At 46.4% G+C, this 57671-nt stretch carries 42 protein-coding genes and 4 pseudogenes (1 of these 46 running past the window's edge); 35 read left to right on the top strand and 11 right to left on the bottom strand.

The window, feature by feature from the left end; all coding sequences use genetic code 11:
- Positions 1-451, bottom strand: partial view of a nitroreductase family protein gene (locus NV381_RS16110; RefSeq protein WP_258214318.1) — the 5' portion only. It extends 203 nt beyond the left edge of the window; the window shows 451 of its 654 coding nt (coding positions 1-451); the start codon lies at positions 449-451; its stop codon lies off the left edge, out of view.
- 240 nt (positions 452-691) lie between these two features.
- Between NV381_RS16110 and NV381_RS16105 the strand changes: the two genes are divergently transcribed.
- A complete protein-coding gene (locus tag NV381_RS16105) occupies positions 692-964 on the top strand; it encodes an autorepressor SdpR family transcription factor (protein WP_258214317.1) in 273 nt (90 codons plus the stop codon).
- Positions 961-1605, top strand: coding sequence for an SdpI family protein (locus NV381_RS16100; RefSeq protein WP_258214316.1), 645 nt, complete (start codon positions 961-963; stop codon positions 1603-1605). Before NV381_RS16105 ends, NV381_RS16100 begins: the two co-directional genes overlap by 4 nt.
- Before the next feature lie 129 nt (positions 1606-1734).
- On the opposite strand, the gene NV381_RS16095 is transcribed toward NV381_RS16100, so the two are convergent.
- Positions 1735-2586: an aldo/keto reductase gene (locus NV381_RS16095; RefSeq protein WP_258214315.1), complete on the bottom strand. Its 852-nt coding sequence runs from the start codon at positions 2584-2586 to the stop codon at positions 1735-1737.
- A gap of 83 nt (positions 2587-2669) precedes the next feature.
- Entirely contained in the window at positions 2670-3650 is a 981-nt protein-coding gene (locus tag NV381_RS16090; protein WP_258214314.1) for an aldo/keto reductase, read from the bottom strand.
- 182 nt (positions 3651-3832) lie between these two features.
- Between NV381_RS16090 and NV381_RS16085 the strand changes: the two genes are divergently transcribed.
- Both NV381_RS16085 and NV381_RS16080 read left to right on the top strand, forming a co-directional pair.
- Positions 3833-4726 carry an AraC family transcriptional regulator gene (locus NV381_RS16085; protein ID WP_258214313.1) on the top strand — a complete coding sequence of 298 codons (894 nt, stop codon included), beginning with the start codon at positions 3833-3835 and terminating at the stop codon, positions 4724-4726.
- Positions 4725-5459, top strand: a pseudogene (locus NV381_RS16080) (HAD hydrolase-like protein); the annotation flags it as partial. The gene NV381_RS16085 and the pseudogene NV381_RS16080, both read left to right, overlap by 2 nt.
- Before the next feature lie 117 nt (positions 5460-5576).
- Here the strand turns inward: NV381_RS16080 and NV381_RS16075 are convergent.
- Together NV381_RS16075 and NV381_RS16070 are read right to left on the bottom strand one after the other, a co-directional pair.
- Positions 5577-6215: a peroxiredoxin-like family protein gene (locus NV381_RS16075; protein ID WP_258214312.1), complete on the bottom strand. Its 639-nt coding sequence runs from the start codon at positions 6213-6215 to the stop codon at positions 5577-5579.
- 46 nt (positions 6216-6261) lie between these two features.
- Positions 6262-7521 (bottom strand): MFS transporter, encoded by a 1260-nt coding sequence (locus tag NV381_RS16070; RefSeq protein WP_258214311.1) that lies wholly within the window; start codon positions 7519-7521, stop codon positions 6262-6264.
- Positions 7522-7653: 132 nt separating this feature from the next.
- Between NV381_RS16070 and NV381_RS16065 the strand changes: the two genes are divergently transcribed.
- Positions 7654-8247 (top strand): TetR/AcrR family transcriptional regulator, encoded by a 594-nt coding sequence (locus tag NV381_RS16065; RefSeq protein ID WP_258214310.1) that lies wholly within the window; start codon positions 7654-7656, stop codon positions 8245-8247.
- 317 nt (positions 8248-8564) lie between these two features.
- Complete coding sequence (locus NV381_RS16060; RefSeq protein WP_258214309.1) at positions 8565-10043, top strand: Lsa family ABC-F type ribosomal protection protein; 1479 nt, start codon at positions 8565-8567, stop codon at positions 10041-10043.
- A gap of 139 nt (positions 10044-10182) precedes the next feature.
- Here the strand turns inward: NV381_RS16060 and NV381_RS16055 are convergent, their stop codons facing one another.
- Positions 10183-10956 (bottom strand): GntR family transcriptional regulator, encoded by a 774-nt coding sequence (locus NV381_RS16055; RefSeq protein ID WP_258214308.1) that lies wholly within the window; start codon positions 10954-10956, stop codon positions 10183-10185.
- 329 nt (positions 10957-11285) lie between these two features.
- Here NV381_RS16055 and NV381_RS16050 point away from each other — a divergent pair, with 329 nt between their 5' ends.
- The 9 genes from NV381_RS16050 to lhgO all read left to right on the top strand — a co-directional run bounded on the left by NV381_RS16050 (position 11286) and on the right by lhgO (position 20880).
- Positions 11286-12848, top strand: coding sequence for an ABC transporter substrate-binding protein (locus NV381_RS16050; protein WP_258214307.1), 1563 nt, complete (start codon positions 11286-11288; stop codon positions 12846-12848).
- 48 nt (positions 12849-12896) lie between these two features.
- Positions 12897-13907, top strand: coding sequence for an ABC transporter permease (locus NV381_RS16045; protein WP_258214306.1), 1011 nt, complete (start codon positions 12897-12899; stop codon positions 13905-13907).
- A gap of 27 nt (positions 13908-13934) precedes the next feature.
- Positions 13935-14867 carry an ABC transporter permease gene (locus NV381_RS16040; RefSeq protein ID WP_258214305.1) on the top strand — a complete coding sequence of 311 codons (933 nt, stop codon included), beginning with the start codon at positions 13935-13937 and terminating at the stop codon, positions 14865-14867.
- A 26-nt stretch (positions 14868-14893) separates the two neighbouring features.
- Positions 14894-15925 carry an ABC transporter ATP-binding protein gene (locus NV381_RS16035; protein WP_258214304.1) on the top strand — a complete coding sequence of 344 codons (1032 nt, stop codon included), beginning with the start codon at positions 14894-14896 and terminating at the stop codon, positions 15923-15925.
- Positions 15894-16913, top strand: coding sequence for an ABC transporter ATP-binding protein (locus NV381_RS16030; protein ID WP_258214303.1), 1020 nt, complete (start codon positions 15894-15896; stop codon positions 16911-16913). The genes NV381_RS16035 and NV381_RS16030 overlap by 32 nt, the downstream gene beginning before the upstream one ends.
- A 109-nt stretch (positions 16914-17022) precedes the next feature.
- The gene (locus NV381_RS16025; protein ID WP_258214302.1) at positions 17023-18414 is read left to right on the top strand and encodes a DUF1446 domain-containing protein; all 1392 of its coding nucleotides are present in this window, start codon (positions 17023-17025) and stop codon (positions 18412-18414) included.
- A 13-nt stretch (positions 18415-18427) separates the two neighbouring features.
- On the top strand, positions 18428-18751 hold the full coding sequence (locus tag NV381_RS16020) for a DUF4387 domain-containing protein (protein ID WP_258214301.1): 324 nt from the start codon (positions 18428-18430) through the stop codon (positions 18749-18751).
- A gap of 21 nt (positions 18752-18772) precedes the next feature.
- Positions 18773-19684: a glutarate dioxygenase GlaH gene (gene glaH, locus NV381_RS16015; protein WP_258214300.1), complete on the top strand. Its 912-nt coding sequence runs from the start codon at positions 18773-18775 to the stop codon at positions 19682-19684.
- Between the two features lie 17 nt (positions 19685-19701).
- Positions 19702-20880, top strand: coding sequence for an L-2-hydroxyglutarate oxidase (gene lhgO, locus NV381_RS16010; RefSeq protein ID WP_258214461.1), 1179 nt, complete (start codon positions 19702-19704; stop codon positions 20878-20880).
- Between the two features lie 125 nt (positions 20881-21005).
- On the opposite strand, the pseudogene NV381_RS16005 reads toward lhgO, so the two are convergent.
- A pseudogene (locus NV381_RS16005) lies at positions 21006-21206 on the bottom strand (EamA family transporter); the annotation flags it as partial.
- Between the two features lie 27 nt (positions 21207-21233).
- Between NV381_RS16005 and NV381_RS38485 the strand changes: the two are divergent.
- From NV381_RS38485 to NV381_RS15990, 4 genes and pseudogenes are all read left to right on the top strand, one after another.
- Positions 21234-21386: pseudogene (locus NV381_RS38485) on the top strand (EamA family transporter); the annotation flags it as partial.
- A gap of 69 nt (positions 21387-21455) precedes the next feature.
- A complete protein-coding gene (locus NV381_RS38480) occupies positions 21456-21611 on the top strand; it encodes a site-specific integrase (RefSeq protein WP_419182274.1) in 156 nt (51 codons plus the stop codon).
- A 212-nt stretch (positions 21612-21823) separates the two neighbouring features.
- Positions 21824-22645 (top strand): GNAT family N-acetyltransferase, encoded by an 822-nt coding sequence (locus NV381_RS15995; RefSeq protein WP_258214460.1) that lies wholly within the window; start codon positions 21824-21826, stop codon positions 22643-22645.
- Between the two features lie 205 nt (positions 22646-22850).
- Entirely contained in the window at positions 22851-22994 is a 144-nt protein-coding gene (locus NV381_RS15990) for a hypothetical protein (protein WP_258214298.1), read from the top strand.
- A gap of 105 nt (positions 22995-23099) precedes the next feature.
- Here NV381_RS15990 and NV381_RS15985 read toward each other — a convergent pair whose 3' ends face one another.
- Entirely contained in the window at positions 23100-23450 is a 351-nt protein-coding gene (locus NV381_RS15985; RefSeq protein ID WP_258214297.1) for a winged helix-turn-helix transcriptional regulator, read from the bottom strand.
- 237 nt (positions 23451-23687) lie between these two features.
- Between NV381_RS15985 and NV381_RS15980 the strand changes: the two genes are divergently transcribed.
- The gene (locus NV381_RS15980; RefSeq protein ID WP_258214296.1) at positions 23688-24293 is read left to right on the top strand and encodes an NAD(P)H oxidoreductase; all 606 of its coding nucleotides are present in this window, start codon (positions 23688-23690) and stop codon (positions 24291-24293) included.
- A 349-nt stretch (positions 24294-24642) separates the two neighbouring features.
- Here NV381_RS15980 and NV381_RS15975 read toward each other — a convergent pair.
- Positions 24643-24783: pseudogene (locus NV381_RS15975) on the bottom strand (EamA family transporter); the annotation flags it as partial.
- 230 nt (positions 24784-25013) lie between these two features.
- Here NV381_RS15975 and NV381_RS15970 point away from each other — a divergent pair.
- The 10 genes from NV381_RS15970 to NV381_RS15925 all read left to right on the top strand — a co-directional run bounded on the left by NV381_RS15970 (position 25014) and on the right by NV381_RS15925 (position 48440).
- Entirely contained in the window at positions 25014-26843 is a 1830-nt protein-coding gene (locus NV381_RS15970; RefSeq protein WP_258214295.1) for a histidine kinase N-terminal 7TM domain-containing protein, read from the top strand.
- Positions 26818-27966 carry a response regulator gene (locus tag NV381_RS15965; protein ID WP_258214294.1) on the top strand — a complete coding sequence of 383 codons (1149 nt, stop codon included), beginning with the start codon at positions 26818-26820 and terminating at the stop codon, positions 27964-27966. Before NV381_RS15970 ends, NV381_RS15965 begins: the two co-directional genes overlap by 26 nt.
- Positions 27967-28162: 196 nt before the next feature.
- Positions 28163-38467 carry a GLUG motif-containing protein gene (locus NV381_RS15960; RefSeq protein ID WP_258214293.1) on the top strand — a complete coding sequence of 3435 codons (10305 nt, stop codon included), beginning with the start codon at positions 28163-28165 and terminating at the stop codon, positions 38465-38467.
- Between the two features lie 278 nt (positions 38468-38745).
- Positions 38746-41064 carry a helix-turn-helix domain-containing protein gene (locus NV381_RS15955; RefSeq protein WP_258214292.1) on the top strand — a complete coding sequence of 773 codons (2319 nt, stop codon included), beginning with the start codon at positions 38746-38748 and terminating at the stop codon, positions 41062-41064.
- A gap of 181 nt (positions 41065-41245) precedes the next feature.
- Entirely contained in the window at positions 41246-41464 is a 219-nt protein-coding gene (locus NV381_RS15950) for a hypothetical protein (RefSeq protein ID WP_258214291.1), read from the top strand.
- 775 nt (positions 41465-42239) lie between these two features.
- Entirely contained in the window at positions 42240-43217 is a 978-nt protein-coding gene (locus NV381_RS15945) for an ABC transporter permease (RefSeq protein WP_258214290.1), read from the top strand.
- A 10-nt stretch (positions 43218-43227) separates the two neighbouring features.
- Positions 43228-44109, top strand: coding sequence for a carbohydrate ABC transporter permease (locus NV381_RS15940; protein WP_258214289.1), 882 nt, complete (start codon positions 43228-43230; stop codon positions 44107-44109).
- A 36-nt stretch (positions 44110-44145) separates the two neighbouring features.
- Positions 44146-45750, top strand: a complete 1605-nt coding sequence (locus tag NV381_RS15935) for an extracellular solute-binding protein (RefSeq protein ID WP_258214288.1) — start codon at positions 44146-44148, stop codon at positions 45748-45750.
- A gap of 112 nt (positions 45751-45862) precedes the next feature.
- Positions 45863-46762: a dihydrodipicolinate synthase family protein gene (locus tag NV381_RS15930; RefSeq protein ID WP_258214287.1), complete on the top strand. Its 900-nt coding sequence runs from the start codon at positions 45863-45865 to the stop codon at positions 46760-46762.
- Positions 46763-46766: 4 nt separating this feature from the next.
- Positions 46767-48440, top strand: coding sequence for a sialidase family protein (locus NV381_RS15925; protein ID WP_258214286.1), 1674 nt, complete (start codon positions 46767-46769; stop codon positions 48438-48440).
- 750 nt (positions 48441-49190) lie between these two features.
- Here the strand turns inward: NV381_RS15925 and NV381_RS15920 are convergent.
- On the bottom strand, positions 49191-49649 hold the full coding sequence (locus NV381_RS15920; RefSeq protein WP_258214285.1) for a DUF2306 domain-containing protein: 459 nt from the start codon (positions 49647-49649) through the stop codon (positions 49191-49193).
- 348 nt (positions 49650-49997) lie between these two features.
- Between NV381_RS15920 and NV381_RS15915 the strand changes: the two genes are divergently transcribed.
- The 4 genes from NV381_RS15915 (at position 49998) to NV381_RS15900 (ending at position 54735) form a co-directional block, all read left to right on the top strand.
- Positions 49998-51095 carry a BMP family lipoprotein gene (locus tag NV381_RS15915; protein ID WP_258214284.1) on the top strand — a complete coding sequence of 366 codons (1098 nt, stop codon included), beginning with the start codon at positions 49998-50000 and terminating at the stop codon, positions 51093-51095.
- Between the two features lie 106 nt (positions 51096-51201).
- Positions 51202-52725, top strand: coding sequence for an ABC transporter ATP-binding protein (locus NV381_RS15910; RefSeq protein ID WP_258214283.1), 1524 nt, complete (start codon positions 51202-51204; stop codon positions 52723-52725).
- Complete coding sequence (locus tag NV381_RS15905; RefSeq protein WP_258214282.1) at positions 52722-53777, top strand: ABC transporter permease; 1056 nt, start codon at positions 52722-52724, stop codon at positions 53775-53777. The genes NV381_RS15910 and NV381_RS15905 overlap by 4 nt, the downstream gene beginning before the upstream one ends.
- A 4-nt stretch (positions 53778-53781) precedes the next feature.
- Positions 53782-54735: an ABC transporter permease gene (locus tag NV381_RS15900; protein WP_258214281.1), complete on the top strand. Its 954-nt coding sequence runs from the start codon at positions 53782-53784 to the stop codon at positions 54733-54735.
- Between the two features lie 172 nt (positions 54736-54907).
- Here the strand turns inward: NV381_RS15900 and NV381_RS15895 are convergent, their stop codons facing one another.
- Complete coding sequence (locus tag NV381_RS15895) at positions 54908-56083, bottom strand: MFS transporter (RefSeq protein WP_258214280.1); 1176 nt, start codon at positions 56081-56083, stop codon at positions 54908-54910.
- 109 nt (positions 56084-56192) lie between these two features.
- Here NV381_RS15895 and NV381_RS15890 point away from each other — a divergent pair, with 109 nt between their 5' ends.
- Positions 56193-57137 carry a helix-turn-helix transcriptional regulator gene (locus tag NV381_RS15890; RefSeq protein ID WP_258214279.1) on the top strand — a complete coding sequence of 315 codons (945 nt, stop codon included), beginning with the start codon at positions 56193-56195 and terminating at the stop codon, positions 57135-57137.
- Positions 57138-57671: the final 534 nt, after the last annotated feature.

Raw genomic sequence — 57671 nt, 5'->3', positions numbered from 1 at the left:
GCATAAATTGCATCGAGACGAGACTGCCGTCGATTAGTGATGAGCGTTTAACGACTTCAGACGTAGGGTCCGAGTAAAATCTACGCAAATTTTGCAGTATTTGTTCTTTGGCCTCTTCGCTCATATAGCCGGCGTCTACCGCCGCGCTGTAAATTTGCTCCGCTTTATCAATTCCCTGCAAATCGCCAAGAATGGCTACGACTGCCGAAGCCTGGATCACTTGTTCCTGATTGTACGCTATCGGCAGCAGCTTTTTTTTAAGCTCCGCATCGTCGATAACAAGGAACCGCCAAGGCTGCACGTTAGCGCCTGAGGGAGCGAGGGTAGCTTCTTGCAAAAGTTCTGTCATTTCTTCCTTGGAAATAGTCCAGCTCGCATCATATTTTCTTACGGAATGACGATCCCTTACAACATCTGCAAATAAAACCGCTTGCCCAACTTGAATAGACATATAACTCTCCATCCTTCCGAATTTGGATATGCGCTCTTTTATCAACGAACCGCCGTATCACGGCCAGAATGTTAACTGCGCATTTATAAGCACAGTATATGTCATAACTGCAATCGTGTCAAACACAGTATAATCTTGCTTATCTGATAAATGTTTATTGACGTCAAATCAATCTATGTGTACTATGTAATTAGACATTTAGAAATTTATCTAAATATCAAAATATGGCGGTGATATGTTGTGAATGACGCTTTTAAAGCATTATCGGATCCGACTCGTCGGCAAATCTTACAGTTGTTACGAGACAAAAGTATGAGTCCCGGGGAGATATCGGAACATTTCCAGATTAGCAAGCCGAGCATATCTCATCACTTGAACTTGCTCAAGCAGGCAGGTTTGGTCTTAGACGAACGGCATGGGCAAAACATTATTTATACGCTGCATACGACAGTAGTAGAAGATGTCATAGGATGGATGTTCAATATTATTAACAAAAGTGAGGATGAAAAATGATGAAAGTAATGAGAGAAATCTTTCTTATTTTGCTCAGCATTTCGCCGGCTGTCGGGGCATTGATTCTGTATAACCAGCTTCCAGAAACGATGGCTACACACTTTAGTATTAATAATGAAGTGAACGGTACCATGAGCAGAGGAATGCTAATCATCACGCTTATTTTGCTTGGTCTTATACCGGTTATAATCCGTGGTTTACGTTTCGTCGACCCCAAGAGAGCAAATTACGAACAATTTTCTAAAGCATTTGAAGTATCTCGTGTCGGTGTCACTGTACTGATAACGGTGGTAGGTTGGACGATCATTACCTACAACCTAGGAAATCATGTCGACATAACTAAGGTGGCCATGGTTGTTGTGGGGCTGTTTTTCGCGATCATGGGCAATTACTTGACCCAGGTTAAGCATAATTATATGATTGGAATACGAACACCGTGGACGCTGGCTAATGAAGAAATATGGAGGAAAACCCATAGGCTTGCAGGCCCTCTAATGATGATCGGTGGGGTAATTTCCGTGATTTCTTCGTTCTTAAGCGGTTCAGCAGCAGTTATCGTATTCATAATAGTGATTGCAGCTGCATCTATAATTCCTGTGTTTTACTCTTATATGTTATACACTCGCAATAAAGTCAAATGATGCTGTTACCTGGAGATTGCAAACGAAATAGGGAGCAGATTGCCTAAGCATCTGCTCCCTATTTTAACGTTATTGTTAAATTAATGAGTTCATTTTTGTAATCACAATCTGCCGCTTTTCGAAAGATGGTTAGATATCGAGTTTCCGGGTACCAATCCATTTCACCATTTCAGGATCGCGATGTGAAAAGAATAGGCTCTCTTTCGTATCTAACGTAGTAATCGACTCCATATCCTCTTGACTTAATTCAAAATCAAAGATATTGAAGTTTTCGATAATTTTTTCTTTACGAACAGACTTTGGAATCACAACGACTTCTCTTTGTGTCAACCAACGTAATACCACCTGAGCAACGGATTTATTATACTTTCCAGCTATGGATGCCAATACCTCATTCTGGAACAAGTTATTTCTTCCTTCAGCAAAAGGCGCCCAGGACTCAATCTGAACATTGTTCTCTTTCATGAATTTTGCACTTTCGATTTGCTGGTTGAAAGGGTGCGTTTCAATCTGGTTTACGGCAGGAACTACTTCATTATGAATGATCAAATCTATTAAACGATCCGTCTGGAAGTTACTAACGCCAATCGCACGGACTTTTCCTTCACGATACAATTCCTCCATAGCGCGCCAAGAGCCATATACATCGCCAAATGGCTGATGAATTAAGTACAAATCCAAATAATCGAGCTGCAATCTTTCCAGCGATTTATGAAATGCTTTTTTTGTGCTCTCATATCCAGCATCCTGAACCCAAAGCTTTGTAGTGATAAATAATTCATCTCTTGCAACGCCACTCCGTTTGATCGCTCTGCCAACTGCGTCTTCATTTAGATAAGAGGCAGCTGTATCAATCAGCCGATAACCTGCAATAATAGCTTCATAAACGCTGTGTTCACATTCATTTTTCTCAGCAATCTGATAAACACCAAAACCGAGAATGGGCATCTCAACACCATTGTTTAAAATTACTTTTTGCATCTAAAATCCTCCGAGTTTTTAATATTATTTGTAAATTATCTGATCTTATCCGTATGAGGTCTTGTTCCCAAGAATGCCAAAGATTAAACCGCTCCAACTACGGGATGGGGAACATACGGCTCTTCCAATGAAGCAATTTCTTCTGATGTTAACGTAATCGATAGAGCACCTATGGATTCTTCGAGCTGAGACACTTTCGTAGCACCGATAATAGGAGCTGAGACAGGTTCTTTCTGAAGCAACCAAGCAAGTGCGATATGAATACGGGGAACGCCATGTTTTTCTGCGATTGCTGCAACACGCTCTACGACCAATCGATCTGCATTTGCTGTCGCATCGTATTTATTTTTTTGCATTTGATCGGTTTCGGAACGAAGCGTTGTTTCCGACCAATCACGCGTCAGTCTTCCTGATGCAAGCGGGCTATATGGAATCACACCGATTTTTTCTACCTTGCAAAGCGGCAGCATCTCTCTCTCCTCTTCACGATAGATGAGGTTCAAATGATTCTGCATCGACACAAAGCGGGTCCATCCATTTTTCTCGGCTACATGCAGCGCTTTGAGAAACTGCCATGCGTACATGGCTGAAGCACCAATATATCTTGCCTTACCAGCCTTCACAACATCATGCAACGCTTCCATGGTTTCTTCAATGGGAGTATTGTAATCCCAGCGGTGGATTTGATAGAGGTCAACATAATCGGTTTCCAGTCTCTTAAGACTCTTATCAATCTCACTCATGATTGCCTTTCGTGAAAGCCCTGCGCCATTTGGACCTTGATGCATACGTCCGTGTACCTTTGTCGCGAGGACAATTTCATCCCGATTGGCATAACCCTTTAGAGCCCGTCCAATAATTTCCTCACTAGTTCCGTCTGCATACACATTCGCCGTATCGAAAAAGTTGATACCTAATTCAAGGGCTTTTTTTATGATAGGACGACTGTGCTCCTCATCAAGTATCCACGGATGATGCCACCGTTCTGCTACACCAAAGCTCATACAGCCGAGACAAATCCGGGATACATCCAAGCCGGTATTTCCAAGTTTCACATATTCCATTTGTCGATACGCTCCTTTGTTCCCTTTTGTTAAAGGGGTATAACCTTATTATGCAACAGATGAAAAAGTGACCGTTATCCCATTCATGTCAAATGATTGCCTAATCCTCTCACTACACTTATGTAACTGATGAATATGGAATATAATCGAACTATAAGGAATGACGGAACAAGGGGGATCTTATGTCTGAAATAATAGCCAAACAGCAGAATGAACTTGCCAAACTAATTGAGCGGTATTCAGTCCAGGACGGTGTTCACGCAACGGCCATTCCGAATTTATTTTTCATACGTCGATCAAAATTGACCGGACCAAGTTACGGAATGTATAAACCTTCCTTATGCATTGTGGTTCAAGGGGCGAAGGAGGTATGGCTGGCACAGGAGCGCTTCAAATACGATCCCGCAGATTATCTTATTGCATCAGTTGACTTGCCGGTTACTGCCCAAGTCACAGAAGCTTCTTCCGACATTCCGTATTTGGGTTTTAGACTTGAATTTACGGCGAGTGAAATCTTAGAGGTTTTAAGTGACTCTGAAATTCGAATCACCCCTAAAGGAAATGCTGAGCGAGCTATGTTTGTCGGTCAGATGGAGTTACCTATAATGGATTCAATATTCAGATTTGCACGTTTGCTAGACAATCCGAAAGACATTCCGTTCCTTGCTCCTATCTACACAAAGGAAATTCTGTTCAGGCTTTTGCAAGGGCAGTATGGAGCTGCGCTGTCACAAATCGCATTGGAAGGAAGCGGCACCTATGGAATCAGGGACGCTATCGAACAAATTAGCAATAACTATGATAAGCCTTTGCGCATTGAAGAGCTTGCAGAAATAGCCAGTATGAGTATTTCCTCGTTTCACAGACACTTCAAAGAGGTAACGGCTATGAGCCCTATTCAGTTTCAAAAACAGCTGCGATTGCAGGAAGCACGTCGCCTATTATTAACCGAATCAGCAGATGCTGCTGATGTGGCATTTCGAGTAGGTTATGAAAGCCCCTCGCAATTCAGCCGCGAATATTCTCGCATGTTTGGCTTTCCGCCTAGACAAGATATAAAGCGCCTAAGAGCATAAAAAGGTGGGAAGCTGTTGTTCCTATGTGCACCTTGCTCAAATAAAATCATCACTTAATCAATCCAGAATAGGAGAGAAAAGAATGCCAGGAGCAGTCATTTTCGATATGGATGGAACGCTGTTTCAAACAAACAAAATCTTGGAAATATCCCTCGAAGAAACGTTTGCCTATTTGAGGTCGCTTCATGAATGGTCGGGCGAAACACCAACTCAAAAATATCGTGAGATTATGGGGGTTCCTTTGCCAGTAGTATGGGAAACGTTATTGCCGGATCATTCAAACGTACTCAGGCAAAGCGCAAACGAATTTTTCCACGAGAAGTTAATTGCAAACATTAATAATGGCAGCGGCGCCCTGTATCCTCATGTCTACGAGATTTTCGGTTACTTGAAACAGGCAGGCTGCTCTATCTTTATTGCAAGTAATGGGCTAACCGAATATCTGAATGCCATCGTAAGCTATTACAAGTTAGATAATTGGGTGACAGAAACCTTCAGTATCCAACAGATACAAACTCAGAATAAGGCTGATTTAGTATGCCGTATTTTAGAAAAATATCACATCGTCAATGCTGCAGTAGTCGGCGACAGGCTCTCTGATATCAATGCCGCAATAAACAATGGTTTGATGGCGATCGGCTGTCGATTTGACTTTGCCCAAGAAGACGAGCTAGCACAAGCGGATGCTATCATTGATGACTTACTTGAATTGAGAACGCTATTAAAACTGTAGCTGCTTCCCGGCTTCACCCAACAGAGGCAATGCCAAAGAGAAACTGAACCTTTGATAAAGATTCGGTTTCTCTTTATTTGACTCCGCGTAGGGGGGCTTTTCATGCTGCTCTCAGAGCTACTGCAATTGCTCAACAATTTCCCGAGGCTCCATCCGATTCATGAAGTCCGGATTGACGTGCGTTCGACGGATGATCCCGTCCTTGTCGATAATATATGTCGCAGGAATTGGCAGCACCCAGCGATCGCATGCATTGAACTCAGTGAGATCGAGACGGAATGTATTAGTGAAAACATTTTGAATGTAATTAGGCACTTCAAACAAAACTTGATAACTAGCAGCGACACGACCATTCGGATCGCTCAGCACTTGGAAGGTAAGCTTCTCCTTCTCCTTATGAGATAAAGAGTTGTCTGGTATTTGCGGAGTGACGGCAATTAGCTGGCCCCCTAGCTTCTCAATCTCCGGCAGAATCTGCTGGTAAGCCCGCAGTTGAATATTGCAGAAGGGGCACCAGCTGCCACGATAGAAGGTCAAGACAACCGGTCCTTTTACAAGTTCGTCGTACAGGATCACTTGATCGTTGAGAGGATTGGTTAGCTTAAAATTGGGGGATTTGTCGCCTTCCTTCAAACCTAACGCGATACCGGATTGTTGTTGTTTCCTAATATGTCGAAAAATTTCTGATTGCACTTCTTCAGGTGCGTTCGCGATAAAAGCTTTCTTTGATTGATCCAATTGCTCTCTCATCGACATTATGCAGCTCTCCTCCAAAAATAATAGATGCTTCACTCTAATTGTGTCACGCAGAGGCGTTCACATTATGAAGTCGGAAGCTTCGTTTCAGGGCTGTATACAAGAAGAAATAACCGAGTGTCATGAGAGTGCAGATTAAGACATCAACACCGATCAGCACCTGGTAATTATTAAAGTAATCGAAGGAAATCCCGCCTATCAACGCACCGAGTATGCCTCCGCCTTGATGAAAAAGAAGTAGAAAGCCAGTTTGTTTGCCATTTCCTTTTGAAAATTCATTGGCGATCAGAAGTCCACCTGGAATAGCGCTTAAATAAGTAATACCGAAGGCGATGGCAAATAGGACAGGTGACCAATCTACATGTATGAATAGGAAAGCAAATCCCAAAATGCGTATGCCGTACAAAATGGTCATCATAACCAACTTATTAACTCTGTCCAAAAAATAGCCGAAAATGAGCGATCCCGTAATTTCCATAACCCCCAGCACACTCATGGATAATGCTATCATGCTCGGCGACACATTCACCGACTGATGGATGGCGACCAAATTCATCTCTACAGTCCCCATATTGAAGCCGCAAGTGAACAGTGCGCAGGCAACAACAATGAATATAGGCAGAGGTGCAGCTATGCCCTTGAACAAAGGACGGGTTGCTTTCGGTATTTCTTGGTCGTCCACTGTAATGATCTCATTCTCCTGTACTTTATCGGCTTTGTTATCCTTTAGTCCAAGCCCCTTAATACCAAAGCAAATGGTAGGCAAGGTTACGATAATACCTAGGACAAATGAGATTAGGAAGGCATCTTTCCAGGTCAGCCAGCTCGAGGAAACGAAAATCGGTGTGCTGATCGCCAGTCCTACAGAGGAGGCGCTCGCTAACAGTGATGTAGCCTTGGCCCGATGATGCTGAAACCATTCAAACATCAACATATAGCTAGTGGACGTTCCAATACCGACGAACCCGGAGATAACCCCATATCCAATGAAGAAAATGATAGGATGATGTCCTAGTATGACGGTGCCAGTCCCTATAGTACCTAGGATTGCGCTGACCAGCATTACTTTTTTGGGCCCATAACGATCGACAAGCCATCCTCCCAGCGGTGCGCAAAAGGCTGTAATGAGCAGGTTGGTAGACCATGCCATCGAAATGAATCCTCTGCTGATCTCTAAATCCTCTGAAATTTGAACCTGAAAATAAGCCATAGTAAACCGGGTCAGTGCGCCGATAAAGCCGATTATCCAAAGTGAACCTAATCCAATCCATGCATAGCGGGGTTCCTTAAACCATGTTGTACCCATTGCAAGCTCCTCTCACACAATAAAGATACCGATCGGTATCTTTATTGTAGCATAACGGCTTAACTTTTCAATAGATCCATTTCATTTGTTATAATGAAATTATTATTTTACGTGGGTAAGGGGGAATTGATTATGCGAAAAGGAGAAAGCACCCGCAAGCATATTATCGCTAAGGCTGCTGAGCTTTTTAACCAAAAAGGGTATTCAGGTTCATCCTTGTCTGATATTACAGAACTAACAGATATTAAGAAAGGCGGTATCTATCGCCACTTTACCAGTAAGGACGAAATTGCTCTCGAGGCTTACAGCTATGCAGGCAGTGTAGTTGGGGCGAAAATTAACGATGCAGTCAATCAGCAAGAAACAGCTATTGGCAAGCTGTTGGCTTATTTACAGGTATACGAAAACGTGGTTGAAGCGCCGCCTTTTATCGGAGGATGCCCCCTCCTTAATCTTGCTACCGAAAGTGATGACGCTCATCCGATCTTACGCCAAAGAGCCCAGCAGGGTCTGGAAGGTACGCTGGACAACATGAAAGCGATAATCTCCGAAGGTATCCGAAGCGGTGAGTTCAATGCTGCCATCGATATCGATGCTTTAGCTACATTCACACTTTCCGTCATGGAAGGCAGCATTATGATGAGCAAGCTGGAAGGTAACAACCGGCATATTCGGATGAATATCGAAAGCTTCTCGACTTATTTAAAAGAAGTATGCTTACGCTGAAGGATTTGGGCGGAAACGCGAACGAGCCTGGGAATTGAAATTAATAAATGGGTATGATAAGATATCTTTAATTAAATGATTGGAGCTGAAAAGTATAATGTAATTTTTCTTGCAAATATATAAAAAAATAAAACGGTATAAGCGATATTTTTTCGCATGTTTTATTCTTTATATGCAAGAAAGTTACTCTATCTTTTCACTCAAACCATATGTCCTTATCTAACCCAATATTTGGGTTGGTTTTGCTGTATGTTATTTGAGCTACAAGAAGTAACTTTCTTGTAGCTTTTATATTTTTCATACAGGAGGATATTTTCATGTCACAAATAAATGTTACGAACCTGACGTTTGCCTATGAGGGCAGTTACGATAATATTTTTGAAAACGTTAGTTTTCAAATCGATACCGATTGGAAATTAGGATTTACGGGAAGAAACGGTAGAGGTAAGACAACCTTTCTCAACTTGTTGCTTGGAAAATATGAATATAGCGGAAATATTTCTGCTAATGTCGGTTTTGAATATTTCCCTTTCCATGTTGAAAACAAGGAGAATAATACGATTGATGTAATCAACGATCTATTTCCTGACTATCTTCATTGGAAATTAATGCGTGAACTTTCATTGTTAAAGGTCTCTGAGGATGTTTTGTACAGACCCTTCGATTCATTGTCTAATGGAGAGCAAACGAAAGTGCTGCTTGCTACTTTATTTATCAAGGAAAATAGTTTTCTGTTAATTGATGAACCGACCAATCATCTAGACATGCAAGCAAGAAAACTTGTCAGTGGTTATCTTAATAGCAAAAGCGGATATATTTTGGTATCTCACGACAGATCATTTCTTGATAACTGTGTAGACCACATTCTTTCAATCAATAAGACCAACATAGAAATTCAAAAAGGTAATTTTTCGAGCTGGTGGGAAAACAAAAAGAGACAAGATGGTTTTGAGCTTGCAGAGAACGAAAAACTTAGAAAAGATATTAAACGCTTGTCAGATTCAGCTAAACGGACGGGCAACTGGTCGCATGAAGTGGAAAAAACAAAAAACGGAACAAGAAATTCCGGTTCCAAGGTAGATAAAGGATATATTGGCCACAAGGCTGCTAAAATGATGAAGCGTTCTAAAGCAATTGAGCAAAGACAGCAATCGGCTATTGATGAAAAATCCAAACTCCTTAGAAATATCGAAAGCTCTGACAGCTTGGAGATTTCGCAGCTCGCTTTTCATAAAAACCAACTTGCTGAGCTTGAACATGTATCGATTTTTTACGGTGAGAAGATAGTTTGTACAGATCTAAGCTTTTCTATTAAGCAAGGTGAGCGAATTGCTCTTTCAGGTATAAACGGCTCTGGAAAATCAAGTATCATCAAACTTATTTGCGGCGAGGATATAAACTATACAGGCACCTTCAGGAAGGATAGTCAGTTGGAAATATCCTATGTTTCACAGGACACATCTCATCTTCAAGGCAATTTATCTGACTTTGCTGCAGACAACGGGATTGATGAAAGTCTTTTTAAATCGATTTTAAGAAAGCTTGATTTCTCCAGAGTTCAATTTGAAAAGGATATTTCAGCATTTAGCGGAGGACAGAAGAAGAAAGTGCTGATTGCAAAAAGTCTTAGCGAGAAAGTTCATTTGCATATTTGGGATGAGCCGCTTAATTTTATCGATGTTATTTCTCGCATGCAAATTGAAGAATTGCTGCTTGAATACTCGCCAACCATTCTTTTTGTGGAGCATGACAAGGAATTTTGCCAAAATGTTGCAACAAAGATCGTTGAACTTTAAGAACCTTGATCCCATTAGTTACTCGCTAAATTTAAGCTTATTCAAATGGACAGAATTCAGATTTTCTCTGAAATTCTGTCCATTCTTTTTTTCGTCCAACAGCGCCAGCTAGGGAATTCGCGTTGCATGGAATCAAATCTCAGTCCTTAATTGGACGGAGATTGAAATCGGAATATTCGCGTGTCAGAAAAAATTTGTACTTATCTCCGCGGTAGTAAGCATTCTTGTATTCAACCGGCTGTTGATTATCGTAAATGATGGAGGTTACAAGAAGGATAGGGGAGCCGGTAGCAATTTTCAATATACTGGATAATGCATCGTCAGATACGATCGATTCAAACGTTTGCTCTACATGAGTAGGGGTTACGGTTGATTCTGGATAATACAAATCCAATGTTGAAAACGGAACGTTATCATCAACCGCCTTTTGAGCGGCTTTCAATATACTTTGACCAATCTGCATACTGAAGAAGCTGTCGTAAAAAACAACGGGCTCTTCATTGCCGAACCCGACCAGTTGGATGTTGGTGATCTGCTCCATCATATTTACGTTCAGCAAACGGGAGTAAAACAAATTATTGGGGATTGTCTCCGTTTTATAGAGCTGGGTTGAAGCCATAAAGCCTTGCTTCACCAAGGTTTGTTGGAAATTGTTGATGTTACTTAATTTTTGCTCTATTTTCGATCCGGCTACATAAGTTCCTTTGCCCTGGGTACGGTAGAGCAGCCCCTCGTTGGCTGCTGCCGCTATCGCTTGGCGGACGGTTATTCTGCTGACGCCATGAGCCTCGCATAATTCTCTTTCAGAAGGAATTTGCTGATCTGGCTCCAGCGTCCCTTCGTTAATTTGCTGCGCTATCAAGTTTTTCAATTGTTCGTACAGAGGAATCTGTGTATTGCGATCCAATTGCAACGGATTTCATCTCCTTAAATAGTTATGACAGGTCATATCAATCTTATACTTATTATATTAAGAAATACAGCGAGGATTTGCAAACATTTCCTAAATTTAAAGAAAATTAGTTGAACTTCAAGCATACGTATATAACATGTTATGATATTATTAATCCAATATATTTCATTATCAGGAAATGAAATTCCAATGAAAACGCAATCTTTTTTCGAGTTGGATCAGATTGTGAGATCATTGGGAGATTACCTAACAATATTTAAGTTGACATTACATGATATTACCAGTAAGATGGGTTTATCATTAAAAACTAATCGTTTAGGGGGATTTGGGTGAAAAAGTTGTCTCTTCTGCTCGCTTCTGTATTGCTTGTCTCCAGTTTGACCGTCGCTTGTTCAGCAAACAATTCTCAAGGTAGTGAAAAGCAAAGTGGTAAAACCGAGTCATCCTCGAAAAATGAAAGCGCTTCTGTTTTGGTTGGGATTAAAGGTCCGCTTCTGAGTTTGGATCCTGCGAACTATCGGGATCGTCTGACGGAATCCGTATTAAGAAATGTGTTTGACGGTCTGGTCACCGCAGATGAGAAAGGTGTTATTAGGCCGGCTATTGCAGAATCATGGGAAAATACATCGCCAACAGAATGGGTTTTCAAGCTTAGAAAAGACGTTAAGTTTCATGATGGAACCGCACTGAAGGCAGAGGATGTAAAATTTACATTCGACCGTATATTAAAAGAAAACGGCATCGATGGAAAAACTTCTCCGCGTAAAGGCTTGCTGGAGGGGGTTAAGGAAGTTCAGGTCGTCAACGATTATACCGTAAAATTTGTTCTGAGCAGCCCGTGGCCAATCCTGATTACAATGCTCCCGCTTCAACAAATTATTCCTAAAGCTTATGCAGAGAAAGTCGGAGACAAGGGCTTAGCCGAAAAGCCTATTGGAGCCGGACCGTTTAAGCTTGTAAAAGCAAAGCTGGATGAACGAATCGAGATGGTGCGCTTTGACGATTATTACGGTGGAGCGCCAAAAATTAAAAATCTCGCATTTGATGTTATTCCTGAAGCCTCTTCCAGAGTAGGGGCACTAAAAACGGGCGAAGTCCAACGAATACATGATTTGTCCGCATCGTTAGCGAAGACGTTGATTTCAGATCCGGCTGTTGATGTGAAAACGGTAGAGGGTACAAGGGTGTACATGCTTGAAATGAACGTCCAGAAGCCTCCGTTCGATAATATAAAGGTTCGTCAGGCAATGAACCACGCCATTAATATGGACATTATTATTGATAAAATCTTATATAACTACGCAACCCGCTTGGCTGGTCCGATGTTAAGCAACGCATTTGCCCTGGATACTTCGTTGAAACCGTATGAATACAATCCGGCAAAAGCTAAGGAGCTGCTGGCCGAAGCTGGATACCCGAAGGGCTTCCAGGTCGTAATTGACTCGGATGCGAACAATAAAGAGGTTGCGGAAGCGGTGGCTGCCCAATTGCGGGATAGCGGGGTCGAAGCAAGCACGCGGGTGTGGGACCCTGGTGTATTGAAGCCGATGCTCCTCAAGGGGGAAAGGCAAATGTTTATGGGAGATTGGGGGAATTCCACACTGGATCCGTTCGATTTCTTGAATCCCAAGTTTATTACTAAAGACAGAGGCAATTACAGCATGTACAGCAATCCACGCGTAGATGAGCTGTTGAAGCAAGGCTCGCAGGAGATTGATAACGAAAAACGAAAAGCGATTTATAAAGAAGCGCAGCAGATCATTTATAAAGATGCACCGTGGGTGTTTGGCTTCTCGAAGAAAGAGGTGGAGGCTGGAGTGAAAGCTCTGCAGGGCTGGAATCCAACACCGGATGGAAGTCTCTACATGTCCAAAGTGAGCGTTGGTAAATAACGAAGGGGACTAAGTCCCCTTCCTTCAGGAAGGAGTGAGCCAACGTCGATGCGCTCGGTTAAAATTTTGGAACGTATTTTGGGGACCATTCCAATTATGATTGGCGTAGCTTTGGTCGTTTTTATTTTCATGCGTTTTACACCAGGTGATCCGATTGATCTGATGATGGGCAATTCAGGAAATGTTAGCCAGCAGGAAATAGATCATTTACGTTCTCAGTTTAATCTCGACAAGCCGGTCTATGTGCAGTTGAAGGAATATTTGGTCAATATAGTGCAAGGCGATCTGGGCGAGTCCTTTAAGAAGAGGAGACCGGTTGCGGAGCTAATCGGCGAAACATTACCGGCCACGATTGAATTAGCCTTGGCAGCCTGTCTGTTTTCGATGATTATAGGAATCCCCATCGGTATTTATTCGGCGTTAAAGCAGAACAGCTTTATTGATAGAGCCAGTATGGGAACTGCCTTTTTAGGCATTTCGATGCCTCCTTTTTGGTTGGGAATTGTACTTATGTTTATTTTCTCCGTTTCGTTGGGATGGACTCCGGTCAAAGGCAGGCTCGATTTCGGCATGGATATTCAGCATATTACCGGCCTGAACCTGGTTGACAGCTTGCTGACAGGCAACTGGGATGGATTGCGAAATACGGTGATGCATCTGCTGCTGCCGGCTGTAACGCTTGGAGCAGCAATGGCATCCATCATTTCCCGTATTACCCGATCCAGCATGCTGGAGGTGCTGCAGATGGATTATGTCACACTCGCACGCGCCAAAGGCTTGAAGGAATCCAAAGTTATCCTCAAGCACGCGCTGCGGAACGGATTGATTCCTACAGTAACCGTTATTGGACTGGAAATTGGCGCACTGCTGGGCGGAAATATGATCGTGGAAACGGTGTTCGGATGGCCCGGTCTGGGACGGCTTGCGGTAGAAAGTATTTTTAACCGGGATTATCCGCTTGTACAAGGTGTGGTTATGTTTTATGCGCTAACCTTTGTGCTTGCCAATTTGCTTGTAGATGTCATTTATACTTATTTGAATCCGAAGCTGCGTATGTAGCCATAACCAACACGGGAGGTCAAAATTTTGAGCACTAGCAGGTATGCTGAAACGAAAGAGGTCGGAGTAAGCCTGGCATCCGGTACATGGACTCGTTGGCTGACTGGTAGCAAACAATTTATTGGAAGGCTGTCCAAGCATCCTTCGGCGATGGGCGGCGGGATTATTATGGCCATTTATTTATTGGTTGCGGTGTTTGCTCCTGTGCTTGCTCCGCACAGCCCGATTGCAGGCGACTTGGCTGACAGGCTGAAGCCTCCTGCCTGGATTGAAGGCGGGCAGTGGAACCATATTTTCGGCGCGGACGAACAGGGGATGGACCTGCTGTCCCGCATTATTTATGGCGCACGTATTTCAATTCTGATTGGTTTACTAGCAACAACGATCTCGATTGTTATAGGCACTGTATTAGGGTTGATTAGCGGCTATTTCCGCGGATGGTTTGATACGGTAATTTCACGGTTTGCAGATCTTCTTCTAGCTTTTCCGTTCCTGATTTTCGCTATCGGTATGATGGCTTTCTTGGGTCCGGGCTTCAATAATTTAATTCTTGCTTTAACGTTCAAAGGCTGGGTGGAGTTTTTTCGCATTATCCGTGGTGAGGTGATGGTTGAAAAAACGAAAGAATACGTGGAAGCAGCCAAGGCACTGGGCAGATCAAGTCTCGCTATCATGGTAAAAGAAATACTGCCCAATATCATTCATTCGGTTGTCGTGCTTGGAACGCTTCGCTTCGGTTACATGATGATTATGGAAGCCTCATTGAGCTTTCTTGGCTTAGGTATTCAACCGCCGACACCGGCATGGGGCTCGATGATCGCGACCGGGCGTGAATATATGCTGAACGGCTGGTGGCTCTCGACCATCCCTGGGATATTTCTGGTTATCCTGGTATTAAGCATCAACTTGTTAGGGGAAGGATTGCGAGATCTTATGGATCATCGATTAAAAGCAAAATGATGTCAGCATAGAGGGGAGGCTGGGGTATGCTGGAAATTAAAAATTTGACAATCGGATATGCCACTGCCGGAGGGGTTGTAAAAGCCGTAAAGGAAGTCAACTTTTCAGTGAAGCCCGGACAGATTGTTGGCCTTGTTGGAGAATCGGGCTGTGGAAAGAGCACAGCTTTGTTTTCCATCATGGGACTTATTAAAAGTCCGGGTAAAATTATGGATGGCGAAATTGTATACAATGGCCACAACCTTGCAAGCCAAACACCTGATCAATGGAGAAGCATCCGGGGTAAGGAAATAGCGATGATTTTCCAGGACCCTATGACCACGCTGAATCCGGCTTTCCGGGTGGGCAAGCAAATCCATGAAGTATTGCAGACGCACCGTGTCATCGAGCCGGAGAAAAAGGGCTGGCTGGAGCGATTCAAGCTCAGGCACAAAGAGAAGGAGCGAGTCTTGACCTTGATGCGGGAGGTCGGCATTTCAGCTCCCGAGCAGCGCTATGAAGCGTACCCGCACCAATTTAGCGGAGGCATGCAGCAGCGGATACTGATTGCGATGGGATTGGCCTGCAATCCCAAATTATTGTTGGCTGACGAACCGACGACAGCGCTTGATGTGACGATTCAGGCTCAAATACTGGACTTGTTGAAACGGATCAATAAGGAGCATGGCACCAGTATGATCATTGTGACGCATGATCTCGGCATGGCGGCGGAATTTTGTCACGAGGTAGCGGTCATGTATGCTGGACAAATTGTCGAGCGCGGCCCGACGGAGCTGCTGATCGCAAATCCGAAGCATCCGTATACGAAAGGGCTGCTGCAATCCATTCCGCGGATTACGAAGACGCGCCAGCGGATTGAACCCATTCCCGGCACCGTTGTTGATCTTGCCAAGCTTGGAGACGAATGCGCCTTCAGGGCACGCTGCTCGTATGCCTCCGATGACTGCAGCAACGCTGTTACTATGACACAGATAAGTGAGGAGCATCAGGTTCGGTGCGTATTGTACGAGAGAGGAAGTGAAGCCAGTGGCATCCAGCAAGCAGCAGCTCATTTCTAACAGTCAGCCGGAACCTTTAATTCGGGTACAAAACGTCAAAAAATATTACAAGCAAAACGCCTCATTTCTGGAAAAATATATAGCGCGTCAAAAAGACCGGGTGGTTTATGCCGTTGACGATGTGAGCTTCAACATATATCCGGGGGAAACGCTTGGATTAGTGGGCGAGAGCGGATGCGGTAAATCGACGCTCGGCCGCACAGTCATTCAATTGCATGAAGCGACGGACGGTCATGTTTTTTACAAGAATCAAGATATTTCCAAGCTAAGAGGAGATGACCTGAAAAAATACCGTCAAAAAAACCAAATCATTTTCCAAAATCCGTATGCTTCGCTGAATCCAAGAAAAACGGTCAGGGAAATTATTAAGGTTGCCTTGGTGAGTCGCGGTATTATTAAGCATTCCGATCAAGAGGCCGAGTTGAGGCTATTAATTGAACAGGTTGGATTATCGCAGCGCCATTTGGATAATTATCCCCACCAATTCAGCGGCGGACAGCGCCAGCGTATAGGCATCGCGAGAGCTTTAGCCATGAAGCCTGATTTCATAGTAGCGGATGAACCGGTATCTGCTCTTGATGTATCGGTTCAAGCGCAAATCGTTAATTTGTTGGAGGAGCTTCAGCAGCAGTATGAACTAACCTTTTTATTTGTTGCGCATGATTTAAGCGTAGTTCACTATGTCAGCGACAGAGTTGCGGTCATGTATTTGGGCCAACTGATCGAACTGGCGGAAACGTCAGAGCTGTTTACGAACCCGCAGCATCCGTATACGCAAGCTTTGCTTTCGTCTATTCCTGTTGTGGAAAAGAGCGAAAGAAGAGAGCGAATCATTCTGCAGGGCAGCGTTTCGACACCGTTGGAGCAGTTTAAAGGATGTCTGTTTCAAAACCGTTGTATTCACAGGATAGGTGACATTTGCAGTGAAGAAAGACCAAGTTGGGTCGAGCATAACGGCCATGGGGTAGCTTGCCATCTCATCCGCTAATTACAGCGGATGAGAAATCAGAGTTGACAGGCGATAAAGAATAAGATAGGATATGCGCATAACAACTGGTTATAACAAGTAATAACAACTTAGCGAGGTGGAGGCTGCAATGAGCACAAACAAGCAATTACGCATCATTAGTCCAAATGGACATCTAGGCTTTGCTCCTACAAAAGAAGAAAGCTTCAAGCTGGGGGCGGCAACGAAACCGGATTACTATTGTTGTGACTCAGGGAGTGATGATATCGGTCCTGCTCCACTTGGTGCGGACAAATCGGTCGGCATGTATGACTGGCAGGTGCATGATTTGGAATTGATGCTGGTAGCTGCCAGAGAACAAGGCGTCCCAATGCTTATTGGTTCATCCGGTGATACGGGCTCGAACAGTAGAGTAGACATGTATGTGCAAATTATCAAAGATTTGGCAAAGAAACATAACCTGCCAAGCTTCAAACTCGCTTATTTCTATTCTGAAGTGGATAAGGAATATGTTCGTCGCCAGATGCTGGATGGAATACAGATTGAAGGCTTGGATGGAAGAAGTAATCTTACTATGGAGCAGCTTGATAAAACGGACCGGATTGTTGCTGTTGCGGGTGTCCATCCTTTTATCAAAGCCTTGGACATGGGAGCGGACGTCATAATCGGCGGGCGTTCAAGCGATGCGGCAATATTTGCGGCTCCGGCTATTAGAGAAGGTTATCCGGAGCATCTGTCCTATTATTTGGGCAAAGTATTGGAATGCGCTTCGTTTTGTGCAGAGCCATATGCCGCTAAAGAATCGGTAATCGGAACGATTACCCATGAGGATGTAAAAGTGACGGCTATGCATCCGGACCAACGTTGTACTGTTGCTTCGGTCGCCGGTCACGCGATGTATGAAAGAACGAATCCGTTTTACGAGTATTTTGCCGGTGGGATGCTGGATATGACCAATTGCAGCTACGAGCAGTATGATGAGAAAACATGCCGGATAACCGGACCCGAATTCGTTCCTATCGAAGGTAAGATTAAGGTGAAGCTGGAGGGTGCGGGTAAAGTTGGGGAGAAATATATCGGTATCGCCGGGATTCGTGATCCTTATACGATTCAAAATATTGATAAAGTGATCCAGTGGTCTAAAAATCAAGTGGCTGAAATGGCCGCAGATAAACCGTATTTCCTGGATTTTAAAATATTCGGCAAAAACGGTGTGATGGGCGACATGGAGCCTGTAAAAGAAATTAAGTCACATGAGCTATGTGTCATTATTGAAGGAGTAGCTGAGACTAAAGAGCTGGCCGAGCAGGTTACGTTGATGGCAACCCGGCAAATTTTTTATGCACGGCTTCCGGAGGTAAAAGGCACAGCGGGAACGGCATCCTTTGTTGTAGATGAAATGTTGAGATGCACTCCAGCCTACGAATGGACTCTTAACCATGTCATACCGGTAGACGATCCAATGCAATTATTCAATGTTCGGCTGATCGAGGTCGGTAGCTTGCAAGAAGCGCATAACTAGGGAGGGAATCAACTTGGAATCAAAGAAACTGATTGAATTGGCTAAGACGATCAGAAGTAAAAATGCCGGCACCGATAAAATTACATTTGACATCATTTTTCGTGAAAGTGAAAACTATGAGCTTGTTAAAGGAAGCGGCAGGATTACGAAAGGAAGCATGGCTAAGCTCTTTAACATATCCGAGGATAAAATTTGTGATTTTGTGGAGTATGACCCTGCATTCGCCATTAAATTCACCATATACCGTTCTGCGCCGAGCGGCAGCCCGGGTGAAAGAGATATATTCGGCTGCCAGCAGTATCCCCCGCTATTGGATATTGAAATACCGGTAAACTAATTCATATTGGAGGGATTCCCCATGTCATTCGTTCAGACGCAAGCGGGCTATAAGGTTACTCCGCATCCTCAGCACAACCGTTTGTATCATATTGTGCTTGATAACAGTGTCATAGAGAAATTTTTACAGGAGTTTAGCGGCACCGGTATACAGCATCTGGAATATACACCATATATGCGTTTTATTTTGGCTGGCAAATTGCGTGATTTGTTGGGTACCGGTTTTTTGGAAACACTGCGCAACATACTGGCTGATCGGCAATCCGGCGGGTTCACCATCGGTGTTCAAGGGCAAACAACCAGTTTGGATGATTATGTAAAGTTTGGCACAGCCGTTTCTCATCTGATCGGTCCTTCTAATTTCGATGCGATGTCGGGTACGTATTATGCCCGGTTTGTTGTTAAAGACACGGATAACAGCGATTCCTATTTACGCCAAGCTTACCGCTTGTTCACATTGCATACTGACGGTACGTTCGTGGATGAGCCTACCGATTGGCTGCTGATGATGAAGATGGAAGAAAGAAATGCGGTTGGTGGAGAATCGAGGCTGCTTCATCTTGATGATTGGGAGGAGCTCGAGCAATACGCGACTCATTCATTAGCGGATCATAAATTTACGTACAAATCGCCATCGAGTAAAAATGTAGGGCAAGTGGTTCATCGTCCAACTTTTTTCAAAGTTAACAATAAACCATGCATTTGTTTTATTGACCAATTCGTTTATCCTGCAACTATAGAACAATCCCATTACTTGATGGCAATGTCCGAGTCGTTGGAGAGAAGCCCGGCAACCAATGCGCTCAAGCTGCCAGAAGGTGATCTGATCATGTTGAACAACATGTTCTGGATGCATGGACGCGCCGCTTTTGAGAAAAATACGGAGCTTTACCGGGAATTGATGCGCATTCGCGGGGAGTTTGCGAAATCATGATATTAAGAATGACGAACGTGTATGATTACATCATCATAGGGGGAGGGATCGTAGGTCTTTCCACCGGAATGGCTCTTTTAAATAATAATCCAAACACGAAACTGCTTATTATCGAAAAGGATGATTCATGGGCCAAACAGCAGACAGGCCACAACAGCGGTGTTATTCATTCCGGAATTTATTACAAGCCGGGAAGCTTCAAAGCCAAATTTGCCCGTGAAGGCAACTTATCGATGGTTGAATTTTGCAAGAGACATGGTATTGAGCATGATATATGCGGGAAAGTGATTGTAGCCACCCATAAGGAAGAGCTTCCGCTGTTGGATAATTTGTATAAAAGAGGGTTGGACAACGGTCTGAACATTTCCAGAATCAGCGCAGGAGAGCTCAGGGAGATCGAACCTCATGTCAGAGGAATTGGCGCGATTCGTGTGCCTTCTGCGGGAATTGTTAATTACAAGCAGGTGTCGGAGACGTTCGCTGAAATTATTCAAAAGCAAGGCGGAGAGCTGATGCTTAATGCAACAGCGAGGCATATTACTGAAAGCGGCGATCAAATCGTTGTTGAAACGAACAGAGGAGTGTTTACCGCCAAACGGATGATCAATTGCGCAGGCTTGCACAGCGATCGGATTGTTAGACGAACGGGGATTCGTTCTGATATGAGAATCGTCCCATTTCGTGGGGAGTATTTCGAATTGGTACAAGAAAAACGATATTTGGTTAAACATTTGATTTATCCGGTTCCTAATCCATCGTTCCCTTTTCTGGGTGTCCACTTTACAAGGATGATCGGGGGACATGTGGAAGCAGGACCGAATGCGGTGCTTAGCTTCAAGCGTGAAGGGTATCGGAAAACCGACTTTTCCTTGCAGGATTGTGCGGAGACTTTTACGTATCCGGGTTTTTGGAAACTTGCAGGCAAGTATTGGAAGGAAGGGATGAATGAAATGATCCGCTCTTTCAGTAAAAAAGCATTTGTACACAGTCTGCAGCAGCTCATTCCGGAAATCGAGGAGAAAGATCTCATTGAGGCACCTTCAGGTGTTCGGGCTCAAGCTTTAAAGCCGGATGGCAGTTTGGTTGATGATTTTCATATTGTTTACGGTAAAAACAGTATCCATGTTTGTAATGCTCCTTCACCGGCTGCCACAGCTTCTATTCAGATTGGCAAGTTCATATCAGACAAACTTTAATACTCTTTAATACTGGGCGAATCCGGCTGCAATATCTCGTTCTAATGGTACGAATACAAGGTAAGCCAGAAAAGAAATAAGCATAATCGAAGCAGACATGCTGCATGATTATGCTTATTTCTTTTCCATAATCCTCCACTTGATGCATTAAGAAGTTGAAGTCCACGATTCCAAAGTAAAAATGCAGCAGCGGTAGAAATGATTCCTAAATATAAGAGTCCGCCCCAAATGGAGGGATGAGTCAGTTGATAAATATTAATTTCATGTAACCGCCCTATAACCAATGGGGTCAATACGATGATGGCAACCAAGGTTGAATAAGTCGTCTAATACTTTATTTTTCAGTCCAACACTTAGGCGTACTAATTATAATGGGTGGAACTGGGCATATTGAAGGGCCCAATCAACTGGGCGGTATTTCATTGATTGTAGCAGCACTAACTTGGGCGCTCATGTCGGTTATGATCAAGTGCGTTCCAGGACATTACTCACAAATCGTTGTGACAGTAATTCTTAATGATAATAAAAAGAGATATTTGCTGTTGGATGAAGTGGGTGTTCCAGTTATTCCTGTGATGAAGTATTTAAAGCACCTGGGTCAGACAGGTAAAAGCAACAATACACTGAAGACTTATTGCTATGCATTAAAACAGTATTTCACTTATCTTAAAGAGCGGAATATAGATTACAAAGAAGTAGGAGTTAAGGATCTTGCTGACTTTGTAGGGTGATTGCGTAATCCGTTTGAAAGCGGAAAAGTTACTCCAGTACAACAGATTGAAGCAAAAAGAACGGAAAAATCAGTGAATCTAATAATCACAGTGGTAACAGGCCTATATGTAGTTGAAATAGTTTAGAATTGTGTTGAGGACAGACAGACGTAATATAGTAAGAGGGAAACAAAATTTCCTAAAACAAAGGGAGGCAGGAGAACGTGTCGAACATGGACAAGGAGAACCAGGCTCTGGAGAAAGCGAAAATGGTGTATGAAACAGGCGAGATCATAAGAACCGATATCCTGGCGGGCCTGGATGCCGAGCGACGGTCGCTGGGCGTGCCGTCTGCCAGCGGTGACGTGGTCGTGGATCGCTCCACGGACGGATCGGAGTGCCGGATCGTGTTCGCCAGCCTACCGCCGGAGGAAACCGATAACCTGATCCGCCGGGAGCTGGATGCCGCCGTCTCCGGCGGCTATAGCCTGGAGTGGAAGTACTACGGTCACGATACGCCAATCGACCTGCCTGAGCGGCTCGTCGCCGCCGGGTTCGAGGCCGAGGATGAGGAGGAAGTGTTGGTCCTGCCATTGGACGAGGCATCGCTGGCTGCCTTCGGTGACGGCGGCGAACACAAGATCAGGATCGTCCGAGAAGAGCGCGACCTGGAGGACTACGCCGAGGTGTCCCGCGAGATTGGCAGGCACAACGTGGAGGAGGAGCGGCGCGCGCTGGCCCTTAAGTTGAAGGAGAATCCGGACGAGATGAGCATCCACATTGCCTACGTTGACGGCGAGCCCGTCGCCTGTGGGCGGGTCTACTTCCGGCCCGGAGGGCCCTACGCCGAACTAGCCGGGGGTCGCACCAAGACCACACACCGGAGACGGGGATTGTTCACCGCGCTGGTCGCCTCGCGGTTGCAGGAAGCCCGTGATCGCGGCCGGACACACGCCTTCGTCGACGCGCTGCCGACCTCCGCGCCGATCCTGCGCAAGCAGGGCTTCCAGTTCGTGACTCGGACGCAGCCGTTCGTGTTGGAGCAACCGCGGTGAGCGCCGACGCTGATTGGGCAGAAAAGAGCAAGATGAAGATAACAAATACATCTTTTTTAGATGGATATAAGATGTGAATGGAGTACCTTTTGAGCTAACGGGTAACGATATTTAATATAAGGGTTCCGCATATTATACATGACTAATATGCGGAACCCTTTATTATGACTGAAATTTATAAATTTAGGTCTTGATAGAGGTGCTGGTGTCGAAGCTGATTTGGACTCTCGGGCAATCCTTCGATGCCGATACGATCAAGCGCATCATGGTAACGAATGTGGCAGATGAAATGACGGTATCGGATCAAGCGGAACTGCAGTGCAAAAACAGCCTAGCCTGCGTTTCATGAGGCTGGGGCCGTTGCCATTGGCCTGCAATCGCTCGGGTATTAGGTTAGCCCATTGGCAATCCCCAATACCCATTCCTTTAAGTGCAAAATTTACTTTGTACAGCCTTAAAACTCTTCTAAAACATTAGATTTGTCACCATGGACCTTTTCCAGGTGATCCTCTCCCCAATAGCATAAATGGTCTAGCGCGGGCTTTAATCCCCAGCCGTAGGAAGTTAACTCATACTCCACTTTAGGTGGGATCTCTTTATAAACCTTTCGTGCAATAATCTCATCCTTTTCCAGGCCTCTTAGTTGAGTGGTCAGCATTTTTTGCGTAATGCCGGGCATTAACCGTCGAAGCTCAGACGTCCGTTTCCGTCCTGTCATCAAATGATAGATGATTAAAGGCTTCCATTTCCCTCCCATGACTTCTAATGCCGCCTCCACACCAACTTTATACCTCTTTTCAGTCATCAATTACCCTCCGTTAAAGTTTTTGCTAGGAACATAACATTCGTTCACTCATCCGTTATTCAGGTAAGTTTCTAGGACATCTATATCTAGGGCACTTCTATGTTCCTATGGCACCTGTATCATCCTATAGAACTTGAAAGTGCGTACTTCCGGATTATTTTTATACTGTTTATAATAGCATCAGCCATTGATAATGGCTACAAATTGGATGTTGAGAAAGGTAGGGAAGATACAGGTATGAGAGTATTAAGCGTTGTTTCGCACCCGAGAGAGGATTCTCTGACCTTTAAGGTTGCCGATCGTTTCGTACAAGGTCTTGCCGAGGCCGGCCACGACTATGAGATATTGGATTTACACCGGATTGGCTTTGACCCTGTTTTAAAAGGAGTAGATGAACCTGATTCGTCAGCTGCGAAACAGTCCTTTTCTCATGAGGTGGAATTGGAAATAAGGCGCATGAAGGAGCATGATGCCTTAGCATTTATTTTTCCAATATGGTGGTGGCATTTGCCAGCCATGCTAAAAGGTTATATTGACCGTGTATGGAACAATGGGTTTGCATACGGTTCGAACCAGCTACATCATCAGCATGTCTTGTGGATTGGTTTGGCGGGCGCTTCCAAAGAACAGATGAAAAAGCGTAACTATGATGAAATGATTACTCATCTGCTCAATGTGGGAATTGCAGATTATTGCGGTGTTTCCAATTCAAAGGTTAGTATATTATACGAGACTTTGGATTCCAATCCCAAGCATTATGAGATGCTGCTTAACCAAGCCCATTACTTAGGGTTGAATTATGCAAAGGAACAGAAGCCTCAAGTTAACTCTGAACTCTATTGACTCTGTCCAAGGAAATGCGATAACCAATAAAGTGAATCTGAATCTTATTTGAACAGAGAATTTTCAAATTAAATTGAGCATACTTTGTCAGAACGCTGGAGTTCCCGCAACGTTGTGTACGTCCTTTTTCTTTTTCATTGGCACTTATTCAAACGGAAATGTAGGTATTTCGCTAACGGAAAACGTTAGTTCAGAAACAGCGACAGAACAGTACAGGACTTTATTTTCTCGTCCTTGGCTGTCGCTGTTTCGATTTGTAGGGTCAGTCTAAAACTTATTTTATGGAGTCTAACAGTAAGTGAATTCAAAAAGCCGCGTGGAATAAGGTCATTCAGTCTAATACATTATTTTCTGCTGACAGCAGACGAGCAAAAATTACCATAAATGCGGGTGTAGAAGATGTGATGATGGCTCCCATTTGTGCAGAAGACAGCATGGTGCCTATTTCTTGGGTAACGATAGAAATAGTGTTGCCAATGACGCCGATGGATCTTACCCCTCCGTTTAAATTAGGTAGGAAATACCCCTAACGGAGAGAAGCTGTGACCTATCTCCAAATCAATAGTTTGAAATTTCCAAAAAAGTGAGCTTGAATTAAAATAAGCAGGGGATGCCGTCGTGGACACAAGATTGAGAAGATGATATCCTATTTTGAGGTAGATTTGTCGAAATAGCCCATCGGGCGACCCGACAGTCATTCGATATAAGGGAGACGAAGCCGTGGACATAAGACACTGGATGTCTATAATGCTTTTTCTCGCAACGGCGCTGATGGTGTTTGTCTCTTTCTTGTCTTACCGGAAACGACATCTGCCTGTTGCCAAAACGATGATTCTGATCATGCTGGCAGCGGCTTTCTATGCGCTCGGCTATGCGTTTGAGGTGCTGAGCCGGGACCTGAACGAAGTGAAGCTGTCGCTACAAATTCAATATTTAGGTATTCCTTTCGTCACTACTCTCTGGTTCTTTCAGGTTATTCAATTTACCGGGACGGCATCTCGCTATCGCAAGCGTCTCGCGCTAGTGCTGTTTGTTATACCCGCAGCAGTGTTTTTCCTCCATTTGACCAACGATTGGCATCATCTGATCTATGAGCGCTACATTCTGAATGAGGGAGCTTCGGTTCCCTTGTACACAACGCTCAAGGGACCTTGGTATAAGGTGCATACCATCTATAATTATTCCGTACTACTGTGCGGGATATTGCTGTTTATCCCTATGTATTGGCGGGCTTTGCCGATCGTGCGCAAGCAAATCATGGTCCTTCTTTTGGGTGCGGTAGCGCCTATGTTTTTCAATCTCTTCCTTTGGACCAGCATTAGCGTTGATTTAACACCGTTCGGGTTCGCCTTATCGGGTGTTGCCTATGTGTGGGGAATTTTACGGTTTAATTTGCTTCGCTTAACGCCGCTTGCGATGGCCAAAGTGTTCGAAACCATTCGGGATGGGGTCGTCCTGCTCGATTATGAGGACCAAATTGTTAGTTACAACAATGCAGCTGAAGAGGTGCTTCCCGAACTCGCTTTGACGACACAATACCCTGTTAAAGTGGAGAAGGTTTTGTCGGGAAGTCCGGAACTGCTTGAGCGTATTCGCCACGCAAATGACGGGGACGAACGCTTCCCTTTCCACAAATTCCATGCTAACCGAAATAAGCATTACAACTGCAGTTTGTCGCTAATCTACGATTCGGGCAATATCCTGATCGGTAAGATTCTGATGTTCAACGATATTACGGAGTTGAAGGAGAGCGAGGCGCGGCTGCGCGAGAACGCCCGACAGCTGTCCGAGCTGAACGCGTTCAAGGACAAGCTGTTCACCGTTGTGGCGCATGATATCCGCGATCCGATCGCAATTCTCGTTAGCTTAACCGAGCTGCTGGGTGATGAACTGACCGCCGCGGACTTTGAGCATGCCGAATTGGTGAGGGAGCTCAAAGGACAAGTGCAAAGTACGTTCCATCTCGTCGAAAATTTATTGGATTGGTATCGCAGCCAGAAAGGGAAGGTCGTGTTTCGTCCCTTAAGCTGGAATTTGCAGCAGGTTGTCCGGCAGGCGCTGCTGCTTTCCGGCACGAAAGCTGGCATGAAGCAAATACAGATGACGGATCGAATCGACGAGCTGCTTACGGTCAGTGCCGATAAAGAAATGCTGGATCTTATTCTTCGAAATTTGCTCTCCAACGCGATCAAATTTACTGGAATCGGCGGGGCGATTGAGGTCGGGGCTGTTCTGGATGGCGATATGATCGTCGTGTCCGTACGCGACAACGGAGCGGGAATCGATGATCAGACATCGGAATTGCTGCGACGGGAGGAGCCTTTCCTAAAGGTAATGGTTACCAGTGACGATTCAGGGGATACCAGATTCGGACTTGCGTTAACCCGCGAATTCGTTCGCATCCATGGCGGCAGTCTTTGGTTCGAGAGTGAACCAGGAATTGGAACAACCTTCTCCTTCACCTTGCCCGGCTCGGCTGGTGCAGGGGACGAATTGGACAACGGTGGAATGAAGGAGGCTCGGTATGAAAGTTATTTTGATAGACGATGAGCCGGCGATGCATTTGATTCTTAGCAAAATGTTGCTCAAACTGCCAGGGGTTCATGTGGCGGGTGCCTTTAGCGATACGATGTCGGCTTCCTCCTTTCTAAGGGAGAACACAGATATCGGAATGGCTTTCATAGACCTCTCCATGCCAGGTGAGAGTGGGATAGAGTTCGCCGCTAAACTGGAAGCTTCGAATTCTCCTATGCAAGTCGTCTTCGTCACATCGCATAAGGAATTTGCTTTGGAAGCTTACGAATTGTCCGTAATCGATTATCTGGTCAAACCCGTTTCACAGGAGCGCCTGCAGCGGGCGGTAAATCGCGCGCTGGCGAACCATAGGGTTATCCATTCCCCGTCGTTGTCGGCTCCGGTATCAGCAGATTCCGGCAAGATTGTCCTAACGATGCTTGGCGATGTAGCAATAAGCAACGAAGCGGGCCGTGTCAAGTGGATTTCGAGGAAATGCGCGGAGCTGTTCGCTTATTTGCTACTTTACCGCGGCAAACGAATTCCCCGTTCCAGGCTTGTAACGGATATTTTCGGCGGAATGCACAAAGCCAATGCGGAGAACTATTTAAATACAACGGTCTATCAATTGCGCAAGTCTTTGGAGCCTCTTGGCATGCGCGAGGTTGTGCGCTCGGAGAATGATGGCTACGCACTTGAATTAAAGGAGCCAGTTATCGATTACGTGGAATTCGAAAAACAAACAGAGATGCTGCAATCCATTGATGCCGGAAATGTGGAGAGAGCGCTGCAAATCGAACGGTTGTATACGGGAGATTTGTTTGGGGACAAGGCGTATGTGTGGGCTATTCACGAAACGGAGCGCTACGCGGAGATGTACGCTTTGTTCGTAAAGCGGCTTGCTGTTGTGCTAATTTCACTTCGCAACACGGCCATAGCATTAAAGCTGCTGCTCAAGCTGAACGAGCGCAATCCGCTGGATGAATCGGTTATACGCCATCTTATGACGATACACGAGATGACTGGGGACAAAAAGGGATTGACTGCTCTGTATACCAATTATGTGCGGCTCCTCAGCCGGGAGCTTGGTATCCGTCCTTCTGAGGAACTGATACATCTATATGACCTGCTGCTAAGGCGATTTTCCGACAAAAAATAAAATAGCTTAATCCGCTTTAAAAAAACTGCGAAGGCTTGATGCTGCGCGGTTTTTTTCTGTTTTTGGCCGAGTTTTTCATTATTCTTTTATTGGGCTGCTGTAAGCTTACATTATGAAAATTTTAATTCTGTCTACAAGATAGATTCACCTGTTGGACTGTTGGGAATCAAAGGGTAGACCGAGAGGAGAAAGCGGAATGCGCAAATCAGGTAATAAAATAATGATAGTGATATTTACGATGATGATAATGTTCAGCACTATACCCGGAGGGATTTTCGGAATTGGCAAGGCATTTGCAGCAGATTTTTCAGGAAACGGCTCTTCTAGCAGCCCTTATCTTATTGGAACTGCCGATCAACTTAATAAGGTCAGGGGTAGTTATTTAGCTGCGAACCTATATTTTAAGCTGACAAGTAACATTGATTTGAGCAGTTATGCTGGGGCAGGCTGGGTTCCGATAGGAGATGTAAATACTTCTTTTAATGGCCATATGGATGGCAGCGGATATAAAATAACCGGGTTAACGATACGTAATGGTGATTATACAGGGTTATTTGGTAGTATCGGGAATGGAAGTTCAATTGCAAATGTGAAGCTGGAAAATGTATCTAATCATAGTGGAGATATCGTAGGCAGCTTGGTTGGTTTGAATGATGGAGGGAAAATAGAGAATAGCTCCGCCACTGGGAGTGTGATTGGAGGATATGGTGCAGGTGGCTTGGTTGGTTCGAACAATGGAGGAACAATAGAGAATAGCTACGCCTCAGGGAGCGTGAGTGGAGCTTATAGTGCAGGCGGCTTGGTTGGTAGCAGCAATGGAGAAATCAAGGATAGCTACGCTTCGGCGGATGTGAACGGAAGTGAAAATGTAGGAGGCTTGGTTGGTGAATCCTATGGTGGAACTATCATCAGCAACAGCCACGCCACAGGAAGTGTGAGCGGAAATAAAAGTGTAGGAGGCTTAGTCGGTTACAATACCGATGGACCCATCAGTAACAGCTACGCCACAGGGAATGTGAGTTTGATTGCAAGTTCAGACAGAAATGCAGGAGGCTTGGTTGGTTACAACAAAAATGGAGCGATCAGCAGTAGCCACGCCTTGGGAAAGGTGAGCGGAGGCGAAAATGTAGGCGGCTTGGTTGGTGGGAACATAAGCGGAGCGATCAGCGACAGCTACGCCCTAGGAGATGTGATCGGAAGTTTTAGTGTGGGCGGCTTGGTTGCCAATGAGTATTATGGAACAATCAGCAGTAGCTACGCTTCAGGGAATGTGAGCTTAATCCAAAATCCTGCTTCTACCTATGCAAGTCCATATGCAGGAGGCTTGGTTGCTTCCAACAACAATGGAGAGATCAGCAACAGCCACGCCACAGGGAATGTGAGCGGGTCTAATGAAAGTTATGGTGTAGGTGGCTTGGTTGGGAAAAACGACAACTCTCAAGGTGGAAAGATCAGCAACAGCTACGCCACAGGGAATGTGAACGGCGGCGATTCAAGTTTTCAGGTAGGAGGCTTGGTTGGCGACAGCATTAATGGAAATATCAGCAACAGCTACGCGACTGGGAATGTGAACTTGAGCGAAGGTGATTTAAGCTCTCATGTAGGCGGTTTGGTTGGCAGCAATATTTTCGGAACAGTCAGCCTCAGTTATGCCACAGGGAAAGTGGGCGGAGCATATGGTGTAGGAGGCTTGGTTGGTTACAACGATAACTTCGACAGTGGAGCGGTCAGCAACAGTTACGCCTTAGGGAATGTGATAGGAAGTGCTGATAGTGAAATGGTGGGAGGCTTGGTTGGTTGGAACCGTTATGGATATGTTAACAACAGCTATGCTTCAGGACAAGTAGAGGGAAATGCTAAAGTGGGCGGTTTAGCCGGCCAAAACGGTGGCGGAATGATCAACAACAGCTATGCCACTGGACGCGTGAGCGGAAGTGTGGATGTAGGCGGCCTGGTTGGTGAAAGACTTGATAGTTATCTTGGTGGCGGAGGAGAGGCTATCAACAGCTTCTACGACACAGCAACAACAGGACAATCGGTTTCAGCCGGAGGCGTAGGCAAATCTACTGCACAGATGCAGGATAAAAGCACTTATGAAGCAGATAATGCTCATATTTGGGATTTTTCGAATATATGGGCGATAGATTCAATACATAACGGCGGGTATCCCTATTTGCCGGCAATTCAGGCTTATTTAGACTATGACGGGAATGGAAACACCAGCGGGACCGTTCCAACTAGTCATTCTTACATGCCAGGAGTAAAAGCGAGTATTTATACGGGGACATTAGATTTAATAAAGACGGGATATACCTTCGATGGATGGAACACGCAAGCGAACGGTACAGGTAGTTCTTATAATCCGGGGGATTCCTACATAATCACGTCCAATACAACCTTATATGCGAAATGGAGTGCAATAAGCACGATAGCAACACTGACCTCCACGATAGGGATAGTAAGCACAGGCGGCACGAGGAACGAAACCATTACGAACATTACCTATGGCATAACGTTAGCTGCATTGAAGGCAGCGATCACGCCAGCAGCGAATGCTACGTTTGAGGTTTACGATGAGGATGAAACAACTGTGGCGACTACCTTAGCTTCTGGCAAGAAGGTTATAGTAACTGCACAGGATGGAACAACAAAGGTTATCTATACCGTGACCGTTGACGCGAGCAGTGAGAAGGAGCTGACAGCGTTCAGCTTGGCTGAGCAAACCGGAGCGGCAACAATCGATGTGACTGCACACACAGTAGCGATAGAAGTGGCTCACGGCACCAACTTGAACAGCTTGATAGCAACATTCGGTTTATCTGTGGGTGCCTCTGCGAAGGTTAGCACCGTGAATCAGGTGAGCGGAGTGACCGCTAACGATTTCACGACTCCTGTAGCCTATGTGATCACAGCGGCAGATGGGAGCACGCAGAACTGGACAGTCTCCGTAACAGTGGCGGCGAGCAGTGAGAAAGAAGTAACCGCGTTTAGCATGGCTGAGCAAACCGGAGCGGCAATGATCGATACGACTACGCACACAGTAGCGATAGAAGTGGCGCACGGAACCAGCTTGAACGGCTTATTGGCAACGTTCAGTTTATCTGCGGGAGCCTCGGCGAAGGTTGGCACCGTGAATCAAGTGAGCGGCACGACCGCTAACGATTTCACGAATCCTGTAGCTTATGTGATCACAGCAGCAGATGGGAGCACGCAGAACTGGACGGTCACTGTGACTGTTGCTGCGAGCAGTGCGAAAGAGCTAACAACGTTCAGCTTGGCTGAGCAAATCAGAGCGGCAACTGTCGATGTGACTACGCACACAGTAGCAATAGAAGTGGCGCACGGAACCAGCTTGAACGGCTTGGTGGCAACGTTCAGTTTATCTGCGGGAGCCTCGGCGAAGGTTGGCACCGTGAATCAAGTGAGCGGAGCAACCGCTAACGATTTCACGACTCCTTTAGCTTATGTGATTACAGCAGCAGATGGGAGCACGCAGAACTGGACGGTCACCGTGACTGTTGCGGCGAGTAGTGCGAAAGAGCTGACAGTGTTCAGCTTCGATGGCTTGCAGCCTGCGGTAGTGGGAACGATCAGTGGCACGGATGTAGCATTAACCGTACCTTATGGAACAACGGTAACGTCGCTAGTTGCGACATTCACGAGTTCGGGCGGATCGACGGTGAAGGTAGGCTCGGTTGCACAAGTGAGCGGAGTGACGGCGAATGACTTTGCTTTGCCAGTAACCTACACTGTCACCGCGCAGAATGGAACGACGAAGAATTACACCGTAACCGTAACAGTAGCTGCCAGTAGCGATAAAGAGCTGAGTGCGTTCAGCTTGGCAGAGCAAACCGGAGCGGCAACGATCGATACGATCGCGCACACAGTAGCGATAAAAGTGGCGCACGGAACCAGCTTGAATAGCTTGGTGGCAACGTTCAGTTTATCTGCGGGAGCCTCGGCGAAGGTTGGTACCGTGAATCAAGTAAGCGGAGCAACAGCTAATGATTTCACGACACCTGTAGGCTACGTGATCACAGCAGCAGATGGGAGCATGCAGAACTGGACGGTCACCGTAACTGTTGCAGCGAGTAGTGCGAAAGAGCTGACAGTGTTCAGCTTCGAAGGCTTGCAGCCAGCGGTAGTGGGAACGATCAGTGGCACGGATGTAGCACTAACCGTACCTTATGGAACAGCGGTAACGTCACTAGTTGCGACATTCACGAGTTCGGGCGGATCGACGGTGAAGGTAGGCTCGGTCGCACAAATGAGCGGAGTGACGGCGAATGACTTTGCTTTGCCAGTAATCTACACCGTCACAGCGCAGAATGGAACGACGAAGAATTACATCGTAACTGTAACAGTAGCTGCCAGTAGCGATAAAGAGCTGACAGCGTTCAGTTTGGCAGAGCAAACCGGAGTGGCAACTGTCGATGTGACTACGCACACAGTAGCAATAGAAGTGGCGCAAGGCACCAGCTTGAACGGTTTGGTGGCAACGTTCAGTTTATCTGCGGGAGCCTCGGCGAAGGTTGGTACCGTGAATCAAGTAAGCGGAGCAACCGCTAATGATTTCACGACTCCTTTAGCTTATGTGATTACAGCAGCAGATGGGAGCACACAGACCTGGACGGTCAGTGTAATAGTAGCGGCGAGTAGCGATAAAGAGCTGAGTGCGTTCAGCTTGGCAGAGCAAACCGGAACGGCAACGATCGATGCGAATGCGCACACGGTGGCGATAGAAGTGGCCCACGGCACCAGTTTGAATAGCTTGGTGGCAACGTTCAGTTTATCTGTGGGAGCCTCGGCGAAGGTTGGCAACGTGAATCAAGTGAGCGGTACGACCGCTAACGATTTCACGACTCCTGTAGCCTACGTGATCACAGCAGCAGATGGGAGCACGCAGAACTGGACGGTCACCGTAACAGTAGCTGCGAGTAGTGCGAAAGAGCTGACTGCGTTTAGCTTCGATGGCTTGCAGCCAGCGGTAGTGGGTACGATCAGTGGCACGGATGTAGCATTAACCGTGCCTTATGGAACACCGGTAACGTCGCTAGTTGCGACATTCATGAGTTCGGGCGGATCGACGGTGAAGGTGGGCTCGGTCGCACAAGTGAGCGGAGTGACGGCGAATGACTTTGCTTTGCCGGCGACCTACACCGTCACCGCGCAGAATGGAACGACGAAGAATTACACCGTAACCGTAACAGTAGCTGCCAGTAGCGATAAAGAGCTGAGTGCGTTCAGCTTGGCAGAGCAAACCGGAGCGGCAACGATCGATGCGACTGCGCACACAGTGGTGATAGAAGTGGCGCATAGCACTAGCTTGAACAGCTTGGTGGCAACGTTCAGTCTATCTGCGGGAGCCTCGGCGAAGGTTGGCGCCGTCAATCAAGTAAGCGGAGCAACAGCTAATGATTTCACGGCACTTGTAGGCTACGTGATCACAGCAGCAGATGGGAGCACACAGACCTGGACGGTCACCGTAACTGTTGCAGCGAGTAGTGCGAAAGAGCTGACAGTGTTCAGCTTCGAAGGCTTGCAGCCTGCGGTAGTGGGTACGATCAGTGGCACGGATGTAGCATTAACCGTGCCTTATGGAACACCGGTAACGTCGCTAGTTGCGACATTTACGAGTTCAGGCGGATCGACGTTAAAGGTAGGCTCGGTTGCACAAGTGAGCGGAGTGACCGCGAATGACTTTGCTTTGCCAGTGATCTACACCGTCACCGCGCAAAATGGAACAACGAAGAATTACACCGTAACCGTAACAGTAGCTGCAAGCAGTGCGAAAGAATTGACAGCGTTTAGCTTGGTTGAGCAAACCGGAGCGGCAACGATCGATGCGAATGTGCACACGGTGGCGATAGAAGCGGCGCACGGCACCAGTTTGAATAGCTTGGTGGCAACGTTCAGTTTATCTGCGGGAGCCTCGGCGAAGGTTGGTACCGTGAACCAAGTGAGTGGCACGACCGCTAACGATTTCACGACTTCTGTAGCCTATGTGATCACAGCAGCAGATGGGAGCACACAGACCTGGACGGTCACCGTAACAGTAGCTGCCAGTAGCGAGAAAAATCTGACAGCGTTCAGCTTGGCTGAGCAAACCGGAGCAGCAACAATCGATGCGACTGCACACACAGTAGCAATAGAAGTGGCGCATGGCACTAGCTTGAACAGCTTGGTGGCAACGTTCAGTTTATCTGCGGGAGCCTCGGCGAAGGTTGGCATCGTGAACCAAGTAAGCGGCACGACCGCTAATGATTTCACGACACCTGTAGGCTACGTGATCACAGCAGCAGATGGAAGCACGCAGAACTGGACGGTCACCGTGACTGTTGCGGCGAGTAGTGCGAAGGATCTGACTACGTTCAGCTTCAATGGCTTGCAGCCTGCGGTAGTGGGAACGATCAATGGAACGGATGTAGCATTAACCGTGCCTTATGGAACAGCGGTAACGTCGCTAGTTGCGACATTCATGAGTTCGGGCGGATCGACGGTGAAGGTAGGCTCGGTCGCACAAGTGAGTGAAGTGACGGCGAATGACTTTGCTTTGCCAGTGATCTACACCGTCACAGCGCAGAATGGAACAACGAAAAGCTACACTGTAACGGTGGCAGTGGCTGCGAGCAGCGAGAAAGAGCTGAGTGAGTTCAGCTTGGCAGAGCAAACCGGAGCGGCAACGATCGATACGATCGCACACACAGTAGCAATAGAAGTGGCGCATGGAACCAGCTTGAACGGCTTGGTGGCAACGTTCGGTTTATCTGCGGGAGCCTCGGCGAAGGTTGGCGCCGTCAATCAAGTAAGCGGAGCAACAGCTAATGATTTCACGGCACTTGTAGGCTACGTGATCACAGCAGCAGATGGGAGCGCGCAGAACTGGACGGTCACCGTGACTGTTGCGGCGAATAGTGCGAAAGAGCTGACAGCGTTCAGCTTCGATGGCTTGCAGCCAGCGGCAGTGGGAACGATCAATGGAACGGATATAGCATTAACCGTGCCTTATGGAACAGCGGTAACTTCACTAGTTGCGACATTCACGAGTTCAGCAGGATCGACAGTGAAGGTAGGCAACACCGCGCAAGTAAGTGGGGCGACGGCGAACGACTTCACCACACCAGTGAGCTACACCGTCACCGCGCAGAACGGAACAACGAAGAATTACACTGTAACCGTAACAGTAGCTGCCAGTAGCGAGAAAAATCTGACAGCGTTCAGCTTGGCTGAGCAAACCGGAGCAGCAACGATCGATGCGACTGCGCACACAGTGGTGATAGAAGTGGCGCATAGCACTAGCTTGAACAGCTTGGTGGCAACGTTCAGTTTATCTGCGGGAGCCTCGGCGAAGGTCGGTGCCGTGAACCAAGTAAGTGGAGCAACCGCTAATGATTTCATGACACCTGTAGCCTATGTGATCAAAGCAGCAGATGGGAGCACACAGAACTGGACGGTCACCGTAACAGTAGCTGCGAGCAGCGCTAAAGATCTGACAGCGTTCAGCTTCGAAGGCTTGCAGCCAGCGGTAGTGGGTACGATCAATGGAACGGATATAACGCTAACCGTACCCAACGCAACGACCGTAACGTCGCTAGTTGCAACGTTCACGAGTTCAGCGGGATCGACAGTGAAGGTAGGCACCATCGCGCAAACGAGCGGTACGACCGCTAACGACTTCACTACACCAGTAACCTACACCGTCACCGCGCAGGATGGAACGACGAAGATCTACACCGTAACGGTGGCAGTAGCTGCAAGCAGTGCCAAAGAACTGACAGCGTTCAGCTTCGAAGGCTTGCAGCCAGCGGTAGTAGGTACAATCAATGGAACGGATATAACGCTAACCGTACCAAACGCAACAGCGGTAACATCGCTAGTTGCAACGTTCACGAGTTCCGTAGGATCGACGGTGAAGGTAGGCGCCACCGCTCAAGTGAGCGGCATGACGGCGAACGACTTCGCTGCCCCGGTGACCTACACCGTCACCGCGCAGAACGGAACAACGAAGAATTACACCGTAACGGTTACAGTAGCTGCGGGCAGCGCCAAAGAGCTGACAGCGTTCAGCTTCGAAGGCTTGCAGCCGGCGGTAGTGGGTACAATCAATGGCACGAATATAACTTTAACCGTACCCAACGCAACGACCGTAACGTCACTAGTTGCAACCTTCACAAGTTCCGTAGGATCGACGGTGAAGGTAAGAACCACCGCGCAAGTAAGCGGGACAACGGCGAACGACTTCACTTCACCAGTGATCTACACCGTCACCGCGCAAGATGGAACGATTGCATCCTATATTGTGGTTGTAACAAGGGCTGCTGTTGCAGGGGACGGATCAAATCTAAGCGCGCTGACACTGTCGAGCGGGGGACTAACATTAGTTGCCGATACTGTAACGGGAACTACGTATCATTTTAATGTGACTAGTCAAATACCGAGTATTAGCGTTACGGCAAGCGTGTATGATAGCAACTCCAGCATTGTAGGTAGCTTGTACAACAGTGGTAATGTGCTTGTGTGGGGTCCGCTTAACTTAATCAGCGGGAAGTCAACTCAACCGATCCCGCTCGATGTGGGCAGCAACCGAATGGAATTGGTGGTAACTGATCACAACGGCTCAAGTAAAACTTATCTCGTGTACGTGAATAAAGCATCTGCAGCATACAGTAATGCTCAGTTGCAGTCCTTACAAGTAAGCGACGCTGTGTTTGAGTTTAACAGGGCTATCTTTGACTACACCATGTCTGTGGGAAATAGTGTGGATGTTCTGACTTTGAAGGCTTTTCCCGAAGAAGCTCGTGCCAGTGTGAAAATAAACTCTGAAATTGCAACGTCCAAAGAAATTCGATTAAATGCTGGCAGAAATCTCGTTACGATTGAAGTGACAGCACAAGATGGCACAACGAAATTAACATATAGAGTGACTATCAAAAGAGCTGTGGCTATAACGGCTGTGTCTGACACATCCATTCAGGTAACTAGTGAGCCCGTAACTATTACTGCACCATTGGGCATAACGAATGCAAAGATTGCAGTTGTGCCAATTACTGTAGGATCGAACAAAGAGGCCATCCTCCCATTAATCGAAGTGCAAGTGGAAACCTCCCAAGGCAAAGTGTTGGTGGTGATTCCGGAAGGCACGAAAGTTACTGCTCCTGCGGCTTGGGATGGCACCATCAGGCTGCCAGAAGTGCAGAGCAACAACAGTGTATCGGTCAGCGCTAGCAATGTGAGCGGGGTTATTGAAATGGGTTCTTCGGATGTTACGTTAACTTTTGACAAAGCCATACGCTTGCTGTTCCCGAAACAGGGAGGCAAATTGGTTGGCTACGTAAGAAGTGGTGAGCTGATTCCGATCACGGGCTCAGTATCGGCAGATATCCGGACGACCGCAGATCACGAAATTGCCCCGGGTGGGGATGCCAAAATCACGGTTGGCGAAGATATTGTGGTGTGGACAAAGCACTTCACGAAATATGTCTTCTACTCGCCAATTACCCCAACGATTAGCAGCGGCAGAGGAGGCGGTGGCGGCGGCCCTGTCAACTTCGGAACCATTTTGGCAGCTTATGGGGGAACTCTGATCTTGAACGGAGCCCAAATCGATGTGCCACTCGGAGCCATAGACAGCGATAATCAGGTTAATGTAGATAAGATAGGCGATATATCCATTCTTCCTATTGTCGCTTCAATGAGCTTAGTGAGTGAGATATACGAGATTAAGAAGGATAAAGCTGGTGATTTCAGTAAGGCAGTTATTATTACATTACCCTTCGACAGAACTAAGATTGACTTTACTAAATCAACTGTAAGCTTGTATTGGTTGAACGAAAAGGAGCATAGATGGATACAGTTAGATGATCAGAAAGTAGACCTGACTAACGGAACCGTCTCGGGAACTGTTCGTCATTTTACGAAATTTGCTGTTCTGGAGTTGGATAAAAAGGAGATCACCAATCCTCCGGCGGCAGTAGCGGATTTTAGCGATACCAAAGGGCATTGGGCTGAAATGAACATTCACGATTTGGTTCAACTTGGCGTGATTAATGGCTATTCGGACGATACTTTTAAACCGGATAACCGTATAACAAGGGCTGAGTTTGTTACTGTCATTGTAAAAGCCTTTCATCTCCAGGCACAAACAGGCAAAGCTTTTGCTGATACCGAAGCTCATTGGGCCCGAAGTGCAATTGAGACTGCTTCCACACTTGGCGTTGTTACCGGGTATAGTGTGAGCACCTTTGGTCCTGACGACTTGATTACCCGTGAGCAAATGGCTGTGATAGTAATTCGTGCGGCACAGATCGATTCAACGGATATGAAAATCAGCTTTGCGGATAACGCTGAAATATCCGACTGGGCTCGCAACGCATTAACAGCCGCAGCTGCTAAAAACTTAATTAACGGCTACGAGGACGGCACAGTGAAGCCGAAAGCTAACACCACACGTGCTGAAGCCTTGACTGTCATTTTAAGAGCGCTGCAGTTACAAAAAAAATAATCATTGTACTTATCGAAGAAATCTGAGTTTACGAAGAAGCAAGCTGCCGCACGAATAGGTGCGATAGCTTGCTTTTTGTATGCTTGACAGCGCAATCGCCTAAGGGATGAAAAAGTCCTCGTATTCTTTAGGGTGAAAGGGTGTTAAGCGCCAGCTTTTAAGATGTAAAAAGACTTTTATCAGAAGCTTTTCTCATCTCAACCTCCATATCAAAAATGGTGTACCTTATCAAAAATAGTTCCTAGCAAACCACAATGCATTGAGTTATTATTCAGGTTATGAGGACAATTAAAAGAAGAATTCCACAGAAAGTGCTAATCGTATATGTAGCCGTGTTTGTTAGTATTGTCATCCTTACCGCAAGCTTGTCTTATTGGAGTGTAGCTGTTCATGTTAAGGAGGATTTGGATGCGACCCGAATTGACCTGCTGAAGCAGCTTGGACAAAAGGTTGATTTGGTGCTTCGCGGTATAGATAAAACAACGTTGAACTTGGTGCAAGAGATGGAAGTCGTACGGTTTATGGAGGGGAATCTCCTTGAGGATCAGCAAAAATACGAGGTGTTTAACAATTTATCCAACACGCTCCGGACGATACTGGATGCCAACAACATCCTAAGCTCGATCTATCTTTACTCATCCGGCAACAACCTTATCGCCTCCAGCAGTACATTGGAGAAACGCAGTCAATTTTTCGATTCTGAATGGGTCGATATGTTTCATAAGATCAACGATATATCCGTCTGGATCGGTCCGCGCAAAGTAACCTATAACGCCAATACAAGCTACAGCATTAATAAAAATGTCATCACACTCATGCGCTCCTATCCTTTAACAGCTACAGGCTCAAGAAAAAAAGGATCCGTTGCCGCAAATATAAATGAAGAAAAGCTCAATGAGCTTATTAGCGATACGAACTCCAGGCTAGGGCAAGTTTTTGTAATGGACGGAATGGGCAATGTTATCTCACATCAGAATAAAGAACAGCTTTATCAGAACACCGGAAAAATATGGTTCGGGGATGACTTCGATCAATTACAGCAGAGCGGTCAGCAGAAAATACAGATCGACGGCATGAACGGTCAGGTCTACTACTATACCTCGCCTTATACCGGATGGATATTTATGAATTTCATGCCTGATGAAAAGCAGGATGAGCAGCTGGGGGTTATTCGTAATATTTTGCTCACAGTAGCTTTGGGAATGGTCGTATTTGCAGTTATTGCGGCCTTAATGCTAAGCAACCGGTTTTACCGGCCTATGCAGCAAGCCTTACGGAGCATCAGTACGCAATTGAAGGGGGAAGCCGATTCCAGTCCGGCCGAAATGTACGGTAATCTGGATTATTTGGAGAAAAAGTTCAGTCAGGTCATCACCGATAACCGCACGATGAATCAGCAGCTCCGAGATAGTAAACCGGTCATGAAGTGGAGTTTGCTCATGGACCTTCTATTAGGGAACAGGACAAGCTCTGTGGCGGAAAAACCGCTTTTTGACTTTTTGGGCATTCGTTTATATTCAAGCAATTACATTGTGATGGTCGCTGAGTTCGATAAGCCGGAGGAGCTGGGCAGCGAAAGGGATGCACAGTTATATACATACGGGCTATGTAATATGGCGGAGGAATATATGAATGCTACCGGGAAAGGAGCTTCTATTCAGCTTGAACTCGGGAAGGCCGCCTTCATTATGAGCTTTGAGGACGAGAATGCTTCAGGGAATATCGTAACTGCTCTGTCTATTGGCGAGTTGATACACAGCTCAGTTGAACAGTACTTCAACAAATCGGTTTCAATAGGCTTGAGCAGACATACCGAGAACATGAGAGGGCTTAAGCTAGCCTATCTGGAATCGTTGGAAGCTTTAAAGTATAAGCTGGTGCTTGGAATGAATATGGTCCTATCAATCGAGGATTTAAAAATTCCTTCAAGCGAGAGTACGATTAAAATTTTCGCTACGCGCGAAGGTGTGGCAGATGCTTTGCGTGAGGGGAACGTGAAGAAGACGGAGCAGCTTTTCGACGAGCTCATAAATAAGGCAGTGCAGGAAAACTTTCCTCCGGAAACGATGAAGCAGCTTTGCGTCCAGGTATTGGTCGAATCTTTGAGTGAGGCATTGGAGCTTAACGTGGATGTATCGGAAATAACCAGAAAACACGGGGATTTGTACCAGACAATCAATAATTCCCAGGAGTTGGCTGAAATACGCGCTTATAGCAAAAATATTTTGATCGAGCTCATCCGGTTAATTCAGGAAAAACGAAGCAGCCGCAGTAAAAACGAGGCATTTCCCAAAATACTCGACTATATTCACGATAATTACCAACGCGCTGATTTGTCACTCAATCTGATTGCCGAAAAGTTTGATTTTAGCGTCTCCTACTTAAGCCGGTTGTTTAAGGAGCAAATGGAATGTAATTTCCTTGAATATTTGATCGGTATTCGGGTTAGAGCGGCGCAGGAGATGCTGATTAGCACAGGAATGAAAATAAATGAGATTGCTGAGGAAGTCGGATACAGTAACAGCTACAGCTTTAACCGGATCTTCAAGAAGTACACAGGCATGACACCGGGCGAATATAAAGAGCGTAACAGTTGAGCTTCGGACATAGGACATTGGAAATCCCTTTACTTCGGTAGGGGGATTTTTATATGAATAGCGGCGATTAGCCCTGGAAGATTTTGTGCGGAACGGAGAGTTCCGTTATTCCGTCTGCCGCCTCCAATTTGGGGTGATAGCGGAAGCGGAAATTAAGTTATGTTGGCCGAATGGAGCCTTTATGCACAAAAACAGAGTGATAACGGAACGGGCTGTTCCTTTATCACTCTGTTTTTTGGACTTTTCAGGCGATAAAGGAACAATTACTTCCGTATTGCCCTCAACTTCCATGGATGCAGTACTGGCGTATTGTTTAGATGCAGGGGATATCTTCGCTAAAAGTATAGCGATGCTAACTGTACATGGAACACCTGCAGGGGAGATTCATGGCTATCAATAACGGCTCGAAGACCGGCTTAGGGAAGTAAGGAAGCGGCGCAAAGCAGGAACACGACTTCAACAGCGGCCGGAATCCCATACCCGATTCCCTCCCAACGCACAAACGTAGATTGTACACCAAGGACGCCGCAAGGCGTTTTTCTTATAATATTAGAAAGTATAAGTTCGAACCGGAGGTTCACCTTTCTAATATTGCAAGAAAAGCCACCGCTAAGACACGAATGTATCTTCATCGAATGGGCTTCGAATAGAAGCTTTTCTTATTTTTTAAGTATTACAAAGTTTTGCGTTCACAGGAGCGGATAATGAGCGACGCAAACAGGAAGAGGCGGAACATAGATGCTCTATTTGTCTTGAAAGCGGGGAAAAAGAGGCACTCGGGGAACGTAGGTGCGCTATTTGGCAGAAAACCGGGGTTATGGCACCGAAATTCGGCCAATAGCGCATCAACGTTCCCTTTCGTCGTGTGAATGGCTGTTGAAACATGAAATAACGAACTGACGTTCCTTTTCGCTATTCGAAGAGCTGTACGGACCTGGATTTAACCTGCAGCAATTCGGGAAAGCCGGAAGGCCAACGCGGTTTAGATGAGATACGTGCGAGGGAGAGTTGTACCCGGAAAACTTCAGTTGAGTGGAAGCTTTGCTATATGTCAAAAAGTGCGGGTCAAAAGATGCGATCAGCCATTTGTCAAAAAGAGCGGGCTACATCAAAAGGTGTTTCTTTTCAAAATGCAGCTGCAGCACATACGATAAGGGCAAAGGAGGTGAGCAAACTTGCAGCAAAACGAATCCGACACAATAATTACACAATCCGTGCTTGTCCCCAAGCCGCCTAAGAACGCGTGGGCCGGGATCAGAAAACGGCTCGTTCGGGACCGCAACTTATATCTAATGCTGCTGCCGGTGATCGGTTTCTATCTCTTGTTCAAATTGGCCCCGCTCGGAGGAGAGATCATTGCATTCAAAAATTACCGGTTTGCAGACGGCATATGGGGAAGCGATTGGGTAGGTCTTAAACATTTTGAAAGTCTGTTCGCCAGCAAAGAATTTTATATGGTATTGAAAAATACATTGCTGCTGAACGTGTACAGCCTCTTATTCGGCTTTCCGGCTCCTATTATTCTGGCGCTGCTGTTGAATGAAGTCCGGGTGGAGTGGTACAAGCGGATTGTGCAAAATTTTCTGTATCTTCCGCATTTTATATCGTGGGTCGTTCTTGGGGGAATCCTCATTACGATATTATCGCCTGCAAGAGGTGTGATCAACAGTATTTTGACGAAGGGGTTGGGGCTTGACCCGATTTATTTTCTTGGTGATACCTTTTGGTGGCCGATTACGTTCGTACTCTCCGGAATTTGGCGGGAGGCGGGTTGGGGGACGATTTTATATTTAGCGGCAATGGCTAATGTGGACCCTCAGCTGTATGAAGCGGCCAAGATGGATGGTGCGGGCAAGCTGCGTCAAATATGGCATATTACATTGCCGGGCATACGCAGTACGGTTGCTATACTGTTGATTTTGAAGGTTGGGCATATGATGGATATTGGCTTCGAGCAAATTTTTGTGCTGCAAAACGATATGGTTTTGGGCATCTCCGATGTCATTAGTACTTATGTGTACCGGATAGGGCTTTTGTCAGCACAATACAGCTACACGACAGCGCTCGGGTTGTTCCAATCGCTCATCGCATTAATTCTCGTCATCAGCGTGAACAAAATTGTGAAATTACTAGGAGAAAAAGGACTATGGTAGGGGGGAGGGTATGAATAAAACTACATTGGCAGGAAGATTTGGCTACAGCTTCATGTATGCCCTACTTGCGGTGTGCGGATTTTGTGCACTATATCCGTTAATCCAGGTTATTGCCGCGTCCTTCAGCAGCAGCAGGGCGATAAGCTCGGGCGAGGTATACCTGTGGCCGGTGGAATTTACGTTATTGAACTATAGCATTTTATTGAAGGATGGGGCCATCTTCACCGCTCTCTTCAATACGGTAATCGTGACAGTAGTCGGCACGGCGTTCAATATTATCGCAACGGTACTTGCTGCTTATCCGCTTTCCAAGCCGAGACTTATAGGTCGGAATTCGCTGCTTATGGTCATAACGTTTACGATGCTGTTCACCGGAGGCTTAATTCCTCATTTCATTCTGATTAAAACGCTTGGCTTGATGAACACTTATTGGGCACTATGGCTTCCTGCTTTAATAAGCACCTATAATATGTTTGTGATGAAAACATATTTCGAGGGACTGCCCTCTGAGATCGAAGAATCCGCTGCTATTGATGGGGCCGGGGATTGGACAGTGTTGTTCAAGATTATATTACCGCTTTCTAAGCCGATGCTGGCCGCCTTATCTTTATTTTATGCAGTTTACTGGTGGAACTCGTATTTTAATGTATTGATCTATATTTCGAGCGCCAAGAAAGCAACGATGATGCTGAAGCTGTATCAAATGCTGCAAGGCATGAATGATAAGCTGCAAAATTTGGATACGGCCATCGTAAGTGTGAATGATATTCCAACGCCGGAAGGCTTAAAGGCCGCGGCTATCTTTATCGCTTTGCTGCCAATCCTTTGTTTTTACCCGTTTTTACAAAAGCATTTTGTAAAAGGTGTTCTTATCGGTTCAGTCAAAGGATAGCGAAAATTTAGATGATGTTCCTGGGAGGATAAGTCAATGAATAAAAAGGCTTTGGGTCGTAGAACGATTCGATTAACATTATCCGGTGGTCTGGCTGCTGCCCTATTGCTCGCCGGCTGCACGAAGAGTAACCCTGCTCCAAGCGCGGAGGGCTCGTCCGATCCGTATGATAAATTGCCCAAAATCGTCTCCGTCAATGCCAGAGATAATGGGAACATCGCAAGCGAGGAAGGCAATATCGAGGAGAACCGCTGGACGAAATGGATTAATGAAAACTCAGGCGTTCAAGTGAAGTGGATTGCTACTCCTCCTACCTTAGGTCCGCTTATTCAGAAGCTGAACACGCTTGTTGCAGCAGGAGAAGGTCCCGATCTGTTCGTTGAAGCCAATCGGCCGTTTCTATCGACATTAGTTGATAACGGTGCCCTTCAGCCTATAGACTCTTACATTGACAAGTACAGCACCTCCTATAAAAAGTATTTGGCTGAGCATCCGGAGCTGAAGGAATGGGTCACATTCGACGATGGCAAAATGTATTTAGCCGGGGTTATGCGTGCAGGCACGAGCGGCACGATTGTTCATGCAGGCTTCATCAGGCAGGATTGGCTGGATAAGCTGGGACTCAAAATGCCGACAACCGCAGACGAACTGCTGGAGGTTGCCAAAGCCTTTAAAGAAAGAGATCCAGACGGTAACGGAAAAGCGGATACAGTACCCTTTTCATTCAATATTCCTCTCGGATTAGGCAGTCCGATTCAAGGCATTTTCGATACGATGGCGGATAAATGGCATGTGGAAAACGGCAAGCCTACCTATGGCGCTTTGACAGAGCGGTTTGCAGATTCGATTGCATTTAATAAGAGAATGTACGAGGAAGGTCTCATTGATAAGGAATATTTAACGGACAAAAATTTTGAACGCCAAAAACAGCTATGGGTAACAGGGAAGTCGGGGATTTTCCTCGGTACGACCGGCGATATTTACAACTCGTATAAGGACTTGAAAAAAAATGCTCCAACGGCGAAGCTGGCTCCAATCGCTCCTGTATCCACCAAATACGGAAAGAACGGTTATAACCAAGGAGTAGGTTTAGCAGGCAATATGGTCGGCTTCAATAAACAGATGAAAAATCCGAAAGCGGCCGTACAGGTCCTCGATTTCATGATCGACAAAGGCGGGTTTACATTGGCAAATGGATTGGAGAATGTGCATTACAAAATATCCAACGGGGTTCCTGCGCCTGTCGATCCGCAAAAGAATGCCAAGGAGCTTAATTATGCGGCTACGTATAATTTGCTTTACAACGACAAGGGCTCTTACGAGGATCTTTTGAAAAATCCGAATCCGGATCCGATCTTCCGGGAAATCGATGAATTAAGGGCCCAAGCTGGCAAAGTCATCCTGTCCGTACCGTTCCGCAGAGATTTCGCAGTGCTGCCGTCCACTCAGGAATTTAATCAAACGATGACCGCTTTTAACGCTCTGGTTGATCCGGCAATTGCTAAAGCTGTAGTTTCCGGAGCGGCTTATACGCCACAAATGGCAGCAGAAGATTTAAAGAAGGAATGGAAACGTCTTGGCGGGGATAAAGACGATCAATTGATGAATGACTATTATCAGAAGAAAAAGAATGCCAAATGACCATGGAAATGAAGGGGCCAATGGCAAGAGTCTTATAACGGGGCGGATTGGATTCGCCCTTGTTTTGTCTTGCAACAAAAGTCTGACCATACACAAAGGGAGGTAAGTTAATATGAATAAATTACAAGGTATTATTCCGCCAATTCTTACACCGTTTACAAAGGAGCTGGATGTCGATACGGCTGCTTTGCGGGGTTTGGCAAACTATATGATCGGCTCTGGGGTAAACGGTATTTTTGCAATGGGAACGGCAGCTGAATCGCCAATGCTGACCCGTGAGCAGCGCTTGAAGGCGCTGCAGGCGCTGAAATCGGAGTGTGCAGGAAGAATTCCGCTGTTGGTTGGCGTTATGGAAACCAGCACAGCGAGAGTGCTGGAACTTGTGCGCGAGGCGGAGGAGCTGCAGGCGGATGCGGTAGTTGCTGTGACCCCTTACTATTTCCGTGTTAAGCAGAAAGAGATTGTCAAGCATTACGCCGCAATTCGCGAAGCGACTTCATTGCCGCTCATTATTTATAATGTTCCGGTGTATACCGGCAACCCGATTGAACCGGCGACGGTTAACGAGATCGCCCGTTTCCCAGATGTCGTAGCCTACAAGGACAGCTCCGGTAACATGCCTCATTTTCAGCAGGCGATTCGTCTTACCCGTGATTTGCCGCATTTTTCGGTGCTGCAGGGGGTGCAGGTGTTAAGTGTAATCAGCTTGCAAATGGGTGCGGCCGGATTGATTCCGGGGGTCGGCAATGTAATCCCTGATCAGATGGTTTCGTTATTTCAAGCTGTTCGACAGGGAGAATTGGAGAAAGCCTATGAAATACAAGATTTTATCGTCCGGCTGGAGGAAGCATTCTCGATTGAAGGGTATTCACTTCCGGTTCTGAAGGGAATGGCGCAATATCTGGGCTTCGGCGAGGGAGTGCCGCATTTTCCGCTGCAGCCGCTTACGACTGACGGAATGAATAAGCTTTCACAAATCTTATTAGGCGGTAATGTAAAGGGAGGTGTGTGACCCTATGAAAAAGGTGTCCGATTCCAATAAACATTTGGTAGCTCAAGAAAAGGATATGTACATTTCATTTCCCGGGATCGCCAAGGCGGCGAAGGGAGCGCTTGTGGCATGCTATTTGCGTACGGACAGCCATCATCGTACGAAAACGGATATCATGATTACACGATCCTTGGACGGCGGGCAATCATGGATCAACCATCAATCGATATCGTATACCGATGTTTTTGAACAGGGGAGTGTGTACGTAGTACCGAGAATTAATTCACTTTCTGACGGAAGGTTGGTTGTTATTTGTGACCGCGGGCTGCAGAAACCGCAAACCGAATTCCAATATTTATCGACCTGGGTCTACAATAAGCAGATGTGGAATGAATTGTTTTGGAGCTATGATGAAGGTTTGACCTGGGATGGTCCGCACCGGATAGATGATGTTGGGGGTGAGCCGGAATATATTCAGGAGCTATCGAACGGGAGCTTGATGTATACAAGAGCGGAAGTCGGTGAAATGGAGCCTAGACTGCGCTTTAATCCGGCAACCTATTATGAATTTGGCAACCCGGCCAAATACGACTGGTTCCCCGGAGTTAAAGTGTATTATAAGCAGGCGGCTGTGTTTTCGGATGACGGCGGACAAACCTGGGGACGGAAATCATTTATGACGGACCATCCGTTGTACTCGGACGCGGAAGCCGGCTTTGCAGAAATCAAGCCCGGACATTTGCTCGCTGTAACTCGTTGCGCTGACCATGGCACCCGTTATGGGCAGCCAAGCCGTATGATCCGAAGCAATGATTACGGCCTGACTTGGGATCAAGGGGTACTGGCGCCGTTTCACGGTCACCGTCCTACACTTGGTATGCTGCAGTCGGGCAAGGCACTGGCTGTTTTCAGAAATGCGTTGGGCACCAATGCCACCTATGCGTTTGTGTTCGATCCGGAGGAGCCGTTTACTTATCAGCCGAACTCCTTCATATGGAATGAAGCTGATTGTGAAATCGACAACGGTATCATGACCCTAAGAACGGAGGAAGGCCCTGAACGTGCTGTGAGGTTCCAATTATATCCGGCTCAAAATGATGTATCACGTGTAGAACTAGAGACGGAAATGAGACTGGAGGAGGCAGACGAGTATGGCTGCTGCATTAGCGCCGGCTGCTGGATCCGCTTTGAGACAGACCGTGTGTCGTTGGCCGGGCGGCCAGAGCAAGGATTTATGCTGGACACACGCAAGTGGCATCAATACAAGATCATTCGGGAGCATCATGAGATCTTCATTTATGTGGACGGAGAACTGCTGCTGCACACGAATACAGTAGGCTTGGCCACGCGAACGGTCAGCTTCGGCAACCGGTATATTCAGAATGAAGCTAAGCGGAACCGTTCTGTCAGCCACTGGCGGTCGTTATCTGTAAAGGTTATTAATCCGGATGACTATACCATTGATTGGGAATGGAATGCAGCGGTCGGCTACCCTGATCAATTTCGCAGAGACAGGCTTGTCCTGCTCGATAAATCCGGATTCTCAGCTGGAGATAACGGATATCCGCAATGGGTACAGCAACCGGACGGCTCCATCGTCATTATCGATTATACAAAGGGAGAGCCGGTACAGGACCAGCCTTTTGTCCGCTCTTATACGGTTACAGAAGCTGAATTATCTGGCTTAAAGCAGGCTTAACCACCCAAATAGGAAAGGCAGTTGATTTGTATCATTCAACTGCCTTTTTTATGATACTAGAAAGTTTAAGTTTGAACCGGAGGTTCACCTTTCTAATTTTGCAAGAAAAGCAACCGCTAAGACACGAATGTATCTTCATCGAGAGGGCTTCGAATAGAAGCTTTTCTTACGTATAAGAGGGAGTTTAATTGCTTTGTAGCGCTAAAGTAGGGCACCCTTTCTAATGTTGCATAAGTGATCGCGCTAGAACAGATGTTCAGAAGTTGCTTTCATTCTAAAGGAGACTAGGATTTTCGGAGGGCTGTCGGATGATAGATGGAAATCCTCCCGTTAATTCAGCCTGGAAATCGTTTGAAAGCAATCTAACTGGAAAAACTCCTGCTAATAGAGGGGATAGGGCTGAGATCAACCCAAACCCTTAGAATTAGCATGAGAAATTCCAGTTATAGGGATTGGAACGCTTTTTTGGGAGGAAATAACATGACATTTTCCTGCTAATTGCGTGCGGTTTGCTAGGCTGCCATGCCATGCTGTGAGGAGTTAGTCATGCGGTTAAAAAAGTTCTATGCTGCTATTGGGCTTGGCGCAGCTGCTTGGGATTATGCAATTTAAAAATAACCGAAGAGAATCTATAAATAGCATTAAGACATTCATCTTGTAAGTGACCAATAGGATATATTTTCGGCTTGTTATTTCGGCGATCTGGATACTCGCATTCCCCCTCCCCCCATACACCTATGAATAAATCAATTATATGTTTGGTGCACTATATTTTTTTCCGACTATAAATATAATTGGAGTTCCTATGATTGTAGGTAAGAACCAAAACAGTAATTGGGGCAGTTCATTTAAAACAGGAATTCTATGTACGTTTACTACCAAAGTGGCGGTTACAATACCGATGTATGAACCTGCCAGTCCCCCAATATGGGAACCCAACCAATTTTTCCACTTTTTTTTAGCGGCCAAATAGCCAAGTAAAGCAAGGCCGTAAGAAAATAAAGCGATATAAAAGAGATACTGGCTTGTCTCCCAATGTAAAATGGACATCACAATGGCTGTTACAAATACAATAACATAGGAACAATGATAAATTTCCCCTGCTAGTGTATGCTTGCCTTTTTTCTTCTTGAAAAACATAGCGAATAAGCCGCTTACTAAACAAATAATACCTGTAAGAAGATGGATAATTAAAAATATACTAAACAATTCGCATCAACCCCAAATGATATATTTATCAACCTGCTGCTTAATTTAAGCATAACTGAATTTTCTCTAAAAACAACATCGGTAAAACTTATTTGTGAGGGCAAATGGAGAAGGGGACGGTTTTTAGTTAATAAAGGTATTATTAGCAGAATAAAGGAGAATCTTGTGGGAAAAGCTATTGTTTATCGGATGTATGATTTGCTGAAAGGTCCTATACAGAAAGAGTGTTCTTAATAATAAGTTAGGAAAACTGACATAAAGTTAGGTTGAAATAAATAAGATTTCCGCATATAGTTATTATATTATCTTGATATGATAGATAAATTAACATTTGAGGGGGCGTTAATAGTGAAAAAGGGGTTAAAAACATGGATGTTAATCGCATCTATTGTTATGTTTGTGACAGGTTGTGGTGGTGGTAAAAAAGAGAATCCAAGCGGTGGTACATCGGCAGTATCCAATTTCAAGGTAGGGATGGTTACGGATGCCGGCTCGATTGACGACAAATCATTTAACCAAGGGACCTGGGAAGGTATTCAAAAAGCCGCAGGCGAACTGAAGCTTACCGATAAATATTTGAAGCCGACAGGGACGACAGAGGCTGATTATATGAAGGAAATTGGCAATCTGTATGATGCTGGATTCAAGTTTATCGTAACTCCTGGCTTTAAGTTTGAAACGGCGATATTCAAGTCCCAGGATAAATATAAGGATGCCAAATTCGTATTGATTGATGGTTTCCCACATAGTGGTGATTCCAAATCCGTAGTAAAGGAAAACACGGTAGCGATCTTTTTCGCAGAGCAGGAATCGGGATATTTAGCTGGTATAGCCACGGCGCTTCAGATTAAGGAAGGTGAAGCCGGTTTTATTGGCGGCATGGAAATTCCACCTGTACAAAAATATAACTGGGGCTTTCAGCAAGGGATTCAATACGCCAATGAAAAGCTAGGTACGAAGATCAGCTTGAAGAAAGAAAACGTTATTTATCAAGGCTCCTTTGACAACGTAGCAGCTGGAGGACAATTGGCTGCGCAAATGTTCGATCGCGGTGTGAAAGTTATTTTCTGTGCGGCTGGCGGCGTTGGTGTTGGAGTCATTAACGAAACCAAGACCCGCGTTTCTTCTGGTAAGGCGGTTTGGGTAGTGGGTGTTGACGTGGATCAATATGCGGATGGTGTATATCAAGGAGATAAATCGGTTGTCCTGACATCAGCTATGAAGAAAATCGATCACGCAGCCTATGACATGGTCAAAGCCGAGAAGGAAGGTAAATTCCCGGGGGGTAAAACCTTAACATTCGATTCCAAAAATGATGGTGTGGGCATACCGGATAAAAATCCGAATCTTAGCGAGGATACTGTGAAGAAGGTTAGCGAAGTATTGGCCAAGCTCAAAGCTGGCGAAATAAAAGTAGCTGCCGAACAGGGCTCACTAATAAAATAAGGATTGGTATATAGCAATGCCACGGGTATATAGAAGACGGATAACCTCCGTCTTTTTGTATATCTGGGTATATAGCGGAACCTGCGAGTAAAGGAGGAACAAATAGATGGATTATGTGGTTGAAATGCTCAATATCCGTAAGGAATTTGCCGGTATTGTCGCGAATGACGATATTACGCTTCGTTTGAAGCGAGGAGAAATCCACGCCCTGCTGGGGGAGAACGGCGCCGGTAAATCGACGCTGATGGGTATACTTTTCGGCATGTATCAGGCGGATCGAGGCATAATTAAGGTTAATGGTGAGGAAACCCGGATCAGTAATCCGAATGTTGCGTACAAGCTGGGAATTGGGATGGTTCATCAGCATTTCAAGCTCGTAGAGAAGTTCACCGTTACAGAAAATATGATTCTCGGCAGCGAGCCCCGGAAGGGACTTATTCTTGATATAAAGGCAGCTGCCAAGCGGATCGAAAAGCTGTCTCAATTGTATGGATTGAATGTTGACCCTTATGCCAGAATTGAAGATATTTCCGTTGGCATGCAGCAGAGAGTGGAGATTCTGAAAATGCTTTACCGTGACGCAGAGGTACTGATATTCGATGAACCTACCGCTGTGCTGACCCCTCAGGAGATCCAAGATTTTGAAAAGATTTTGAAAAATTTGATTGCGGAAGGCAAATCGGTCATTTTGATCACACATAAGCTCAAAGAAATCAAAGCTGTTGCACATCGCTGCACCATCATCCGCCGTGGCAAAACGATAGGAATGGTTGATGTGGGGGAAGCTACCGAGGCCCAAATGGCAGAGATGATGGTGGGGCGTCAAATTTCTTTCAAGGTAGATAAGCAGACATCTACGCCGGGCGAGGTAGTGCTCAGGCTGGATTCGCTAACTATTAGTAACAATAAGAAGCTGACCGCATTGAATAACTTCTCATTGGATGTACGTGCCGGAGAAGTCGTTGGTATCGCGGGTGTTGAAGGAAACGGGCAGGCAGAATTGGTAGAAGGTATAACGGGGCTTCGTAAGATCGAATCCGGGCATGTCTGGTTCCAGGGGAAGGATATTACGGGTATGGCAATTCGCGACAGAATTGAGCAAGGGATTGCCCATATTCCGGAGGACCGGCATAAACGGGGTCTAGTGCTAGACTATACTTTGGAAGAAAATATGATTTTGGAGGTATACCACCGCGAGCCGTTTTCTAAAAGAGGGCTTCTGAATAAGCCGGCCATCCGTGAGTATGCGAATCGGATTCTGGAAAGCTTCGATGTACGATCAGGACAAGGCGCTGTATCTGTGGCCAGATCATTATCGGGAGGGAACCAGCAGAAGGCAATCATCGGGAGGGAGCTCGAGCTGGCTCCTGATCTGCTTATTGCCGTGCAGCCAACACGTGGCTTGGATGTAGGCTCCATCGAATATATTCATAAACGTTTAATTGAGCATCGTGATCAAGGGAAAGCGGTGCTCTTGGTTTCATTGGAGCTGGAAGAAGTAATCCAAGTATCGGATCGGATCGCTGTTGTGAATAATGGTGAGCTTATCGGAGTCGTGGAGTCAAAGGATACTAACGAGCAGGAAGTCGGCTTGATGATGGCCGGTGTGAAGAGGGGGGGAGGCGTATGAGAAGCGGGATTACTTCCCTGCTTGCCGTCGTTCTGGGCTTGCTGGCCGGAGCGTTGCTGATGGCGGTGACGGGCCATAATCCATTTGAGGGATATAGCTACTTGTTCCAGGGTGGTTTGAAAAACCCGGAAAGAATCGGGAATACGATAGCAACGGCAACCCCGCTGATTTTTACCGGATTATCCGTAGCCTTCGCCTTTAGAACAGGCTTATTTAATATAGGTGTAGCTGGGCAAATGTTGATTGGAGGTCTTTGCGCGACGGCCATTGGACTGAGCTTTGACCTGCCAAGAGCTCAGCTGCTGCTACTTATGGTGATCAGCGGTTTTATCGGTGGCGCTATATGGGGATTCGTCCCGGGAATACTCAAAGCGAGGTTTAACGTTCATGAAGTGGTTTCTACAATTATGATGAATTGGATAGCTTACTGGACGGTTTATTACGTGGTGCCTGCTTATTTCAAAGGGGCGTATTTGGAAACCGAATCAAGAAATTTGTCGGATACTGCCCTGCTGAAGGAGCCGTTCTTATCGGAGCTGTTCGGGGGATCCTACATTAACCTGGGGATTTTCATTGCGCTTATAGCCGTTATTCTTGTCGCTTTTATCATTGATAGAACGACGCTTGGCTATGAATTGAAAGCGGTTGGCTTTAATCGATATGCTGCTGAATATACGGGTATAGCGGTCAAACGCAGTATGGCGTTGTCAATGGTTATTTCCGGAGGGCTCGCTGGTCTTGGCGGCGTAGCTCAATATGCGGGCAATGCCGTGAATATGCAAATTGGGATTATGCCATCGCAAGGCTTTGACGGAATAGCGGTTGCGCTGCTGGGAGCCAATACACCGGCTGGTGTGCTCGTATCTGCGATTTTTTTCGGACTGCTTTCTTCAGGCAGAGGCTTCATGAATGCCATGACTGAGATTCCTCCCGAGATTGCCGATACGATCATCGCTATCATTATCTACTTTGCAGCTACCAGTATTCTCATTGAGCGTTTGATCCGTTGGGTTAACCGACGCTCATCAACCAGAGGAAAGCAGGTGAAATGATCCTATGTGGGTAACGCTTCAACAAATATTTCCTTATGCCATCGTGTTTACCATTCCGCTTTTGATAACGGCGTTGGGCGCATTATTTAGTGAAAGAAGCGGTGTTGTGAACATCGGTCTCGAAGGGCTGATGGTTGTAGGATCGTTCACTGGCGCTTTTGTTATTTTCAAATTACAGTCCATATGGCCTGGCAATCAGGCTGTCATTTGGATCGGTTTGTTTATCGCGATGGCAGCCGGGGCGGTATTCTCCCTCCTGCATGCATTTGCCAGCATCAGTCTCAGTGCTAATCAGATTATTAGTGGTACGGCGATCAATCTGGTAGCCGGGGCACTAACGGTTTTTCTGTCACGCAATATTACAGGCAGCGGCAATATACGCATCACCACCGGCTTTACGCCCTTCGAGGTGCCGCTGCTCTCGAAGCTTCCGGTCGTAGGTCCCTTAATCTTTTCCAATACATACGCATCAACATGGTTTATCCTGTTAATTGTGTTCCTCAGTACCTTTGTTCTTTACAAAACACCGTTTGGTCTGCGCTTGCGCGCATGCGGCGAACATCCGCACGCGGCGGAAGCATCAGGCATCAACGTAAAATCGATGAGATATACCGGAGTGATTATTTCCGGTGCCTTCTCGGCACTTGGCGGCGCCGCGATGATTGTTACCTTTGCGGGCGAATTTACAGGCAGTGTGGCTGGATTGGGTTTTCTGGCCTTGGCTTCCTTAATATTCGGACAATGGAGACCCTTCGGTATCGTGGGGGCTACACTATTCTTCGGTTTTGCAAGCACGATAGCTAATGTATCTCAGGTTATTCCGTCGCTAGCGGTATTTCCGCCTATTATTCTCAAGGTATTTCCATATGTCGTCACGTTGTTGGCGCTAATTGTGTTCTCCAAAACATCGAATGCCCCGAAAGCGGCGGGCGAGCCTTTTGACTCCGGTAAGAGATAGAAAGGCTGCGGCCATGTGTTTCACAAATTTATAAGCGCAGCATGCTTGCTCTTCAAAAACGTCGCTCCTATGCATATGCAGGAGCGGCGTTTTTCTGACCCATTGGTGGCAGATTTGTCGTATAGGCACTGCATTCAGATAATGCCTTGAATAGCATAGGAAGTACGTATGGTTACCCCTTGCCGCTAGTCGGTGAGTTCCTCCCCAGGACGCCACTGGACAGGAAAGTCCCGAGTGATAGTGCAAGGCAGATCCCTGAGAAGATACCGATTGACGAATAGCCCCCGAGCTGAACATAGAGTATGCCTGCCGCCCATGCGCCGAGTGTGTTCGCACCGTTCATCGTCGCGTTGGCCAGGCTGGAGATCGTTCCGCGAATTGAAGAGTTGAGCGAAGTGAGTGCACCCATAACAATCGGGAAGATTATCCCGAGTATCGTGCAAATGATGAAATAGACAATCGTCACGCCAGGAAGGCTCGCTAGATGAGGCATCACCACGTATAGAGCCAGGAGTAATGCCATTCCTGCCGCGACTGCCTTTGCATGACCCAGCTTTTGAGATGCATATGCACTAACCGTGCTCCCCAGAAGATTGCCAAGTCCGAGGAAGATCATTACAGTACCGATTTGCCCGACTGGAAGCTCGAACTGGTCTGCCATCCACTTGCCAACGAAGGCGAATGCGGTTCCGCATCCTAAGTGAAGGAGCAGGTAAGCGAAGAAGCCGCCCCTTGCTTTCCTGCTCGTGATCAACGGGACATACCGGCGAAGGATCGACGTCCGCTCATCCTTTTGGACGCTTGGCTTTATGTCGGGCAGCGTGTAAAAGATGACGATGGCAAGCAGAAAAGATGCGATTCCAATCGTCCAGAACGGAACAGACCAATGGGCGGTCGCAAGCCAACTACCTATGGGCACACCAAACGCCTGGGATGCGGCGAGCCCTGAGAAGGCGATGCCCATTGTCTTCGATATTTGGGATGCAGGCATGATGGCGGGGATGGACGCCCACACCTGCGGAGCGGTGAATGCCGCACTGATGCCGGCAAGGAAACGGAACAGGCACATCGTCCAGAAGCTGTCCGCGAAGCCGCATAAAATTGTCGCTACGGAGAATCCGAGCAAGCCGCTCAGAAGCACGGTTCTGCGATTCCAACCGTCGGACAGAGGTCCTGCGATCAAGGCGAAGACGGCCGAACCGAGCGTATAGGCGCCAAGCATCCATCCGGCGATACTCGTTGACACGCCGAACTGTGTCTGCAGTGTAGGGAGCAAGGGTGAGATCAGGAACGTATCGGTTCCGATCATGAACATGATGAGAAAGAACAATACCGTATATTTACGCATGGTCGATCACTCCTAATGGTTTAGTGTTGCTTACGTTTTATATCGTAAGTTATAATAGTGACACAATTTGTCACAAACTAATTTATTTATGAAAAAGAGGATGATCCGGATGCCCAAGTCCAAAAGACTGATGGAACTGATGATGACTGTCAACCGGAAGCGGCGATTCAAAGTACAGGAGCTTGCCGATGAATTTGGCGTATCTAAGCGTACGATTCTAAGGGATCTGCAGGAGCTGAGCGAGCTGGGGGTACCGCTTTATTCGGAAGTGGGGCCACACGGGGGCTATCAGGTGATCAGGGAGAGAGTACTGCCTCCGATCGCATTCACGGAGGAAGAGGCCGTGGCGATGTTCTTTGCGGTGCATGCCCTGCGTCATTACTCCTCGCTGCCATTCGAAGCTGAATCCGCTTCGGCTCTGCGAAAGTTCTACCTTCATATGCCTGGGGACGTCCGGGACCGGATTGATGGCATGAAGGACCGGGTCGACTTCATTACGCCAGCGAGGCGTGGCGATGCGCCCAGCTTGGCCATTCTTCTTGACGCGGCGGTACATCAGAAGGTGCTTGCCATCGAATACGAGTCAAAGGAGGAGGGGACGGGTAACCGTCGGATTCAGCCGGTCTGTATATATGCTAACAATGGCTTCTGGTATTGCACGGCTTACTGTTTCTTGCGCGAGGGCTTTCGCGTATTCCGATGCGATCGAATTCGCGCTGCGATATATGATGCATCCGGCACGGACCCGCTCGATCTGAGCGATATCCGCCTCAGCCGCAGAGAGGTTGCAGAGCCGCGGGAGCCTGTTCACCTTCGGGCGGAGTTAAGCCCGGCCGGTGTCCAGCGCTGCGAATCCGAGCTGTGGCTTGCTCCTCTGATGCAAGTGCGCGAAGACGGAAGCGGCGTTATCGATAAGGATGTGCCCCGCAGTGACATCCCTTTTTATACGGAGTTCTTTATCGGATTAGGGGACGAGGCCGTACTGGAGGAGCCGGAGGAATTGAAGGTGTCGATCCGGCGCAGACTCTTGGAGTTGCTGGAGCGATACTCATGAATAGGGCACAACGTCGAATTGCAGCAAAGCGTGATTCTCGACGCTTGAAATCGTTATATACTCAACCATCAGGTGAGTTCCTTTAATAATCATGGTGAGGCAGCTATGTGGTTTAAAGGTACTGAACGGAACTGAAAATTCCGTTATCTAATCTGCTGCCTCCAATTTAAGCAGATAGTGGAAGTCTGAATTCCGCTATTTGGGGTAAATAGGAGCACAATGAACACAAACAGAGAGATAACGGAATCAGGACTTCCGTTATCTCTCTGTTTATGGTGCTTTCCGTGCGATAGCGGAAGTCTGAATTCCGCGAGCGACCGGGCAAGGTCGTGTAATTTAGCAGGTGGAACCCCTGCTTGGTAGAACGTGCAGCCGCGTTGCCAATAGCGAGTCTTGGGCTATCAGCGGTAATGTTGAGTGCTAAGCGTAGACAGTCAGGCAGTAGGCCTGAAAAGTGACGGAGCCCCGAAATTGACTAACATTGAGATAGGCCGACGGTATGCGGAATCTGGAAGGCAACATCTACACAGACGC

It is taken from the genome of Paenibacillus radicis (ex Xue et al. 2023) (assembly GCF_024722015.1).
Taxonomy (GTDB): Bacteria; Bacillota; Bacilli; order Paenibacillales; family NBRC-103111; genus Paenibacillus_S.
This window is presented reverse-complemented; position numbering and strand designations above follow the sequence as displayed.

What these genes read in the sequence shown, in the direction of transcription:
- NV381_RS16100 (WP_258214316.1), top strand. Translation starts at nt 961, where the DNA reads ATGATGAAAGTAATGAGAGAAATCTTTCTTATTTTGCTCAGCATTTCG.
- NV381_RS16095 (WP_258214315.1), bottom strand. Translation starts at nt 2,586, where the DNA reads ATGCAAAAAGTAATTTTAAACAATGGTGTTGAGATGCCCATTCTCGGT.
- NV381_RS16090 (WP_258214314.1), bottom strand. Translation starts at nt 3,650, where the DNA reads ATGGAATATGTGAAACTTGGAAATACCGGCTTGGATGTATCCCGGATT.
- NV381_RS16085 (WP_258214313.1), top strand. Translation starts at nt 3,833, where the DNA reads ATGTCTGAAATAATAGCCAAACAGCAGAATGAACTTGCCAAACTAATT.
- NV381_RS16075 (WP_258214312.1), bottom strand. Translation starts at nt 6,215, where the DNA reads ATGTCGATGAGAGAGCAATTGGATCAATCAAAGAAAGCTTTTATCGCG.
- NV381_RS16070 (WP_258214311.1), bottom strand. Translation starts at nt 7,521, where the DNA reads ATGGGTACAACATGGTTTAAGGAACCCCGCTATGCATGGATTGGATTA.
- NV381_RS16065 (WP_258214310.1), top strand. Translation starts at nt 7,654, where the DNA reads ATGCGAAAAGGAGAAAGCACCCGCAAGCATATTATCGCTAAGGCTGCT.
- NV381_RS16060 (WP_258214309.1), top strand. Translation starts at nt 8,565, where the DNA reads ATGTCACAAATAAATGTTACGAACCTGACGTTTGCCTATGAGGGCAGT.
- NV381_RS16045 (WP_258214306.1), top strand. Translation starts at nt 12,897, where the DNA reads ATGCGCTCGGTTAAAATTTTGGAACGTATTTTGGGGACCATTCCAATT.
- NV381_RS16035 (WP_258214304.1), top strand. Translation starts at nt 14,894, where the DNA reads ATGCTGGAAATTAAAAATTTGACAATCGGATATGCCACTGCCGGAGGG.
- NV381_RS16025 (WP_258214302.1), top strand. Translation starts at nt 17,023, where the DNA reads ATGAGCACAAACAAGCAATTACGCATCATTAGTCCAAATGGACATCTA.
- glaH (WP_258214300.1), top strand. Translation starts at nt 18,773, where the DNA reads ATGTCATTCGTTCAGACGCAAGCGGGCTATAAGGTTACTCCGCATCCT.
- NV381_RS38480 (WP_419182274.1), top strand. Translation starts at nt 21,456, where the DNA reads ATGAAGTATTTAAAGCACCTGGGTCAGACAGGTAAAAGCAACAATACA.
- NV381_RS15995 (WP_258214460.1), top strand. Translation starts at nt 21,824, where the DNA reads ATGGACAAGGAGAACCAGGCTCTGGAGAAAGCGAAAATGGTGTATGAA.
- NV381_RS15985 (WP_258214297.1), bottom strand. Translation starts at nt 23,450, where the DNA reads ATGACTGAAAAGAGGTATAAAGTTGGTGTGGAGGCGGCATTAGAAGTC.
- NV381_RS15980 (WP_258214296.1), top strand. Translation starts at nt 23,688, where the DNA reads ATGAGAGTATTAAGCGTTGTTTCGCACCCGAGAGAGGATTCTCTGACC.
- NV381_RS15965 (WP_258214294.1), top strand. Translation starts at nt 26,818, where the DNA reads ATGAAAGTTATTTTGATAGACGATGAGCCGGCGATGCATTTGATTCTT.
- NV381_RS15960 (WP_258214293.1), top strand. Translation starts at nt 28,163, where the DNA reads ATGCGCAAATCAGGTAATAAAATAATGATAGTGATATTTACGATGATG.
- NV381_RS15955 (WP_258214292.1), top strand. Translation starts at nt 38,746, where the DNA reads ATGAGGACAATTAAAAGAAGAATTCCACAGAAAGTGCTAATCGTATAT.
- NV381_RS15950 (WP_258214291.1), top strand. Translation starts at nt 41,246, where the DNA reads ATGCACAAAAACAGAGTGATAACGGAACGGGCTGTTCCTTTATCACTC.
- NV381_RS15940 (WP_258214289.1), top strand. Translation starts at nt 43,228, where the DNA reads ATGAATAAAACTACATTGGCAGGAAGATTTGGCTACAGCTTCATGTAT.
- NV381_RS15935 (WP_258214288.1), top strand. Translation starts at nt 44,146, where the DNA reads ATGAATAAAAAGGCTTTGGGTCGTAGAACGATTCGATTAACATTATCC.
- NV381_RS15930 (WP_258214287.1), top strand. Translation starts at nt 45,863, where the DNA reads ATGAATAAATTACAAGGTATTATTCCGCCAATTCTTACACCGTTTACA.
- NV381_RS15925 (WP_258214286.1), top strand. Translation starts at nt 46,767, where the DNA reads ATGAAAAAGGTGTCCGATTCCAATAAACATTTGGTAGCTCAAGAAAAG.
- NV381_RS15910 (WP_258214283.1), top strand. Translation starts at nt 51,202, where the DNA reads ATGGATTATGTGGTTGAAATGCTCAATATCCGTAAGGAATTTGCCGGT.
- NV381_RS15905 (WP_258214282.1), top strand. Translation starts at nt 52,722, where the DNA reads ATGAGAAGCGGGATTACTTCCCTGCTTGCCGTCGTTCTGGGCTTGCTG.
- NV381_RS15900 (WP_258214281.1), top strand. Translation starts at nt 53,782, where the DNA reads ATGTGGGTAACGCTTCAACAAATATTTCCTTATGCCATCGTGTTTACC.
- NV381_RS15895 (WP_258214280.1), bottom strand. Translation starts at nt 56,083, where the DNA reads ATGCGTAAATATACGGTATTGTTCTTTCTCATCATGTTCATGATCGGA.
- NV381_RS15890 (WP_258214279.1), top strand. Translation starts at nt 56,193, where the DNA reads ATGCCCAAGTCCAAAAGACTGATGGAACTGATGATGACTGTCAACCGG.